The 54,363-nt window shown below is 68.9% G+C and carries 66 protein-coding genes and 2 pseudogenes (1 of these 68 only partly in view); 51 read left to right on the top strand and 17 right to left on the bottom strand.

Going from position 1 to position 54,363, the window contains the following annotated elements:
* The 5 genes from ACIA73_RS36930 to ACIA73_RS36910 all read left to right on the top strand — a co-directional run.
* Positions 1–514, top strand: partial view of a hypothetical protein gene (locus ACIA73_RS36930; RefSeq protein ID WP_399443348.1) — the 3' end only. The gene continues 1,712 nt to the left of window position 1, outside the view; 514 of the gene's 2,226 nt are visible here — the last part of the coding sequence; the start codon falls outside the window, past its left edge; it ends in the stop codon at positions 512–514.
* The gene (locus tag ACIA73_RS36925; protein ID WP_399443347.1) at positions 511–981 is read left to right on the top strand and encodes a hypothetical protein; all 471 of its coding nucleotides are present in this window, start codon (positions 511–513) and stop codon (positions 979–981) included. Before ACIA73_RS36930 ends, ACIA73_RS36925 begins: the two co-directional genes overlap by 4 nt.
* Positions 982–998: 17 nt before the next feature.
* Positions 999–1,163, top strand: a complete 165-nt coding sequence (locus ACIA73_RS36920; RefSeq protein WP_399443346.1) for a hypothetical protein — start codon at positions 999–1,001, stop codon at positions 1,161–1,163.
* A gap of 154 nt (positions 1,164–1,317) precedes the next feature.
* Positions 1,318–1,653: a hypothetical protein gene (locus ACIA73_RS36915; protein WP_399443345.1), complete on the top strand. Its 336-nt coding sequence runs from the start codon at positions 1,318–1,320 to the stop codon at positions 1,651–1,653.
* Between the two features lie 517 nt (positions 1,654–2,170).
* Positions 2,171–2,377 (top strand): hypothetical protein, encoded by a 207-nt coding sequence (locus ACIA73_RS36910; protein WP_399443344.1) that lies wholly within the window; start codon positions 2,171–2,173, stop codon positions 2,375–2,377.
* A gap of 43 nt (positions 2,378–2,420) precedes the next feature.
* Here the strand turns inward: ACIA73_RS36910 and ACIA73_RS36905 are convergent, their stop codons facing one another.
* Entirely contained in the window at positions 2,421–2,687 is a 267-nt protein-coding gene (locus tag ACIA73_RS36905) for a hypothetical protein (protein WP_388259353.1), read from the bottom strand.
* Positions 2,688–2,737: 50 nt separating this feature from the next.
* Here ACIA73_RS36905 and ACIA73_RS36900 point away from each other — a divergent pair, with 50 nt between their 5' ends.
* From ACIA73_RS36900 to ACIA73_RS36885, 4 genes are all read left to right on the top strand, one after another.
* Positions 2,738–3,283 carry an RRQRL motif-containing zinc-binding protein gene (locus tag ACIA73_RS36900; RefSeq protein ID WP_399443387.1) on the top strand — a complete coding sequence of 182 codons (546 nt, stop codon included), beginning with the start codon at positions 2,738–2,740 and terminating at the stop codon, positions 3,281–3,283.
* A gap of 94 nt (positions 3,284–3,377) precedes the next feature.
* The gene (locus ACIA73_RS36895; protein ID WP_399443343.1) at positions 3,378–4,487 is read left to right on the top strand and encodes a tyrosine-type recombinase/integrase; all 1,110 of its coding nucleotides are present in this window, start codon (positions 3,378–3,380) and stop codon (positions 4,485–4,487) included.
* The gene (locus tag ACIA73_RS36890; protein WP_031116469.1) at positions 4,484–4,807 is read left to right on the top strand and encodes a helix-turn-helix transcriptional regulator; all 324 of its coding nucleotides are present in this window, start codon (positions 4,484–4,486) and stop codon (positions 4,805–4,807) included. The genes ACIA73_RS36895 and ACIA73_RS36890 overlap by 4 nt, the downstream gene beginning before the upstream one ends.
* Positions 4,808–6,015: 1,208 nt before the next feature.
* A complete protein-coding gene (locus ACIA73_RS36885; protein ID WP_399443342.1) occupies positions 6,016–7,065 on the top strand; it encodes a hypothetical protein in 1,050 nt (349 codons plus the stop codon).
* A gap of 30 nt (positions 7,066–7,095) precedes the next feature.
* Here ACIA73_RS36885 and murJ read toward each other — a convergent pair whose 3' ends face one another.
* Entirely contained in the window at positions 7,096–8,778 is a 1,683-nt protein-coding gene (murJ, locus tag ACIA73_RS36880; protein WP_399443341.1) for a murein biosynthesis integral membrane protein MurJ, read from the bottom strand.
* A 343-nt stretch (positions 8,779–9,121) separates the two neighbouring features.
* Between murJ and ACIA73_RS36875 the strand changes: the two genes are divergently transcribed.
* The 8 genes from ACIA73_RS36875 to ACIA73_RS36840 all read left to right on the top strand — a co-directional run bounded on the left by ACIA73_RS36875 (position 9,122) and on the right by ACIA73_RS36840 (position 13,492).
* A complete protein-coding gene (locus ACIA73_RS36875) occupies positions 9,122–9,631 on the top strand; it encodes a hypothetical protein (protein WP_399443340.1) in 510 nt (169 codons plus the stop codon).
* A complete protein-coding gene (locus ACIA73_RS36870) occupies positions 9,628–9,999 on the top strand; it encodes a hypothetical protein (protein WP_399443339.1) in 372 nt (123 codons plus the stop codon). The genes ACIA73_RS36875 and ACIA73_RS36870 overlap by 4 nt, the downstream gene beginning before the upstream one ends.
* Positions 9,996–10,952: an AAA family ATPase gene (locus ACIA73_RS36865; RefSeq protein ID WP_399443338.1), complete on the top strand. Its 957-nt coding sequence runs from the start codon at positions 9,996–9,998 to the stop codon at positions 10,950–10,952. The genes ACIA73_RS36870 and ACIA73_RS36865 overlap by 4 nt, the downstream gene beginning before the upstream one ends.
* Positions 10,949–11,215: a hypothetical protein gene (locus tag ACIA73_RS36860; protein ID WP_399443337.1), complete on the top strand. Its 267-nt coding sequence runs from the start codon at positions 10,949–10,951 to the stop codon at positions 11,213–11,215. Before ACIA73_RS36865 ends, ACIA73_RS36860 begins: the two co-directional genes overlap by 4 nt.
* Positions 11,212–11,406 (top strand): hypothetical protein, encoded by a 195-nt coding sequence (locus tag ACIA73_RS36855; protein WP_399443336.1) that lies wholly within the window; start codon positions 11,212–11,214, stop codon positions 11,404–11,406. Before ACIA73_RS36860 ends, ACIA73_RS36855 begins: the two co-directional genes overlap by 4 nt.
* Positions 11,407–11,441: 35 nt before the next feature.
* On the top strand, positions 11,442–12,284 hold the full coding sequence (locus ACIA73_RS36850; protein ID WP_399443335.1) for a hypothetical protein: 843 nt from the start codon (positions 11,442–11,444) through the stop codon (positions 12,282–12,284).
* Positions 12,285–12,367: 83 nt separating this feature from the next.
* On the top strand, positions 12,368–12,676 hold the full coding sequence (locus ACIA73_RS36845) for a hypothetical protein (RefSeq protein WP_399443334.1): 309 nt from the start codon (positions 12,368–12,370) through the stop codon (positions 12,674–12,676).
* Positions 12,677–12,952: 276 nt separating this feature from the next.
* The gene (locus ACIA73_RS36840) at positions 12,953–13,492 is read left to right on the top strand and encodes a hypothetical protein (RefSeq protein WP_399443333.1); all 540 of its coding nucleotides are present in this window, start codon (positions 12,953–12,955) and stop codon (positions 13,490–13,492) included.
* Between the two features lie 11 nt (positions 13,493–13,503).
* Here ACIA73_RS36840 and ACIA73_RS36835 read toward each other — a convergent pair.
* Positions 13,504–14,741: pseudogene (locus ACIA73_RS36835) on the bottom strand (IS110 family transposase).
* Positions 14,742–15,561: 820 nt separating this feature from the next.
* Here ACIA73_RS36835 and ACIA73_RS36830 point away from each other — a divergent pair.
* The 13 genes from ACIA73_RS36830 to ACIA73_RS36770 all read left to right on the top strand — a co-directional run bounded on the left by ACIA73_RS36830 (position 15,562) and on the right by ACIA73_RS36770 (position 21,795).
* Positions 15,562–15,693: a hypothetical protein gene (locus ACIA73_RS36830; RefSeq protein ID WP_399443332.1), complete on the top strand. Its 132-nt coding sequence runs from the start codon at positions 15,562–15,564 to the stop codon at positions 15,691–15,693.
* A gap of 89 nt (positions 15,694–15,782) precedes the next feature.
* Entirely contained in the window at positions 15,783–16,469 is a 687-nt protein-coding gene (locus tag ACIA73_RS36825; protein ID WP_399443331.1) for a GGDEF domain-containing protein, read from the top strand.
* Complete coding sequence (locus ACIA73_RS36820; protein WP_399443330.1) at positions 16,466–16,909, top strand: hypothetical protein; 444 nt, start codon at positions 16,466–16,468, stop codon at positions 16,907–16,909. Before ACIA73_RS36825 ends, ACIA73_RS36820 begins: the two co-directional genes overlap by 4 nt.
* Positions 16,906–17,184, top strand: a complete 279-nt coding sequence (locus ACIA73_RS36815) for a hypothetical protein (protein ID WP_399443329.1) — start codon at positions 16,906–16,908, stop codon at positions 17,182–17,184. The genes ACIA73_RS36820 and ACIA73_RS36815 overlap by 4 nt, the downstream gene beginning before the upstream one ends.
* Before the next feature lie 99 nt (positions 17,185–17,283).
* Positions 17,284–17,505, top strand: a complete 222-nt coding sequence (locus tag ACIA73_RS36810; protein ID WP_399443328.1) for a hypothetical protein — start codon at positions 17,284–17,286, stop codon at positions 17,503–17,505.
* A 41-nt stretch (positions 17,506–17,546) separates the two neighbouring features.
* Complete coding sequence (locus ACIA73_RS36805) at positions 17,547–18,290, top strand: hypothetical protein (protein WP_399443327.1); 744 nt, start codon at positions 17,547–17,549, stop codon at positions 18,288–18,290.
* Entirely contained in the window at positions 18,287–18,469 is a 183-nt protein-coding gene (locus ACIA73_RS36800) for a hypothetical protein (protein ID WP_399443326.1), read from the top strand. The genes ACIA73_RS36805 and ACIA73_RS36800 overlap by 4 nt, the downstream gene beginning before the upstream one ends.
* A gap of 22 nt (positions 18,470–18,491) precedes the next feature.
* Positions 18,492–18,929: an NUDIX domain-containing protein gene (locus ACIA73_RS36795; RefSeq protein WP_399443325.1), complete on the top strand. Its 438-nt coding sequence runs from the start codon at positions 18,492–18,494 to the stop codon at positions 18,927–18,929.
* Positions 18,926–19,345, top strand: coding sequence for a hypothetical protein (locus ACIA73_RS36790; protein WP_399443324.1), 420 nt, complete (start codon positions 18,926–18,928; stop codon positions 19,343–19,345). The genes ACIA73_RS36795 and ACIA73_RS36790 overlap by 4 nt, the downstream gene beginning before the upstream one ends.
* A gap of 134 nt (positions 19,346–19,479) precedes the next feature.
* On the top strand, positions 19,480–20,058 hold the full coding sequence (locus ACIA73_RS36785) for a hypothetical protein (protein WP_399443323.1): 579 nt from the start codon (positions 19,480–19,482) through the stop codon (positions 20,056–20,058).
* Positions 20,040–20,477, top strand: a complete 438-nt coding sequence (locus tag ACIA73_RS36780) for a hypothetical protein (RefSeq protein WP_399443322.1) — start codon at positions 20,040–20,042, stop codon at positions 20,475–20,477. The genes ACIA73_RS36785 and ACIA73_RS36780 overlap by 19 nt, the downstream gene beginning before the upstream one ends.
* A complete protein-coding gene (locus ACIA73_RS36775; RefSeq protein WP_399443321.1) occupies positions 20,474–21,151 on the top strand; it encodes a hypothetical protein in 678 nt (225 codons plus the stop codon). The genes ACIA73_RS36780 and ACIA73_RS36775 overlap by 4 nt, the downstream gene beginning before the upstream one ends.
* An 83-nt stretch (positions 21,152–21,234) precedes the next feature.
* Positions 21,235–21,795 carry a hypothetical protein gene (locus ACIA73_RS36770; protein WP_399443320.1) on the top strand — a complete coding sequence of 187 codons (561 nt, stop codon included), beginning with the start codon at positions 21,235–21,237 and terminating at the stop codon, positions 21,793–21,795.
* A gap of 153 nt (positions 21,796–21,948) precedes the next feature.
* Here the strand turns inward: ACIA73_RS36770 and ACIA73_RS36765 are convergent.
* The 3 genes and pseudogenes from ACIA73_RS36765 to ACIA73_RS36755 form a co-directional block, all read right to left on the bottom strand.
* Positions 21,949–22,434 (bottom strand): annotated as a pseudogene (locus ACIA73_RS36765) (helix-turn-helix domain-containing protein); the annotation flags it as partial.
* Positions 22,435–22,529: 95 nt separating this feature from the next.
* Entirely contained in the window at positions 22,530–23,543 is a 1,014-nt protein-coding gene (locus ACIA73_RS36760) for a ParB/RepB/Spo0J family partition protein (protein WP_399443319.1), read from the bottom strand.
* Positions 23,540–24,688, bottom strand: a complete 1,149-nt coding sequence (locus ACIA73_RS36755) for a ParA family protein (protein ID WP_399443318.1) — start codon at positions 24,686–24,688, stop codon at positions 23,540–23,542. Before ACIA73_RS36755 ends, ACIA73_RS36760 begins: the two co-directional genes overlap by 4 nt.
* Positions 24,689–25,145: 457 nt before the next feature.
* Here ACIA73_RS36755 and ACIA73_RS36750 point away from each other — a divergent pair, with 457 nt between their 5' ends.
* From ACIA73_RS36750 to ACIA73_RS36735, 4 genes are all read left to right on the top strand, one after another.
* The gene (locus ACIA73_RS36750; protein ID WP_399443317.1) at positions 25,146–25,775 is read left to right on the top strand and encodes a hypothetical protein; all 630 of its coding nucleotides are present in this window, start codon (positions 25,146–25,148) and stop codon (positions 25,773–25,775) included.
* A gap of 1,652 nt (positions 25,776–27,427) precedes the next feature.
* Positions 27,428–27,880, top strand: coding sequence for a MarR family transcriptional regulator (locus tag ACIA73_RS36745; protein ID WP_399443316.1), 453 nt, complete (start codon positions 27,428–27,430; stop codon positions 27,878–27,880).
* A gap of 50 nt (positions 27,881–27,930) precedes the next feature.
* Positions 27,931–28,188, top strand: coding sequence for a replication initiation protein, RepL2 (locus ACIA73_RS36740; protein ID WP_399443386.1), 258 nt, complete (start codon positions 27,931–27,933; stop codon positions 28,186–28,188).
* 443 nt (positions 28,189–28,631) lie between these two features.
* Positions 28,632–29,075 carry a hypothetical protein gene (locus ACIA73_RS36735; RefSeq protein WP_399443315.1) on the top strand — a complete coding sequence of 148 codons (444 nt, stop codon included), beginning with the start codon at positions 28,632–28,634 and terminating at the stop codon, positions 29,073–29,075.
* A gap of 92 nt (positions 29,076–29,167) precedes the next feature.
* Here ACIA73_RS36735 and ACIA73_RS36730 read toward each other — a convergent pair whose 3' ends face one another.
* Entirely contained in the window at positions 29,168–29,476 is a 309-nt protein-coding gene (locus ACIA73_RS36730) for a hypothetical protein (RefSeq protein WP_399443314.1), read from the bottom strand.
* A 69-nt stretch (positions 29,477–29,545) separates the two neighbouring features.
* Here ACIA73_RS36730 and ACIA73_RS36725 point away from each other — a divergent pair, with 69 nt between their 5' ends.
* Positions 29,546–30,088, top strand: a complete 543-nt coding sequence (locus ACIA73_RS36725) for a hypothetical protein (protein ID WP_399443313.1) — start codon at positions 29,546–29,548, stop codon at positions 30,086–30,088.
* A gap of 61 nt (positions 30,089–30,149) precedes the next feature.
* On the opposite strand, the gene ACIA73_RS36720 is transcribed toward ACIA73_RS36725, so the two are convergent.
* Together ACIA73_RS36720 and ACIA73_RS36715 are read right to left on the bottom strand one after the other, a co-directional pair.
* Entirely contained in the window at positions 30,150–30,455 is a 306-nt protein-coding gene (locus tag ACIA73_RS36720) for a hypothetical protein (RefSeq protein ID WP_399443312.1), read from the bottom strand.
* Between the two features lie 218 nt (positions 30,456–30,673).
* On the bottom strand, positions 30,674–30,871 hold the full coding sequence (locus tag ACIA73_RS36715; RefSeq protein ID WP_399443311.1) for a hypothetical protein: 198 nt from the start codon (positions 30,869–30,871) through the stop codon (positions 30,674–30,676).
* 159 nt (positions 30,872–31,030) lie between these two features.
* On the opposite strand from ACIA73_RS36715, the gene mobF reads away from it, so the two are divergent.
* The 9 genes from mobF (at position 31,031) to ACIA73_RS36670 (ending at position 40,206) form a co-directional block, all read left to right on the top strand.
* The gene (mobF, locus tag ACIA73_RS36710; protein ID WP_399443310.1) at positions 31,031–32,839 is read left to right on the top strand and encodes a MobF family relaxase; all 1,809 of its coding nucleotides are present in this window, start codon (positions 31,031–31,033) and stop codon (positions 32,837–32,839) included.
* Positions 32,836–33,183 carry a hypothetical protein gene (locus ACIA73_RS36705; RefSeq protein WP_399443309.1) on the top strand — a complete coding sequence of 116 codons (348 nt, stop codon included), beginning with the start codon at positions 32,836–32,838 and terminating at the stop codon, positions 33,181–33,183. Before mobF ends, ACIA73_RS36705 begins: the two co-directional genes overlap by 4 nt.
* Positions 33,184–33,811: 628 nt before the next feature.
* Positions 33,812–34,384 (top strand): hypothetical protein, encoded by a 573-nt coding sequence (locus ACIA73_RS36700; RefSeq protein ID WP_399443308.1) that lies wholly within the window; start codon positions 33,812–33,814, stop codon positions 34,382–34,384.
* 296 nt (positions 34,385–34,680) lie between these two features.
* Positions 34,681–35,757, top strand: a complete 1,077-nt coding sequence (locus ACIA73_RS36695; protein WP_399443307.1) for a replication-relaxation family protein — start codon at positions 34,681–34,683, stop codon at positions 35,755–35,757.
* A gap of 284 nt (positions 35,758–36,041) precedes the next feature.
* A complete protein-coding gene (locus ACIA73_RS36690; protein WP_399443306.1) occupies positions 36,042–36,992 on the top strand; it encodes a hypothetical protein in 951 nt (316 codons plus the stop codon).
* 110 nt (positions 36,993–37,102) lie between these two features.
* On the top strand, positions 37,103–37,954 hold the full coding sequence (locus tag ACIA73_RS36685) for a hypothetical protein (protein WP_399443305.1): 852 nt from the start codon (positions 37,103–37,105) through the stop codon (positions 37,952–37,954).
* Positions 37,955–38,045: 91 nt separating this feature from the next.
* On the top strand, positions 38,046–38,630 hold the full coding sequence (locus ACIA73_RS36680; RefSeq protein WP_399443304.1) for a hypothetical protein: 585 nt from the start codon (positions 38,046–38,048) through the stop codon (positions 38,628–38,630).
* A 73-nt stretch (positions 38,631–38,703) separates the two neighbouring features.
* Entirely contained in the window at positions 38,704–39,939 is a 1,236-nt protein-coding gene (locus tag ACIA73_RS36675) for a hypothetical protein (protein ID WP_399443303.1), read from the top strand.
* Between the two features lie 102 nt (positions 39,940–40,041).
* On the top strand, positions 40,042–40,206 hold the full coding sequence (locus ACIA73_RS36670) for a hypothetical protein (protein ID WP_399443302.1): 165 nt from the start codon (positions 40,042–40,044) through the stop codon (positions 40,204–40,206).
* Positions 40,207–40,414: 208 nt separating this feature from the next.
* On the opposite strand, the gene ACIA73_RS36665 is transcribed toward ACIA73_RS36670, so the two are convergent.
* Entirely contained in the window at positions 40,415–40,996 is a 582-nt protein-coding gene (locus tag ACIA73_RS36665; protein ID WP_399443301.1) for a hypothetical protein, read from the bottom strand.
* A 198-nt stretch (positions 40,997–41,194) separates the two neighbouring features.
* Between ACIA73_RS36665 and ACIA73_RS36660 the strand changes: the two genes are divergently transcribed.
* From ACIA73_RS36660 to ACIA73_RS36645, 4 genes are all read left to right on the top strand, one after another.
* Positions 41,195–41,479: a helix-turn-helix domain-containing protein gene (locus tag ACIA73_RS36660; RefSeq protein WP_399443300.1), complete on the top strand. Its 285-nt coding sequence runs from the start codon at positions 41,195–41,197 to the stop codon at positions 41,477–41,479.
* Complete coding sequence (locus ACIA73_RS36655; protein WP_399443299.1) at positions 41,476–43,071, top strand: helix-turn-helix domain-containing protein; 1,596 nt, start codon at positions 41,476–41,478, stop codon at positions 43,069–43,071. Before ACIA73_RS36660 ends, ACIA73_RS36655 begins: the two co-directional genes overlap by 4 nt.
* Positions 43,072–43,641 carry a transcriptional regulator gene (locus tag ACIA73_RS36650; RefSeq protein ID WP_399443298.1) on the top strand — a complete coding sequence of 190 codons (570 nt, stop codon included), beginning with the start codon at positions 43,072–43,074 and terminating at the stop codon, positions 43,639–43,641. It abuts the gene before it with no gap.
* 537 nt (positions 43,642–44,178) lie between these two features.
* The gene (locus tag ACIA73_RS36645; protein WP_399443297.1) at positions 44,179–44,454 is read left to right on the top strand and encodes a hypothetical protein; all 276 of its coding nucleotides are present in this window, start codon (positions 44,179–44,181) and stop codon (positions 44,452–44,454) included.
* A 45-nt stretch (positions 44,455–44,499) separates the two neighbouring features.
* On the opposite strand, the gene ACIA73_RS36640 is transcribed toward ACIA73_RS36645, so the two are convergent.
* Positions 44,500–44,712, bottom strand: a complete 213-nt coding sequence (locus ACIA73_RS36640; RefSeq protein ID WP_399443296.1) for a hypothetical protein — start codon at positions 44,710–44,712, stop codon at positions 44,500–44,502.
* A 744-nt stretch (positions 44,713–45,456) separates the two neighbouring features.
* Here ACIA73_RS36640 and ACIA73_RS36635 point away from each other — a divergent pair.
* Complete coding sequence (locus tag ACIA73_RS36635; protein WP_399443295.1) at positions 45,457–46,851, top strand: replication-relaxation family protein; 1,395 nt, start codon at positions 45,457–45,459, stop codon at positions 46,849–46,851.
* Between the two features lie 50 nt (positions 46,852–46,901).
* Here ACIA73_RS36635 and ACIA73_RS36630 read toward each other — a convergent pair whose 3' ends face one another.
* The 3 genes from ACIA73_RS36630 to ACIA73_RS36620 all read right to left on the bottom strand — a co-directional run bounded on the left by ACIA73_RS36630 (position 46,902) and on the right by ACIA73_RS36620 (position 48,480).
* Positions 46,902–47,150: a hypothetical protein gene (locus ACIA73_RS36630; RefSeq protein WP_399443294.1), complete on the bottom strand. Its 249-nt coding sequence runs from the start codon at positions 47,148–47,150 to the stop codon at positions 46,902–46,904.
* Positions 47,151–47,227: 77 nt separating this feature from the next.
* Positions 47,228–47,560, bottom strand: a complete 333-nt coding sequence (locus tag ACIA73_RS36625; protein WP_399443293.1) for a hypothetical protein — start codon at positions 47,558–47,560, stop codon at positions 47,228–47,230.
* The gene (locus tag ACIA73_RS36620; RefSeq protein WP_399443292.1) at positions 47,557–48,480 is read right to left on the bottom strand and encodes a replication initiation protein; all 924 of its coding nucleotides are present in this window, start codon (positions 48,478–48,480) and stop codon (positions 47,557–47,559) included. Before ACIA73_RS36620 ends, ACIA73_RS36625 begins: the two co-directional genes overlap by 4 nt.
* 517 nt (positions 48,481–48,997) lie before the next feature.
* Between ACIA73_RS36620 and ACIA73_RS36615 the strand changes: the two genes are divergently transcribed.
* A complete protein-coding gene (locus tag ACIA73_RS36615; RefSeq protein WP_399443291.1) occupies positions 48,998–49,465 on the top strand; it encodes a hypothetical protein in 468 nt (155 codons plus the stop codon).
* Position 49,466: 1 nt separating this feature from the next.
* Positions 49,467–50,195, top strand: a complete 729-nt coding sequence (locus ACIA73_RS36610; RefSeq protein ID WP_399443290.1) for a GNAT family N-acetyltransferase — start codon at positions 49,467–49,469, stop codon at positions 50,193–50,195.
* A 141-nt stretch (positions 50,196–50,336) separates the two neighbouring features.
* Here the strand turns inward: ACIA73_RS36610 and ACIA73_RS36605 are convergent, their stop codons facing one another.
* The 3 genes from ACIA73_RS36605 to ACIA73_RS36595 are packed head-to-tail and all read right to left on the bottom strand — an operon-like array spanning position 50,337 to position 53,791.
* Positions 50,337–50,792, bottom strand: a complete 456-nt coding sequence (locus ACIA73_RS36605) for a hypothetical protein (RefSeq protein WP_399443289.1) — start codon at positions 50,790–50,792, stop codon at positions 50,337–50,339.
* A gap of 9 nt (positions 50,793–50,801) precedes the next feature.
* Entirely contained in the window at positions 50,802–51,239 is a 438-nt protein-coding gene (locus ACIA73_RS36600) for a HEAT repeat domain-containing protein (RefSeq protein WP_399443288.1), read from the bottom strand.
* Entirely contained in the window at positions 51,206–53,791 is a 2,586-nt protein-coding gene (locus ACIA73_RS36595; RefSeq protein WP_399443287.1) for a Helicase associated domain protein, read from the bottom strand. The genes ACIA73_RS36600 and ACIA73_RS36595 overlap by 34 nt, the downstream gene beginning before the upstream one ends.
* Positions 53,792–54,363: the final 572 nt, after the last annotated feature.

Here is a 54,363-nt window from a genome sequence, read left to right as displayed (position 1 = left end):
CACCTTCGGCCTGGGCTACCTCCTCACGCCCGGCTCGCAGGCCGTCCAGTTCCGTTCCCTGCACCTGGACGTGCCGCCCGTCTCCCTCGCCGGAGGCGGGTCGCCGGTCAGGATCGAGGACTGCGACGCCTGGCGTGAGCGCGACACGATCGCCCAGACGCCGATGGTCGACAAGCGGGGCAAGAACCTGATCGGCAGCCTCGCCGACCTCCTCGCCGCAGCCGAGGGCGCCCCCTCCTCGCAGGAGGCGGCCCACCACCACCCCGGCGGTCTGCACGTAGTCGCCGGATCCAGCAGACCCAGTGCTCCCGGTGCGGCCGCGGGGGCATCCGACGGACAGGAGCTGATCAAGCCGCGCATCCTCGAACTCCTGAGGGAGCAGTCCATTCCGATGACCGCCGAGACCATCGCCCGAAAGCTGGGCACCTCCGCGAAGAACATCAAGCCGCGCCTGTCCGAGCTCAAGAAGCGGGACGAGGTCACCAACGAGAACGGCCTGTGGAGGGCAGCATGAACACCCACACCCACACCCACACCCAATCCCAGTTCACCCCCGTCGACCAGGACCTGTACGCGAAGGCGTTCCAGCTCCTCGACCCCAGCCCGAAGTCCGACGCCTCTGCGGCTCCCGTCGCTCCCGCACCGGTCTCCCCCGTCCCCTCCGCCCCGCCGGTGCATCGGCCCGGCGCGGTCGAGAAGACCCTCACCGACGCCCTCGCCATCCTCGACAGCCACGGCTGGGCCAAGCGCGCCCTCGTCCGTCCCGACGGGGCCCGCTGCTCCATCGGCGCACTGCGAGCAGCGGCAGGAGCCCGCAATGCCGCCTACTGCGACGCGGGGAATCTCCTCCTGGACGAGGCCCGCAAGCAGCACGGCAAGAGGTGGGAAGCGATCCCTTCCTGGAACGACTCCCACACCGGAGCACAGGTGCGTAGCGTGTGGGAGGCCGCCATCCGGCGCGCCCACCACATGAACATCTGACCCGGTTGGAGCTGCCCGTGTCGTTCTCGTTCACCAACCCCGAACCGGACCGTGACGACCGGTCGTTCTCGTTCACCGGCTCGGACCCGGCCGACATCGACAGGCAGCTCCAGACGATCACCGACATGGCCACCGAGATCCTCCGCCTCGTCGCGGACGTCCGCAGGCAGATCAACCACTGATACCGAGTCACCGCCCCAGGCCCGGCCCCGTGAACCGGGCCGCACGCACCAAAACCCCATAGCCCCACCCCGCGCCCCGCCCGGAGAGCCCTTCCGAGCGGGGCGCAGCTCTGCCCCGCCCCACCACCCCAAACCCCTTAGGAGACCAGGCCCCGTGCGCCGTTATCGCTACCGCTGCAGCGTCTGCCGCACCACCAGCCCCGTCCTCTTCGACCTGCCCGACCTGGCCGCCGAAGGCGAGGGCCACCGCCTCACGCTGCACGGCGGGCACATACCCGACGAAGAAGTCGTGGGTGAGGTCGACAGACTCGGTCGCTGGTACGCCGCCCTCTCCCCGCTCGTAGCGCTCCACGCGCGCATCGCGGACGGGCTCAGCGACCTCCACAACGAGAAGACGATCGGCCACTACTGGTGGGCCAGCGTCGGTGCCGCCCTCATCCTCGGTGCGGCCGCCGCCCTCGTCCTGGCCGTCATCGCCGCCGCCCTCTGAACCCAGCCCCGACCGCCCTGCCTGGTCCTCACCCACCCCGGATGAGGGCCGGACAGGCCGACCGGCCCTCTTCCCGCGCCCCGCCGACGCACCGACGTCAGCGGGGCGCGGTGTCGTCTACCGCCTGCTGGAGGAGATCACTCGTGCTCATCCCTCGCCCGCGCCGCCGGATCGGCCGCCCCCGCCCACAGCGCCCCGGCCCCCGCTACCCGCAGCCCCCGCACCGCCTCCCGGAACCCTGGAGCCGGTGATGCCCCGCCGCAAACGGCGCCGCCGCGAGGCGAAACGGGTAGCGCGCAGCGACGCGCTCCTCGAAATTGGAGTTCACGCTGGTTCCTTCGCGATGTGCCTGCCGAGAAGAGTGCAAGTGGGGAGGTGGGAGGCCTTCTACCGGACTTCATTCGTACGTGTGAGGTGTTCGCAGTAACTGGCAGATTCTGCGAGTACGGCCAGTAAGTTGCGATGCCATGCAGGATTCGGCAGCCCTCTCACCGCACTGCACATCGACCGCCCGCCCGTGGGAATCTCCAACTTCTCATCTCTCCGCGACCGCATCGGCATCAACTTCACCCAGCTCCGACAGGACCGGTTACTGGACGAAGCGCAGGAGACCGCTGACCCTGTCAGGCTGATGCGCTTGTTCGGGATCACCTCCTGCACCGCGATCCACTACGTCCGCACCGCCCACCCCGAACGCTTCACGATCGACCCCACCCGGGCATAGGCGCCGTTACCATCCGGTGCTGGTGGCGAACCGACCGAGGTCGTTAAGGCCTGAGTTTGTTCAGCTGAGGATCGAAGCAGACCAGACCCATGGACCGCGCAAGGTCAGCCGCGAAGCCGGAGGCCTCCTCAGCCATGCTCCAGCGCATCGGGAAGTAGATCAGTGAGCCACGGGCCTCGCCGATCAACGGACCGGTGGACCACGGCGAGGTGTCGTCGTCGTCTTCGGTCAGGTCGCACCAGCGCTCAAGGAGCCCGGCGACATAGTCCCGGATGCGCTCGGTCGGAGGCTCGTCAGTCTCCGTCTCCATGAGGCGGTCGTAAAGGTCGTTAAAGACCCGACCAGCAGTCTTATCGTCCGCTGGTCTTTCGCCTTCCCATACTGCCAAGTCGTAACTCATGCCCGCGAGGCTTTCACAGCCCACTGACACCAGCGGAGCCGGGCGAACCCGCGTGCCTCCCCGAGTGTTGCCCACCCACCGCCAGCGCGTTCCCGACCCGGTGGCCTTCAGATTCTGCGAACCCGCTGGTTTCGGAGTTCGACCGTGGCGCAGTACCCGAGGGCCTGGTCACCCGACGGCAGTTACGGGACATGGGCCTCAGCCCGGGTGGCAACAGGGGCCCGGTGGCCATCCTGCGCTGCCGGTTGTGCAGGAACACCCCGCAGTGGTCATGCCGCCACCCCACCAGGGGCTTCCTGCTCCGCGTCGACCTGGCCGCACCGAAGCGGAAGCCGACGCTGGCTCAGGAATGGGCCCTGGACCGGGCGATGGCCAAACGCCAGACCTGTCCCGTCCCCACCTGCGGACGGCGGTACGAATTCTGTCTCCAAGCTGCCGTATTGCATCAAATGCAACACATCTCGCGCTGCGCCAACTCGCTGAGCTGCAGTTGGTGCCCAGGTTAGTGCCGGGTCGGTGGCTGGTTGCGATGCGCTGACCTGGCGCCCGTTACCGACTCAACGATGATGCGTTAGATGCATCGTGAGTGCTGTCGTTGATATGCCTGGAGCCGCGCGCCTTGTCCTCGCCGACGGAGTCGTACACCTGGACCCCGAACCCGCTGTCCTGGAAGCGATGCTGGAGGGCTGGGCACTGCAGCAGCGCACGCGCTTCTTGAGGGAGTCGACGATCCGCCCCCGGATCGCGCTGGTCCGTCGACTGGCCCGCTTCACCAATGAGTACCCGTGGCAATGGGACCCCGCCGAGGTGGAGGCCTTCTTCGACGACCTTCGTACTCGGCGCCCTGGAAGGCCACTGGCGGTGTCGACCGCACGGAACTACCAGAACGACCTGCGGCTGTTCTTCGACTACATCACCGACACCCGCTACGGCTGGCCGTCCACCTGCAGTGAGCGCTTCGGCCGGGCTCCGGTCCAGCTCTTGCACGAGTGGAACACGATCACCCACACCAGCGAGTACGAAGGAGCCGCCGAACGCCGCCCGCTCACCTACGACGAAGTCCAAGCGCTCTTCGACGCCGCCGACGGCCGCGTTGAGGAGATCCGCACACGACGACGCAAGGGCTCCCTCGCGGCGCTTCGTGACGCCATGGTCCTGAAGACGGTCTACGCCTACGGCCTGCGGCGACAGGAAGCGTGCGGCCTGGACCTGTGCGACCTGCGCCGGAATCCCAAGGTCGCCGAATACGGCCGCTTCGGGGCGATCTTCGTCCGCTACGGCAAGGCATCCAAGGGCGGGCCTCCCAAGCGCCGCAGTGTTCTGACCGTCCCTGAGATGGACTGGATCGTGGACGTTCTCGACCAGTACGTCAGCGAGATCCGCCCCGCCTTCGTGCCGGGCAGGCACCCGGCATTCTGGATCACCGAGCGCCGCGACCGGATGTCCCTGAGACGGCTGAACGGCGCCTTCGAGACGGCGCGCCGGGCCGCCGCCCTGCCTGCGGAGCTGGACCTGCATTCGCTGCGGCACAGCTATGTGACCCATCTGATCGAGTTCGGTTATCCAGAGAAGTTCGTCCAGGACCAGGTCGGCCACGCCTACGCCAGCACCACGGCCATCTACAGCCACGTTTCGGACGAGTACCGAAACCGGCTGCTGCGACGCTCACTGCAAGCCCGGCACGGCGATCTATGGGGGCAGGAAGCATGATCAGGAAGATGGGCATCGACTGGCAGCTTCGGATCCGTATGGCGGAGAAGGGCATGTTCCAGACCACGGAACTCGTCCCGCTGCTGGCCGAACGCGGCGTGCATCTGTCGCGTGAGCAGGTCTTTCGTCTCGTGACCCAGACACCGCAACGGCTGTCCATGGACACGCTCGCCGCGTTGTGCGACATCCTCGCATGTGAGCCCAACGATCTGATCCAGGTGGAGGTCGCCAACGCTGAGGTGCGCAAGACCGCCGGCGAGCAGACGGCGTCCCGGCCGCAAGCGCGTCGCACGACGATCCGGCGCCCAGGCCCGGAATGACCGCTCCTCTCCGCCTCGAGGAGGCCCACCGACAGGTCATCGCCCACCTGACCGCCCGGCTCACGGGGGTGACCGGCGAACAGGCAGCGCAGGCACTGGAGCGCGGGAAGATCACAGCACGTTCCTGCGTCGGTCTTGCCCGCCATATCCAGGACCACCAAGACGCCCTGACGAATCCGGGCCCGACACCTCCGCAGAATCTGGTACGGCTCGCGCATGCCCTGACGGACGCCGGATACGGTCCGGTCACCCTGCCGACGTGCGTCGGCTGCGGAAAGACCTCGCGCCAACTCACACATCGCCTCCCGGCCGGACACTGCTGTTCGGCCTGTGCTCGTCGGGTGCGGCCGCCGAATACCTGCTCAGGCTGCGGCCGACAGATGAAGATCAACGCCAGGGGTCCCAACGGTCCGCTCTGCGGCACCTGCTACGGCAAGCACGTTGCCACCGCATGCGGGCAGTGCGGGCGCGTACGTCGCGCGACCTTCCGCATGCCCGACGGCAGTGTCCGCTGTCAGGGGTGCCACCCACGCCCGCTCCGCACCTGCGTCGGGTGCGGAGCTCAAGCTCCAGTCCAAGCGATCTCGGCGGACGGCCCGGTCTGCCGGCGCTGCTACCGACAACCCCAGCGCCGCTGCGGCAGCTGCGGAGAAGTCCGCAAGGTCGTCCGGCGCGGCGGCGAGGACACGCCCGATCTGTGTTCCCGCTGCTATGACGCACCGCCGGTCGCCTGCTCCGCCTGTGGCCGGCTACGGCCCTGCGCGCGCAAGGTGGCCGGACAGCCGTTCTGCCAGAGGTGTTACCCCCGCCCTGCGGGGCCATGCGCACGCTGTCTCCGTGACCGTCCTGTTCACGCCTACTGGCCGATGGGCCCGGTCTGCACAAGCTGCTACTCGGCAGTGCGTGAACACCCCGGGGCCTGCGTTCAATGCGAACAGCAACGTCCGCTCATCGGTTTCACCGAAGCGGGGAACGGGATCTGCGGACCCTGCGCCGGGGTCGATCTCACCTACGCGTGCCAGCGTTGCGGCACAAGCGAGAAGATCTTCCGCGAGCGATTGTGCACCCGCTGCTTCACCACGAAGCAACTGGCCGAGGCGCTCGGTGGAGATGGCACAACAGTCCCCAGACAGCGGCAAGACTTTTACTCGGCTCTTTCCGCCGCCGGACACCCTCGCCGAGTGGCGTATTGGCTGACCTGCGATGGCGTGTCGACTCTTTTGTCCCAACTAGGCGCTTCCGGTGCGGAGTTCACCCACCAACAGCTCGACGACCTGCCCAATACGCCGACCACTCGCTACATCCGCGACGTCCTCGTCGCCGCTGCGGTGCTGCCACCGAGGGACGACCGACTGGAGGCCCTGCCCCGCTGGGCAGACGCCCTCTTGGCCCAGGCACCACTCCCCCAGCGCAAGTTCCTCACCCCCTTCACCCACTGGTACCTGCTGCACCGCATCCGCCGGGCCCACCGGCACCGCCCGCTACGCGCCAGCACGCAGCACCAGATGCGATCACGACTGCGCCGAGCCCTGGAACTGCTCGACTGGCTCGACGAGCACGACATCCCTCTCGGGAAGCTCACACAACCAGAACTCGAGACGTGGCTGGAAGAAGGGCCTGAGAAACGTCATGAAGTGCGTTCCTTCATCACCTGGGCGACAGGCCGGGGCCAGGCCGGCGAACTCGCAGTCCCCAGGACCCCCGTCGCCGCACCCAGTGTCTTCAGCACGGACGAGGACCAGGCCGAACAACTGCACCGGTGTCTCGACGACGATGCACTGCCTCTCGATGTCCGCACGGCCGGCGCCCTGACACTCCTCTTCGGGCTGCAGCACACCCGACTGCTCGAACTCACCGTGCACGACATCATCGACGACGACACGGTGGTGGCGCTCAACCTCAACGGTCATCGCCTTCCGCTGCCACCCGAAGTCGCCCAGCTAGTCCGCGCACTGCGCGACCAGCGCCAGAAACGCTGGCACCTCGACCAGACGGCCAGCACAACACCATGGCTGTTCCCCGGGCAGGAGCCCGCCCGCGCGCTCGGAGCTACCTACCTCTACTTGAAGCTCCGCCGACACGGCATCGCACCCCTCGCCAGCCGGAACAGTGCTCGTCTCGCGCTTGCCACCGATCTACCAGCATCTGTCCTCGCCGACTTCACCGGCACCAGCATCAGCAACTCCACTCGCTGGACCGGATATGCCAAGCGGGACTGGCTCGACTACATCGCCAGCCGCGCGCAGGACCGTCCATGAAGCACGCCTGCTTCCATCGTCTGCCTGGACTCAGCGCATTCCGGGCAGGCGACGCAACTCGTTGACCTTCATCAGCCGCGCGAGAAGGAGGTACCCCACGGCTGTTGCCAGCGCCCCGGTAGCCAGCGCGACGGCCGTAGGCCACGTTCCACTTCCCAAGCCCGCACACCCACGCGCTGCAGCCCAGCCCAGCCCAGCCGCCGGGCCCGCGGCGCAGAACAGTTTCACGTAGGTGCGGCGCAGGTCGCCGTCGTCGATGCGGCCCCCAAGCCTCCTGCGCAGCAGATGCGCGGTGAGCGCGAGACCGGCCACGTAGGAGAGGGTGTAGGAGCCGGCCATCCCGACGACCGCCCAGCGGGCGGGCAGCAGCAAATGACAGGCGGTGGCCAGGGCGATGTTCACGCCCGCGATCCAAGCCGCCATGAAGAACGGCGTGCGCGTGTCCTCGAACGCGTAGAAGCCACGCAACAGCAGGTACTGGGCGGAGAACGGGATGAGCCCGAGTCCGAACGCCTGCAGCATGTACCCCAGCGGTCGGACCGAGTCGGCGTCCGCCGCCCCGTGGGCGAACAGCAGCGCGGAGATCTGCGGCCCCAGAGCGAGGAAGAGGAACGCGGCGGGCACAATGACTACGCCACTGATTCGCAGCACCCGGGACAGGTCCGCGCGTAGATCCGGGACGCGCCCCTCAGCGACGGCCCGGCTCATACGCGGCAGCAACGCCGTCACCAGGGACACCGTCACGATCGACTGCGGCAGCATCCAGATGGTCTGCGCGTAGGTGTAGGCCGAGTAGCCCGCGCCGGCCTGCGGCAGCTCCTGGTCGGCGGCATTGGCGTAATTCGTGACCACCGTCAGAGCGACCTGGTTGGCCAAGACGAACAGCAGCGTCCACTTCGCCGCGTGGACGCTCTTGCCCAAGCCGGTGCCCCGCCAGTCGAACCGCGGGCGGAAACGGAAACCGGCCGCCCGCGCGAACGGGATCAGCGCCAAGGCCTGCACGGCGATGCCTGCCGTCGTCCCGATCCCCAGCAACTGCACCTGGTCGGCGGTGATGTCCTCCACCCGGTCGGGAACCGTCATGAGCCCCAAATAGGCGGCGAACATGCCTACCAGCACCACGTTGTTCAGCACCGGGGTCCACATCATCGCCCCGAACTTCTCGCGGGCGTTCAACACCTGCCCGTAAATGCTGAACAGCCCATAGAAGAAGATCTGCGGTAGCAGGAACCGCGCGAACGTCACCGTCAGCTCGAACGACTCATGACTGCCCGGGGTGTCCCGCATGTACAGGCCCACGATCTGCGGCGCCGCCCATACCGCCAGCGCCGTCCCCACACCCAGCACGCACACCACGAGCGTGACCAGACGCTGCTCGTAGGCACGTCCGCCATCAGGCTGTGTCGTCCTGGCCCGCACCAGCTGCGGCACGAGCACAGCGTTGAGCGCGCCACCGATCAACAGCGTGTACAGGCTCGTCGGCACGGTGTTCGCCGTGTTGTACGTACTGGCCAGCAAGCCCGTGCCCAGCGCCGCGGCCTGCAACACCTGACGGATCAGCCCCGTCGCCCGCGACACCACCGTGCCAACAGCCATCAGCAAAGACGAACGAGCCAGCCCGCCCTTGTCCTTCTTCCGCCGGGCGGCATGCCGCCCCCTCGTCTGCTGCTCCTGCGGCATGGTCTGCGCCGCGGAGTTCGCCCCCTCCACCATGCCGTCAACCTATGCCCCAAGGTTCCTCGGCCCCAATTCCGCCGTCTCGCCGCAGAGTTCGGCGAACGTCCCCCGGCCGTGACCGTGGCCAGGAATACGACAGCAGCGGAACAAGTGCTCTGCGCCAGTACCGCTGAAAAAGATCGGCTCCTGCCTGGAATGCGCCGAGGGCATCCCGGCCGACCCCAGCAGCTACGTCGCGCCCGCCGTTCACCGGCTGGCCGCGTAGCGCGAACCCCGTCCCGGCCACACAGGCCGGGACGGGGCCACACCGGGCGGCCGCAGCACCGGCAAAGGCCGGCCGCCCGCTCCCTCACCTCTTCGAGATCAGGAGAAACCCAGCATGACGCATCGCCCCGCCACCTTCGCCGCCCTGCTCGGACTGACCCGCGCCGCCAGCGCCGTCGGCGATTTTTGGATCCAGTCGGACTTCTGCGCCCGTGTGAAGGGCGCCTCCGACGACTACCCGGTCACCTACGAGGACCCGGCCACGAACAAGAAGACCACCCACGGCACGGCCGACGGCCGCAACGCATGCCTGACTCATTGCCTGACCTACACGGCCACGCAGGCACTCGTGGCCGGGGCCGGGGCCCGCGCGCTCGGCATCCGGGTCCACCCGGCCGCCGCCGCGGCCGCGCTCGCTCTCTCCTTCGCCACCCACTACGCCGCCGACCGACGCGTCCCGGGCAAGGGCCTGCTGGAGAAGATCGCCACCAAGACCGGCAAGGGCGACTTCTACCGGCTCGCCGACTTCGGCATGAACGGGGCCTTCCACCTCGACTCCGCCTGGCACCACGGCTGGGAGACCGTTGCCGCCCTGGTCGCCACCACCAAGGCCACCACGCGGTGACCGGCCACACCCGCACCCGCACCCGCACCCGCCTGGACCGCGTACGCGCCAGCGTGGGTATCGCCGCGCTCGCCGTCCAGCAGATCGAGGACGACCTGAGCGCCGACGACGTCGACCCCCGCGAGCTCGCGGCGATCCTGCGCGAGCTCCAGCAGGACACCGACTCCCCCGGCGGCCCCGACGGCCTCTTCCCCGCGCTCGCGCAGCTGGTCACCGCCGCCGCACACCGCGCGGAACAGATCGAGCCCCACAGCGACGGCGACGCCTCCTGCCCCCTGCACGAGGCCGCCGCACTGCTCACCGACAACGCCGGACAGCGCCTCACCTGGGCTGCCCGCTCCCTTCACCCGCAAGGAGACCCCGCATGACCTCGCTGTATTCGGAGCTGCCCGAGAACGGGCTGATCGTGCTGATCGGTGCCTCCGGTGCGGGCAAGACCACGCTGGCCCGCACCTGGCCGGCCTCCCAGGTCCTCTCGCTCGACGCTCTGCGCGGCGCCGTCAGTGACTGCCCCGGCGACCAGGGCGCGACCGGCGACGCCGCCGACGTCCTCCAGCTGATCCTGGAGCACCGGATGGCCCGGGGCCGCAACACGGTCATCGACGCTACGAATCTCGAACGGCCCATCAGGGCAGAGCTGGTGACGGCCGCGAAGCGGCACGGCGTACCGGCCGCCGCAGTCGTTCTGGCGACGCGGCTGTCGGTGTGCCTGCAGCGGCAGGGACCGCGCCCGGACAACCGCCGCGTTCCCGAGGACGTCGTGCGCGCCCAGCATCAGGCGGTGCCGTACGACCACCAACAGCTGAGCGCCGAAGGGTTCGACACGGTGGTCTTCGCGCACAACCTCCGCCGCCTGGAGCCGTTCCTGCAGCGGCTCTCGCACGCCCGGGAGGCCGACCTCGGACGTGAGGGCAGCGAGGGCCTGGGTGACCTGCTCCTGGTCCGCCGCTTCTTCGGCCCGGAGATCCTGCCGTTGTGGCAGTGGCTGCCCGAGTCGGACCTGGCGGGCGGCCGGGACCGCGTCGCGGAGATCCGCCTCGGAGAGCAGAAACTCACCCTGGCGTTCCGCGACGACGTCGACGGCGAGGGGGACTTCGGCTTCGACGTGGCGCTGCCCTGTCCCGTCGACTCGGAGTGCACCGGGCCAGCATGGGCGCCCGCCTACTCGGTCACCGATCTGCACAAGGCGCTGACCGGCGCGATGGACAGCGACCCCGACATCACCTGCACCATCCACGGCGGGCCCGATGACGACCAGGACGACGACCCCGAGGGCCGCGCCGACCTTGAGGCACAGGCACTGGAGGCGGTCAGCGGATGACTGCCAAGACCTCAGCATGCGGATGGGACCAGGCCGCCTTCCGGTGCGGACGGTGCGGTGCTGAGCACACCGCCACCACCGAGGCCGACTACCTCAAGGTCGTCGGCGCTCACGGTGACGCCCATGCCGTGTGGGACCGGCTCAACCCCATCGAGCGCGACGGCATCGCCTCGGTCCTGCGCACCATCCTGTCAGCGCCGGACCTCGCCGTGGAGCTCCTGGCCCTCGCCGACCGGCCGCCGGCCGGAGGCGAGGACCGGTGAGCCGCGCCGCCGACGGCCCGCACCCGCTCACCCCGGCTGGCCTCCCGGCCGGGGACGAGTGGGCGCAGTGCTGCCCGGCCTGCCACCTCCCGATCCAGGGCGGCAGCGCCGGAATGACCGCGCACCGCCGCACCGTCCACACCCGCGCGGGCGACCCGCGCACCCCCATCACCGTCCAGCTCCAGTTCTGAGCGGCCCCGGCCGCCGCCCCCGAAGGGACCTCGACATGCAGACGATCACGAACACGTACGGCACCCCGCACCACGTCAGCGACACCAGCCCGGCCCACGTCACGAGCTGCGACTCCTACCGACTGCCCCTCGTAGGCACCATCGCCCCCGGCAACCCCGGCTACGAGAACATGGTCAAGATCCTGCGGGACAACGGCCACGACACCCGCCCCGAGGGGTACGGGCTGATCTTCCTGGAGTCCGAGGAGTTCTCCGCGACCTACTTCGGGTCGATCGAGCAGATCGAGCAGTACAAGCGCGACAACGTCGACGGCAAGGGCACTTTCGACGCCGCGCTGGGCGTCACGTACGCGCAGTGGCCCCACGGCAAGGGCTGGGACACCTTCCTCCCCCGCGTCTTCTGGAACCTGCAGGCACGCGGTGCGATCGCGGACGGCCTCGGCCTCGTCACCGCCTTCGCGCACACCGAGATCCCGGGTGCGGAGGTCATCGTCTACGAGTTCGAAGGCAAGTGGCTTCCCGACGGCGAGGCGCAGCAGATGGTCACCTACCACTGCACGGGCTGCCACATGGACACGTTCCACGACTCGGGGCACGTGCACGACAACACCGGTCCCGACCGCCGCCGTTGGGCTGCCCGCCAGGCCCGCCAGCACCTGATCAGCGCCTCCCGGCACGGCGTCGGCGACAAGAGCAGCGCCTGCCGCCCCAACAACGGCGAGATGCTGCGCGCCGTGAACGCGGTGGCCCGCGAGAAGTGGGGCACCACGGGCAACGCCCTGCCGGACACCGACGACGCGTACTGCGCCACCAAGGGCCCCTGCTCGGTCATCCGCGAGCTCCGCGCCGGGATTCGCCCGCCGGTCTACCGCGCATGAGCTGCCCCACGCGCCCCACACCGACACCGGTGACCCACGCACCTCGACCACGATCCGGCTCGATCCCTGACAAGGAGAACCCGATGAATGCTGCTCTGACCAAGGCCGACACCTTCGCCGCGCTCGACACCTGCTTCTCCGCAGACCTCACCGCCCTCATCGGCAGCCAGCCGACGCGCAGCCTCGCCCCGACCCGGTTCATCGACCTGGTCGAAGAAGTCCGCGACCTCCTCGCCGACTCCCGCCTCCCCCACCACGAGGACGCCAGTGACGACCTCGACCACGCCGCCGACCACCTCACCGAGGCGCTGACCAGCACGGCCGACGAACAGCACGCCCACCTGGCGCAGGCACGCACGCACCTGCGCGCCGCCATCACGGCGGCCAGCTGAATCACCGCCTGAGATGAGCGCACTCTGTGCCGCCCCGGACCCCCGCACCAGCCGGGGCCGGGGCGGCCGCAGTGGCCCCTCAACACGGAAGGAGTTGGACGTCATGCGCCGATACGAGACACCTCAGGCGCCTAGCTGGTCAAGCCGAACCTCCGTGGGCGCATGGGGAGTCGAACATTCAGTTCGCTGGCTTGGCTTGCCCACGGATCTCTGGTTGCGCGAGAGTGCGTCTGACGCAAAGCACGGGGCGTATCGCGGCAGGACGGGGAGTGGCAGGTGTGCAGCACGGATCTGGCCGCTAAGGATGCGGAGATTGCTCGGTTCCTCCAGGACTACCCGCGGGTGGCTGATGCCGACCGTGGCCATCCTGCCCTCCGCGGGTGTGAGGAAGTTCGCTGGTCCGAGTTCCCGGAGTGCCCTGCTGCAATCCCGGTGCTGCTGCACGGTCTTCTCGATCAGGCCGCCGCAGCCGAGGCCAAGCGGGTACTCACCAACTCCATTCTCAACAGCGTCAGAGAGATGAACGCGGCCATGTCGGCCATACTGCCGTTTCTGTTCCGCCTAGCAAGCGACCCGCAGGTTCCTGTGCAGTCCGGACTGTTGGATCTTGTGGTCTCGGTTGCTGGGTTCTCCGAGCCGATCGATGGGCGCAACGAGGCGATGGTGCGTTGGTTCGGCAGCGACAGCGATCATCCCGAGCGTGAACAGTGCCGGGCAGTCTTCACGGAACACGCGGGTGTGGTGGCGATGCTGGCAGAGCAGCTGAACAGCTCCGACGATCGAGTGAAGCTTCGGCGGGCTGCCGGACTTCTGTGAGATTTCCGCGCTCAGGCCACCAACACGTCCGCAGAAGTTGCCGTGGGGAAGGCGACGGCCTCGTCGAAGAGCTGGCCGTGCTGGAGGCAGTGGTAGAGCTGTCCGATCATCCGGTTGAAAAGGTTGCGCTGGGCGGATGCGTGCCAGTCTCCGTGCTCGTCGCGGCGCCGCCGGTAGTGCACCTTGGCACCCGGTGAGCGAGTGATGGCGGCGAAGGCCCAGAGGTAGCCGGCGTGGTTGAGCCGGTCGTTCTTCACCCACCGCCGAGAGACGCTCGACTTCTTCCCAGAGGCTCTGGTGATGGGCGAGGAGCCTGCGTATGCCTTCAGTCCGCGGGCGTCGGCAAAGCGATTGCGGTCGTCGCCGATCTCGGCAAGCACCCGGGCACCGAGCTGGACGCCGAGGCCCGGGAAGCTGAGGATGATCTCAGCGTCCGGGTGCTGAGGGAAAGCGTCTTCGACCGCCCCTGCGAGGTCGTCAGCAGCCTGCAGGCCGCCTCCAGTTGCACCAGGAGGGCGAGCATCTGCTTGCCGAGGGCTTCTTCGACCAGCGACGAGTGGTGGGCCCATTCGGCCCGGAAGATTCCACGGATGCGGTCCGCTTCGGTGGCGATGCTCCGTTCGCGGCCGGCGCGCCTCAGCGCGGCCTGCAGCTGTGGGCGCGTGAGCCGTGCAGCCTGGGTGGGCGTGGCGGCCACCCTCAGGATCTCCCGTGCTTCCCGTCGGCAGAGCCCATTCCTCCAAGGCTCGAACGCGGCCAGCGCGGCGGGGTAGTACTCGCGCAGAAGTGAGCGGAGTTGGTTGGAGATCTGCTGACGATTCCACGTCGCGTCCTGCTGGGCGCGAGCGAGCACGGCGATCGCTTGGCTAAATTCGCTGTCGTCCGGCAAGGGTCGGTGAGCGTGCATGTCCGTGCGCAGGATGTTGGCCAGCACGAGGGCACCGCCAGGGTCGGACTTCTTGCGTGACACGCTGTGCCTGTCGCGATATCGAGCGGCGGCCATCGGGTTGACCGCGAAGACTTTGCGCTTCCCGGTTCGCAGCACAGCCACCAGCAGGCCGCGTGCAGTTTCGATCGCGACCGGGATCGGCGCCTGCTCGGTGTCGCCGTGTTCGGCTAGCAGGTCAAGCAAGGCGCGGTAGCCGACGGCATCGTCGGTGATGTGCAGCTTCGCGAGTAACTGGCCGCCGTCGTCGACCAGGGCGACGTCGTGATGCCGTTCGGCCCAGTCGATTCCGCAGTAGATCACGGTCTTCCTCTCCCATGACGTTGTTGTGCTGGTCACGAGCACATGCGGGCCACGCAGCGACCCAATTCCAGGACTCCGCCGTACGGCTGGTCCGCCACCTCAGTAGCTGTTCGTGGCACCAGCTCGCCTCACGGGCCTCGGTCTTGCCAGGAGCTCAAGGGCTCGGGCTTCACAAGAGGTCACCGCGCGGCGGGCTCGCACCACCAACTCCAACGAGTGATCAAGTGGTGGGTGTTGACGTCCGAAGGCGCCGGGCGGCGAGCGATCTTCCTATCAGCCCTCACAGGGACGCGTGAACCAAAGTCGTCCGCCCGACGTCCACGGGCGCCAGCACCCACCAAGCGTGGTGTGCTCCGAGGACACCGGGCGCCACCGGTCTCGTAAGAGGGCATGCGAGTGCCTGGTCGACGTGAGATGTCCACCCGGTGCCCACGCAGCACACCATGGTTGATCGAGGGGTGGTGGCCAGGGAGGCGCCGACCGTCACCGGTCTCGAAGGAGTGCTTGCTGCCCTGGTTGACGTTAGGCATCCGATCGGCGCCCACCTGACCACCATCACATGGAGCGCAGGACCGCCCGCCGCTCTCCGCTGAGGCCTATGGGCCACGCATGGGAAAAGGCGTGACGGTTCCGCTGTTCGAACGCACCGAGCCCGATCGTGCTGGCCCGGCCGTCCTTCCAAGGGAATTAGGTCGACGTCCCGATACACCACGCAACGGACCAGGAACGGCAGGGACATCACGTATTCACCGGCTACGCCGCCGGGGAGCACGAGGCCCTGGCCGCCGCACACAACGCCTACGACCGGGCCGTGCAGTGCGTGTCCGCCGGCCGACCGGCTCCCGACGACTCCAGCGACGGATGGGGCGTGTGCGCCCTGCGTCCCGACTGGGTCCTGGACTGGCACAAGGCCACCACCACGGAGTGGGTCAACTCCCGCAGCCTGATGTGAATTCGCCCCGAGGCAGGCGCACTAGGCGTCGAAACCGTCGCCTGCCCCGGGTTTCCCCATCCCGTACGAGACGAGAGGGAGAACCAAGTATGAACCCCGCCAAGCGCGTTGCCACCCCCTTCGGGCAGCGCGCTCTCCTCATCACGACCCTCGCGGTCCCGTTCACCGGCTGGACCGTCCACGCCGTGACCCTGCATCGCCAGCTCGCGAACTCCCAGCGCGACAAACTCACCGGGGCCCTACGCCGCGAGTCCTTCGAGCCCCGGGTGCAGCGGTTCATCCACCGCCACCGCGACCAGGCGATGGTCCTGGTCTGCGACATCGACCACTTCAAGCAGTTCAACGACCGCCACGGCCACGCCGTGGGAGACCACGTCCTGGCAGTGACAGCCACCCGGATCAGCCAGTGGGCAGGCAGCCGCAGCATCGTCGGACGGCTCGGTGGAGACGGAGGAGACGAGTTCCTCGTCGCCACCCAGATCCCCGCCGACCGGCGCGTGGCACTCCTCCAGCAGCTCATGCAGACGCTGAGCGAGCCCATAGCAACCGGCGACGGCCTCCTGGTCGACGTCGCGGTATCCGTCGGCACCGCGACGCCCGACACGATCGGCACCCGCGACCGGTCGGCACTCATGCGGGCCGCCGACGCTGCGATGTTCCACGGCAAGCACACGGGCGTCGCCATCCAGGCCGGGCCCGAACACGCCCACGCGCAGAGCGTCAACGGCCGCCGCGCCGGACGCATCGGCACCCACACCCTGGCGGGTGCCGCGTGAGCGCCGCCGATCTCCCGGGCGGCGACTGGATCCGCGGCATCACCATCCGCCAGCCCTGGGCGACCTGCATCCTCGCGGGCAAGAGCGTGGAGAACAGGCCCAAGCCCTGGAGCTGGCGAGGCTGGGTCCTTCTGCATGCCAGTAAGGCGAAACCGGAGCCCGCCGTGCTGCGTAACCCGCTGGTCGCCCGTACGATCCACGGCCGCGCACTGCACCGCGGCGCGGCCGTCGGCGTCGCCCGCCTGACCGACTGCCACCAAGACCCCGACGGCTCCCCGCCCTGCTCCCCATGGGCGGAACCCGAGGCGTGGCACCTGGTGCTCACCGACGTCCAGGAGCTCGCCCTGCCCATCGTCGTCGGCGGGCAGCTCGGTCCCTGGAAGCCGACACCGGACCTACTCGACCAGGTCCTCCAGCAGTTACCCGACCTGCGGCCATGACCAGCAGGAAAAGCAAGGGGCAGCCGTACGAGCCGGGCACCGTCCCGGCCCCGGGCATGCTGCTCGACTGGCGCGACGCCCGCCATTTCGACGCCCGGCAGGACCGCCCCTGCACGTTGTGCCTGCGGCCTACCCCCATGCGTTCCCACGCGGGAGAGGCCGTCCACAAGGTCTGCGCCGAATCCTGGCTCGCCGCCAACCCGGTCGAGGCCCGCCCCAGCAGGTTCGCCAACGACCTCCAGGCCAAGCGCCGCAGCGACACCGGCCACGCCTAACAGGAATGCCCCCGGGGCAGTTCGTTCCGTCACCAGCCGTGTGGCCAGCCGAACTTTCCCCGGGGGCTCCTCCACCTTCGCATGTTCAAGGAGACCGCCGTGACGCACTCCAGCGAACCCCTCTCCCTCCCCGCGTCCCGAACCCCCGCCGATGCCGCCATCGAGATGGAGCGGGCGCTCGCCCATCCGGAACCGCCGGCCTCCCCCGCGTGGTCCCGCCGCAGCAAGGTCCTGCCGCTCACCCGCGAAGACCGCGCCCACCACCGCGCCCTCCTCCTGGAGGCCCTGCGCGACTGGACGATCCCGCGCCCCGCCCGATGACCACCCTCCGTACCTTCCGACTCCGCGAAGGAACCACCGACATGCAGCAGCAGCTGAACCCCCCGATACAGCTGGTCCTGGACGGACACCTCGACGCCCCCGCCGAAGCGGGCGACAGCGTCGACACCGCGTCCTGGCGGCTGAAGTCCTCCCCCACCGAACACCTCATCCACGCCGCGCTGATCCCCTGCACCACCAGCAACGCGGACGTCGCCGACACTCTGCTCACCGAGTGCCGTCCCGGCGACCTGCTCCGTGTCGTCGGCCGCCTCACCCTCCCAGAGACCGGGCAGGGCCTTTTCTGCCTGCACGCCGACAGCGTTCAGATCCTCTGGGCGGCCCCCAACCTCCCCGACGACAAGGACACCCCCCAGGGCACTGCCGAGATCGCCGCAGCGATCGAGACCCTCGCCCAGGCCCTCGCCGGAGACCAGGCCCCCGGACCGGATCAGCGCATCCGGATCCACCTCAGCCCAACAGGCACCCCACCGGCGGGCGCGGACCTCAGCCGCAGCCTCCACCTCACTCCCGCCCGCGCCCACCAGCTCGCCGACGCGGTCGACACCATGAACGCCTTCCACGCCAGCGCACCCCCGGACGCCCTGGACGAGGCGACCAGGGCGGACCTGAACGCCCTGTTCGGCGATCTCGATCTGCTCGATCTGACCCACGAGGTCCTGAAATCCGCCCCACCGCAGGCCCGCGTAGCGATCTGCCAGGCCATGGACGCCATGTTCGGCGACGTGGACGACCCCAGCTTCGAGGACGAGGACGGCCCCCGATGACGACCGCACCCACCACCCAGCGCACCGTCCTGAAGCGCTTCCCCGCCGGAGGCCCCCGCGGCTCCTGGCCCGCCGACGCATACGCCGCCGCCCAGCGCGACCAGGGCCGCGACGCACACGTCCTGATGGACCTGGACACCGACCAGTTCCTCGTGGTCACCCACACCACCACCCACTGATCCACAACACCGAGAGGTACACATGAACGACACCGAGACCACCCGCTACACCGCCGACGTGGTCGCCCTGACCCCCGATGGCCACGTTCTGCTGATCGAGCGCGACTGGGAGCCGTTCGAGGGCGAGTTGGCCCTGCCCGGTGGACACCGAGACCGGGGAGAGTCCAGCCGCAAGGCCGCCGCTCGGGAGCTCGGGGAGGAAACCGGTCTCCTTGTGGCCGCCGACGCCCTGCGCGAGATCGGCACCTGGGACCAGCCCGGCCGCGACCCGCGAGGCAGGTACAGCACCACTGCCTTCCTCGCCGTCGTCCCCGCAGGCGCCCCGATCGTCGCCGGGGACGACGCCCGCACCGCCCGCTGGTGGCCCCTGGACGCCCTCCCCGAGCAACTCGCGTTCGACCACGCCGACATCCTCAACGCGGCCGTGGCGCTCAACGCCGCGAAGGAGGCGGGACGGTGAGCGTCGTCGGCCAGGAGCAGGGGATAGACCACGGCAGCATGCGCGGCTACCGCCAACACACCTACCGCCAGGTTCCCGCAACCGAAGCGTGCGGCTGCCTGGCCGCCGTCCGCGAGGCGCAGCGCACCAGCAAGCCGGTCAAGGAGCGCTCGCAGAAGCAGCGGGAGTGGTACGGCGGGAAGTACGTCACCGCCGCGTCCGGCTCCCAGCCCGGACGCCGGATTCTGCCGCCGGGCGACTGCCCGACCGACGGGTGCGGCCAGGAGGCCACGGGCCGCAGCGAGCCGGCCCGCGGCTGGGTCCGCATCCACGTCCAGGGCTCCACCATGCCCGCCCGCCTCTTCTGCGCCGGGCCCTGCGCCACGGTCGGGATCGCCCTGGCCGAACTGCGCATGGCCACGCCCACCAGCAGCTGACCGCCACCGAACAGCACACCCCTCGAAGCGGCCCGCCCCAACGGGTGGGCCGCTTCCCCCTGTTCGGCCCGGGGCGGCCGCCGGCCACGAGCCCGGCCGCCCCGGATGCCACCCCTCAACCTCGAGGAGACCCCGTGACCGTTTTCACCGATGCCGCTCCTGGTGAGCAGTTCGCCCTGTCCGGCACCGAGCCGGGCTTCGACCGCCTGCACGGCATCCCCACCGTCGCTTTGGGCGAGGAGAGCGACCGCCTCCTGGCCCTCGGCCACCTGACCGACCGCGCCGTACTCGCCGTCACCAGCGCCTACCACCGGCGGATCATCGGAGAACTCATCGTCCCCAGCCACGAACTCAACGACCTGATCGCCTTCGGCACCCACCGCGTCCACATCCGCGCCGTACGGGCGCAGCCTGACGAAGACGACTGCCCCTGGTACGTCGATGACGCCGCCTCCAGCCACCCCACCGCGCAGGCCGCCACCGTCATCCACTGCGAATGGCTGGAACGGGAAGAGATCAGGGCCGCCTCCGCGTGCCCGGCCTGCACCCGCATCAGCCGCTCAGTCAAGTTCGGCCCCGGCGACGCCGGATGGGCGTCGTACCACCGCTGCCAGCACTGCGCCCACCGGTGGCTCCCGCCGGTCACCCCACTCCCCCAGCGCTCCGCCCTCACCCAGACCCTGGAGGCCCTCTCGTGCACCCGATCCGCCTGATCTCGTTCGGCTACCTCCACCTGCCCACCGGCCCGGACGGCTCCCCCATCCCACCCGCCGCCGACCGGATCGAGGACGTCCGTGACCGGCTGCGCGACCCCGCCGCCGCCCGCGACATCCTCGACCTCGACGGCCACCACCCCCGCGTCCAGGACGTCGTCCTCAACACCCCTGGTGCCCGCGAACTGATTGCCAACCTCGCCGACTACGCGACCCTTCCCGCTGGCCCCCGCCGCATCGCGATCGGTTGCGCAGGAGGCCGTCACAGGGCATCTGGCCTCACCGAAATCCTTGCCCGCGAACTCCGCGGCCGCGGTCGCCAGGTCGAAGTCGAGCACCTCCACGCCCACCTTCCCCGCGTGCTCAAGACGCCCGCTACCGCTCCGCCCGCCACCTCTGAGCAGGAGACCGCCCGATGATCCGCCACCTGTTCCGCCGCTGCAGCCACACCCCCGAGGACCAGGCCGCCGTCGGCGCTTTCCGCGCACACCAGGCCGCCACCGCCGCGCTCCGCTCCCCGCAGCCCTGGACACCCGGAGCCTGCCGGGACGTCGCTGTGCGGGTCGGTCCGTTCGTTGAGCGCGCGCACCCCCGTCCCGGCGACGACTGCGACCCCGAGGTGATTGCCGTTTCCCTGGGCCACCCCGACACGGGTACCGCCGCGGCTTACCTCCACGGGCACCAGCTTGGCTACATCGGCAGGGGCTGGCTGCGCTGCGAGACGACCGCGATCCTCGGCACCTGGCAGCCGGCCTACGCTCCGCTCACCCACGCTGCCGCCGACTTGGCCCTCCCCGGCGAAGTCGGCATGGAACAAGCGCACTACGCCGTCACGGTCGAAGCCTGCAAAACCGACGGCAACGGCCACACTCTGCTGCGACTTGGCCCCTACATGCAGACCCAGCACGCCTCCCGGGACGCTGCCCGGCTCATCACCGCACTGTCGGGGCGGGAGACCACGCTGGTACCCGGAGCCTGGATCAGCGCATGGACGACCGAGTTCGACGTCAACGCCCACAAGCGCTACATCGACCCGTACATGGGCGACGTCCCCGATCTCCTGGACGACGCCATCGCGGGGACGCGCGCGTAACCCCCACTGCCCGGTACGGGAATTGATACCTGACAGGCCGAAGACCTACGGCACCCCAACACGTACGACGAACGAGGAGCCCAATGACCACCGAACCAACCGGCCGCACCCGCTCTGATCTCGACTCCCCGGAGGGGCGGCCGCGCATCGTTGCGCTGTGCGGCTCGACCCGCTTCTGGGCTGAACTCCAGGAAGCCGTTACGCGGGAGACCGCCGCAGGGAAGATCACTCTGGCGCCCGGCTGCAACATGAAGCAGCCGCATCTCCTGTGGGACGACGCGAGGAAGGCCGAAGACCTCAAGGCGCGACTCGACACCCTGCACCGACACAAGATCGACCTCGCCGACGAAGTCCTGATCGTCGCTCCGGGCGGGTACATCGGGGAATCGACGCGCTCCGAGATCCAATACGCCCAACAGCTCGGCCGCCCCATCCGGTACTCCATCGAGGCCGCCCCCTCCGACCCCGACAGCGCGGTGCTGGCAGAGGCCCTCGCCCTGGTGCGCGACCTCCATCAGCCCGAACCGTGCCACCTCGATCACCACGGCTACTGCCAGGAGCACGGCTGGACGGACACGGACTGCCCGCACGCCCGCGCCGCCCAACTCCTCCACCGGCTCGACAACGCCCCGAGCGCCGGGTAGGTCTCGGTGCCCACAGCGACCGCCGCCGGTCTCCCCAACCCCTGATCAAGGTGCGCCGCGACCCGGGCGGCCTGACGCCCGACACCGCGAAGGCCCGTACTCCCTGCGAACGCCGCAGGGAGTACGGGCCTTTCTGTGTTTCCGGTGGCCGCGCTGGACGGAGTCCCGCAGTTCGGGGTTCTGGCCGATCTTCGCCGGCTTGGGGCGTGGTCGACGGGCGTCGGCGCGGGCCTGGGCGGCGTAGGGCCGGTAGTGCCACAGGCCGCGGGACCCGTTTGTGCGGTTGTGACGGAGCTCGCGGCTGACGGTGGACGGGCTGCGGTCCAGCTCCGCGGCGATCGCACGCACCGACGCCTTCTCCCGCAACCGGTCAGCGATGTGGATCCGGTCCGCCTCGCACAGATACCTGGACGCACCAGAAGGCGGCACCACCGGCCGAACCTGGGGTGCCGCCTTCTGCTTGCGGTCGGCGCTGCGACCGTTGCGCCATCGGCGCCCGGTCTTCGCGTTGATGCCGACGATCTGGCATGCGTGCTCGTTGCTGAATCCCTGCTGCATGAGCCGGAAGTATTCCTCCCGCTCACGCGGCAGCTTCTTCGGGCCCTGAGCCGTCCGGATCTCCCGAATCTTGAAGTCCATCGCATCCCCTGAACTGGGGTGTTGCGACGACCACTAGAACCCAAGCATGCGGGGACCGGGCCTTCGTGCGTTCGGGACCTGACAATCTCAGTGGATCAGCCGTTCGTGTTCTCCCGCAGGAGAATCGAAGCCAGGCGCTTCCGGTGCGGGAGAGACATGCACTGGCGGACGACTGCGGCTACCGCTTCGGGATCGTTCCAGTCGATCACGGCCGGTGCCGTGATTCGGTCGGCTCCGCCCCTACTCGCCTCCGGGGTGTTAACGGCGTTAACGGTGGAGGTCGGATCCCCATCTGAAGCTGGAGGGGTATTAACGGCGTTAACTGGTTCGGCAGCCGGAGGCTGCTCCGTGGTGCGACGGGGAGAACGCGGGCGAGGGGTCTTAACGGCGTTAACGGCCTTCGCAGCTTCATCCGCCTGCTGCTCCTTCGGGAGGCGCCCGATGCGGCGGGCAGGCTCGACCTTCAGGTCTCCCGTTTCCACCTGGACTTGCAGCTCCGGGGTGAGCTCCAGGAGGGCGAGCCGCTGGGACACCCAGGCCCCTGTCTTGCCGAGGCGCTTGGCGACCTGGTTCTGGGATCCGTGGACTTCCTTCAGCTGCTGGATGGCCTTGGCCTGATCCATCGGCGGAACGTCCACACGGTGGATGTTCGCGATCAGCGCCGACTCGAGCATGTCGGCGGCAGACGCAGCAAGATCATCATTGACGTCGATGCGAAGCTGGGGGAGTCCCACTGCTGTGGCGCCTGCGAGACGGCGGTTGCCGTCGATGACGACGTACTCCGCTTCGCCAATCGCCTCAGCTTGATCCGTGTGCACAGCGAGGAAGGCTGCCCGCCGTACGACTGCGATGGGCTGGAGCTGCCCGCGCTCCTTCAGCGACGCGCCCGTCTCCTCGACGTCGGTCAGCTCATCACGAGGGTTGAAAGGGTTGTGTGCCAGCAGCGACAACGCGACGGAGGCCGGCGGGCGTTTGCCCTCGCCTCTCATGATCTGTTCCCGGGTGCGGACAGAGCGGCGAGGCGCGGGAGTCTGGTCCGTGCCCTCTTCGTCGATCGAAAACCCCTGGGTCACACGCTCGCCCTGGGGCTTCGTCTTGACCTGCCTCATACCGCCAACTCCTTCGCCAGGTCACGCATCGCGTTGGCGTGCTCACTGTCCGGTGCGTACTCCAGCAGCGGGATTTCCCCGTCGCTTGCCTCGCGGCCCTCCTTGAGGTCTCCGATCACCGCGAGCACGGACGGGGAGGAACTGCGTTCCCACTGATCCTTGTTCTGGCTGACGAGCTTGCCGCGGCGGCTGTCGTAGGCGTTGACGACCAGCCCGAGGTAGTCGACCGTGATGCGCCCCTTGTGGCAGAGGTCGTCCTTCTGCTTGCTCAGCAGCTTGAATGCGCGGTGTGACGCCTTGTTGGCCCACACCGGAGTGATGATGCCGGAACGGTCCGCGAGCTCTCCCTCCCGTCGACGGACGTAGTACAGCGCCGTGTCCATGTTCAGACCCAGGCTGGGGGGACCGTCGATGACGATGACGTCGTAGTCCGCCTCCAGTGGCTCCAGGGCCCGTTCGAGGGCGGCCTCACTGAAGGACACCTTGGACAGGGACACATCGCGCAGGAACGCGTCATCGGACGCCGGGAGCAGGTGGAGCCGCTCGCCGAATCGCTTCTGGTCGAGGGCCACGAGCAGGTCGTGGATGTCGTCCTTGGCGGTGCCCTCCATGTGCATGAGGAGCGTCTCCACGTCCTCCTCGTACATGAGGTCCTCGAAGCCCAGCTCGGACGTGAGGTGTCCCTGCGGGTCGTAGTCGACGATCAGTACCCGCTTGCCAGCTTCGGCCAGTGCCTGGGCGATGCCGCTGCTGATGAAGGTCTTGCCGACTCCGCCCTTCTGGTTGGCCACTATCACGCGGGTGACCGGCTGGGCGGTGAGCGGCGAGGAGGGGGAGGGGTGGGCCTCCAGCCACATCGTGACGGCCTGGGCGAGGCCCTGAACGTATGTCACGTTGCGCTCGTTGCAGGTGTCTTTGAACTGCTCGGGCTCACCAGGAGGCAGGAAGGTTCCCCAGGTCTTCGCACCGTCAGTGGCGACCTCAGGAGGTTCTTGGACGTCATACCACGCCTTGATGGCGTGCTCCGCTGCGTCCTGAATGTCCATGCCGTGCTCAAAAGCCCTGATCTTCAGCAGGCGTCGAAGCTGGGGGGTGAGTGCGGTGATTAGTTTTTCTCGGTCACCGCGCGGACTTGGGATGCTCATGTGGCGAACCTTACTAGGTCATAGCTGTTCTGAGGCGCAATCAGTGACGATGCGCGTGGCGCTAACGTGACAGGCTCTAGGTATTCGAGGCCGTGACCACTGCAACTGTCGTTCGTTGTCTTCCCCAGAGCCGCTCAGCGACGGCTCCAGCTCAGCGTCCACCGCCCCGTGAGCGGTGCACTGCGTCGACAGCTGAACTACGCGCCGCGTGATCGCCTGCTGGCCTTCTGACGTCATCACCGCTGCCAGCGCCGGGTCACGGGGCTGGCGCGGAAGGCACTCCATGAAGTCCCACAACCAGGCCCGGTCGAACGCAGCCCGCCGACGCCAGGCCGAAACCGGCGAATCTTACGCAACTGCTCTGCAGGCGGTCCGACGGGACCGATCCTCCAGGGCCGAGGAGCTTGCCGAGCCAGCCCTTGCTCAACCCCAGAGGTCCGTCGGAGACTTCCACAGAATGCCTGTCCCCGAAGTGCTGACGGAACTCGTGCGATACCACTCCAACCGCATCGCCAAGTACCTCCACTGCGCCATGGACGAAGGGCGCTGGAACACGGACGACTTCGCGGAGTGGCAGGCCATGACGTTGTACAAGCTCACCGACGCGCAAGAGCACATGCATCTGCTCATCGGCACCATCAGCGCCTACCTGCGCGGCGAAGGGGCAGGCGCGTACTTTCTGCGGCGCTACCTCCAAGTCAACGACGACCAGCAGGTCGAGGCGTACTTCACCCCGACCGTGAAAGAGCACCTGGCCGGGCTCACGGGACAGGAAGAGCCCGAGGATGCGGTCGTCTGGCATTCGGTGGGTCGAGACATTGCCGGGAGAACCGGCTGGTGTGATCCGGACCGGCACGACACGCTTGAAGCGGCACTGCATGCCCTCTACGGCAACTATCCGTACGACAATCAGGATCTCCACCACCTGCCGGCACATCTTCGGAGCCGGGTGATGGCCTTCATTGCCGCGTCCCAGCCGACGCCTCATCCCCACCACCACAGTGACTGCGCGGTCGGTCACGATGCTCTTGACCCTGTCGTCGCCGATGACGAACCGCCCGCGACCTGTACTGCAGAGCCCAGATGACCACCCGCGCACGGCGCCAGTGGGCAGCTCACGCTCGCTGCCTCGCTCCCCTATGGATGGCGCTTCTGACAGGAACCGGTATCGACTGAAGTGACCCAGGGATGTGGATCACCGTATGAAGCAACTCACGTGGCGGCGCTGGATCTTTGCGCCCATCACGTCTTGGCAGGCTCGCAGGCTTTCACGTCTGCTCGGAACCACACACAACGAGGCATGGAACAGGATCCGCATCGCGACCCACCCTGAGGAAGCGGTCTACCTGCGCTACTTGAATACCGGGCAGGAGGACGTCAGACAATAGCCACGAACTCCCCGACGGTAGAAGCCTCCGACTGCCTCCGCGACTCCCAGTGAGTGACCAGCACTGCCGATTCAGCTGCCGAGCGCACGGGCTGACGGGAAATCGATCCAGTGGGTCGCGGAACCCAGACCAAAGTGCAACCCGAACCCGGGACAACCGTTCCGCATCGGCGACCGAGCCCAGGAGCCAGGTGAGCTTGCGTAGGGCTGGGGTGTTATTGCCCGGGGGAGGGTCTGACCGAGTTTGCGTTTGGCGGGGGAGTGGCCATTGGGTGGGGTGGCCACTTTGACCGAGTTCAGCTGCAGGGAGACCGTGAGAGTGGTACGTCTGTAGGGGTTCAAGGCCGCCGAAAACGGCTGTGCGGCGCTCTGCCGCCCTGTCTTCGCCCGGAATGGCCGATCACCCACGGGAGATTGGCCACGGCTCTCCTGGGGCCCGTTCTGCGGACCGATATTTGCCCCTCAGTATACAGTTTGGGGTTTAAGTCCCAGTTGTGGATGTCGTCTTTGGTGAACCAGGCGGTAAGCAGAGTGGCCGACTGGGTATGGGCGATGGCGCCGCGAACGTGAGCCACGGTGCGCTCTTCGGCGTCGGTGCCGTCGATTTCTTCAGGAAGGCTTGCGTCTGCGCGCCTACTGGTCGGCGCGTCCTCGGCCCTTGCGGGCCTGCGGGACCCGACGGGGGCAGCAGGAGGCTGGGCGGCTGCGGGTCGCCTGGGGTGAACAGAAGGGTGACATGGCTGAGACCGGTCGCGGCTCGTGTGGCCACTGACGGGCAGTCGCCAACCACAGGCACGTCGGGGCGCGCTTTCGGTGGTTGAGGTAGAGAGTCCCAGAGCTGAGTTCCATTCGACAGGCCCATCAGACATTCGGCCGCGTCCGCAGCAAGTCCGTGCATCCACAGGATGCAGCGCGACCGCTTGAGTCGGCTCGTTGCCCGATTCCTGAGCCAGCCGGATATCCGCAGGTTGGTACTTAAGAGAGCGCCATCCCCAATATGTGCTCTGACCTGCTAAAAGGCTTCAAGACATACAGATCTGACGATCTGCCACACGGTTCCTGGCAGCGTGCACCCAGTTCTCTCGGTCAGTACAGGCAGTTCTCTGGCACTGCACACACGGGTCCCAAGAACCGCAACACGGTTCGCAGGACCTGAGCACCTTGACCTCACGTTCATCAGTGGCGCGGGTTCCTGCCAGGGCGGCCGCAAGAGCGAGATGTGTGAGCGGGCAAGCGACACGCCCTGGAGGCCGAGTTCATGAACTTTCTGCTCATGTACGCTACGTTCATCTAGGCGGCCCACGGGCCGTTGCTCATGCACGTCACAGCAAGACCCGTCCCCGGAGGGCCCGTTGGGAGCAGCACGCAGGCTGGTGGACGCCGATACAGGCGAGGCCGTCCCGTACGCGCCGTACGCCTTCTCCGGTGATCACATCCAGGTGGACAAGGCCCGGGTTGAGGCGATCACGGAGAGCCGGGAGTTCACGCCCAGTCAGAAATTCCTGGTGCTGTGGTGGATCGGGATCTCTCCTGCGGGCATGGAGCCGCTGCGGGCGACTGGCGCCGACATCGGCAAGCGGGTCGGTATGACCGGCGATGCGGTCGGCAAGATCAACAGGAAGTTGCTGAAGCGGCGCATCCTGATCGAGCGGGGCCGCATCGGCAACTACAAGCTGTACCGCATCAGCCCGTACATCGCCTTCCACGGCACCGGGATTGAACAGCGGGAAGCGATCAAGTCCTGCCGGCCGCCGGACATCCCCGGATTCGGCAACACCACCCCGTCGCGCTGGGAGGCCAAGTGAACAACGAGGACAAGACCAAGCTCCTGGACGTTCTCCAGCGCACGGCCGGCATGACCGCCAACCAGCGCCTGGTCGTCATGCTCTACGCCATGCACCCCACCGACCGGGCCGGAGCCGTCGTCGAGACCGGTGCCGCACTTGCCGCTCTCGTAGGGATGTCGCCCACCGTCTTCTCCCGCACACGCCGCCAGGTCGTGGCAGCCGGATGGCTCGAGGAGTCCGACCGGCTCGCGCACATCAGCTACTACCGGCTCAGCGCGAAGTCCACCGGCGAGGACGTCGTCGTCCCCCTGCGAAGGGCGACCTGAGGACGCTCACTCAGACCGTGCTCATGTACGTGAGGTGGATGAGCGCCGCTCGCAGGGACGGTACTCATCCACCTCACGTACATGAGCATCTGCCGGGGCCTCGCACCCAAGCCGCGCGGTCCGGGCAGCCAGTGCCCAATAAGGGGCGTGTGCTGGCATTGTCATGGGTGGCCCGGTTCCGACGCACATTCTTGCCCGAGTGGCTACTACATCGGTGAGTAGGGGGCCAGGCATACATTCCGTGAGGACGATCACCACAATTCCCGTGCAGCGACGTAGCGTCATCTGAGGGTGGGATCAAGGGAGGGCGGGGCGACCGGCGTCTACAGCCGCCGCATGATCTACGCACAGCACAACAGCACGGCGGGCGGCTCCAAGTACCTGCTCAAGGCATACAAGGACCACCGCATCCTCAACGGCGACGCGTTCTGGGTGAACGTCACATGACCACCACCGGGCCCATCGAAGTGTGGGTGGAATACCGGCAGTTCTACCTCGCCGACCCCGACCTCGGCATCGACTCCGTGCCGCCAGCCAGTACCGCTCAGGACGGTGTCCTGGCCACCGACGACGACGCCGCACTCATCCTGACCGGACTGCACACCGGCAACGTCCACGTCACCGTCCAGCCGGCTTCCACCGACCCAGGCGCCGCCCCGGGACCGTGGGAGCACGTCATCGAGACCGTGCTTACCTCCACCACCGGCAGGCTCGTGGTGCATGGCTACGAGGACGGCTCCCTCGAAGACCTGCCCACCCTGACCCCGCACGGCCCCGGCACCTACCAACTACGCCTCCACAACCAGGGACGCACCCACGCACTCGCCCTCGACACCGTCGACGACTCCGGCGAGCACTACCTCCTGCAAACCTGGCTGTCGCCGTAAGACCGCCGGCGCAGGTATCGGGCGGAATACACGGCGGGCCAACCTGCCTGACGCGCCGTCCGAGTCCGAGGTGCTTCTAACCGCCGCACTCATCACTCGGCGGCGACCGCGTCCAGGAGGCGCGTCAGCTGATGCAGGACCGCCTCGGTCTCCGGACTGGGTGCGGTCAGCTCCCCGAGGGGAGCAGCGGGGGACAGGAGGTCGACGAGCCGACCACCGTGAACGTCTTCCACGGCCGCGCGCAGCTCCGTGCGGATCCCGCCGCCGCGCAACCCGGTACGGGCGAGAGCCAGGGCGAGCTCTCGTTCGGCGGCGCTGGGGGACCAGGTGCTGCGGGCGAGGTCGTCCAGCAGTACGGCCGTATCGCGGGAGAGGGCCTGGAGCAGTGGGACGGTAGTCATACTCCGTTCAACGAGCTGTGGGGCGGGGGTGTTTCGCCGGGCGGGACGGCTCGTTGGGGAAGTGTGACCATGACCTCGTACCTCGGCTGCCGCGTTTCAGTGCTGGCCGACACCGCCGCAGATGCGGCGTGCCAACTCGACGACGTCGTTCAGGTGGCGGGCTGGCCCGAGACAGCAGGCTGCGCCGTCGACGACGCCCTGGAGGGTATCGACGTCCTGGCCGTCGCCCTTGCCCGGCTCGGACCGGAGGCTGAACAGCTCCTCGCTCCGGTCTGGGCCGCGACCATCAGCCTTCGCGAGCACCTGGGCCTCCCGACCGCAGCGGACGATGCGCCTGCGGCCACGACGGTCGAGGAGGCCGAAGAGACATTGCGGTGTGCGCTCGTACACGAGGGCTGCGACATCGAATCCGTCGCCGACGGGACCGCAGAGCCAGAGACCGAGCAGGCGGTGACGCCGCCGGCCTCAGCCGCACCGAAGGGTGAGCCGCCGGTGCTCCCGGTTCAGCGTGCCAAGCGGACGAGCCGGAGGGGCCTCGGTCCGGTGGGCCGCGATGTCCTGGCTGAGATGCCGAGCAGCAAGGGGAGGCGTTCGGGTCAGCCCACTCGGTGACGGTGCAATCCGTACCGCGCACCGAGCGCACCGCTGTGAAAGCGACCGATGCGGTCCCCGATCAGGGGCCGGTGAATATGTCGTGGGTGCCGATGCGGCGCCAGATGATGTGCTGCTCACCGGGGCGGAGCGCCGCACCGTATTGCCACGTGGCGCGTCCGGCGGGCCCGGCGCCCATGGACCAGGTGAGCTCGTAGACGCCGGGTGAGCGCTGGACGCGCTTGACGCGGAGGCCAGGACGGAATCGTCCTCCGGTGCGCAGGTCCTCGACGAAGGCCGCCACGGTCTGGCGGAACTTGCACCGCTGTTCTGGGGTGAGGCGGTCCAGGTCGATGGTGAAGCGGGGCAGGGTCTCGTACGTGGGCACGGCGAGTTCCTCCAGGACGCACGAAGCCCCCGGCCGGTCGGCCGGGGGCGGTGGTGGCTGGTCTTGTGGAAGGGCGTCGGTGACGTGGTGTGCTCAGTGGTGGGTGGTCGGGGGAGTGGCGCGCTGAAACGCACCGGAAGGCGTTGGAGTCGGCTGGAGTCGCAATTCGTGGCGGGTGGTGCTGATGTGGTCGGCGCGCAGCATTCGCACGGTCCCGGTCAGCCCTCGTAGCGAGCGCGCATCAGATCGGCCCACTTCTGTGCGCGGGTCATGTCGCTGGCGCAGCTTGTGCCGTGGGGCGTCGTGTCGGTGCGGGTGGTGTACGGCGCTTTCGAGCGGACGGCGGCCTCCAGGCGCTGGATCAGGGGGAGGTGGTACAGCGGGCAGAGGTCTCCGTGGAGCAGTTCGTGGTTCATGCGGGGGAGCGTGCACAGGCCGGTGGCTTACCGTCTCGGGCTGCGTGGCGGCCCGCCGGGCGGGCGTTGCGGTAAAGATCTGGTGCTGGCCTTCCCGCCAGGCGGGAGGACCCCGGGATCGTGCCTCTATGGAGGTCATGGGCGGTGTTCCCTGGCCGGATGCTCAGCGTCGCGAAGATCGGCCCGAGGGGCTGGCCGTACTACTGCAACGGCGTTCTGGTCGGAGACGGCCACCGCCGGGGCCGGCCGCTGCGCGCAGCCCAGGACGAAGCCGGTGTGCCGCCCGGCGTCTGGCGGGGCCGGGGACTTGCCGCGGTCGGCCTGACGGCCGGGGATGTGGTGACCGAGCGGCAGGCCGAACTCCTTCTCGGTGAGGGCCGGCACCCGGACGCCGACCGGATCGAGCGCGAGCTCCTGGCGGCGGGGGAGAGCCCGGCCCGTGCCCGGCGGGCGACCGTGCTGGGCAGGCCGATCGAGCACAACCAGTCACCGGAGACAGAGAAGGCCAAGGAGCGGACACCCTGGCTGGCCATGGACCTCGTGTTCCGGGCACCGTCGACGGCGCAGATCGCGTGGGCGCTCATGGACGACGAGCACCGCCAAGTACTGGAGAGGTGCCAGGACATCGCCCGGGACAAGACGCTGGCGTACCTCGAGGACTCGGTCGCGCAGATCAGGCGGGGCAGCGGCGGCAAGCACCGCGAGCACGTCCGCGACGGGTTGCTGGTCGCGGTGTTCCGGCACTACGAAGCGCGAGGCGGCCGGCCGCTGCTCCACGACCATGCGGTGGTGTCGATCCGGGTCCGGCGGCCGGACGGGACGCGGGGGAACCTGTCGGCGGACTCCATGCTGGAGCACATCGTCGCCGCTGGCACCCTGTACTCCCTGCACTTCATGGAGGAGGTGTCCGCCCGCCTCGGGTGGGCGTGGGAGCCGCGCGAGGTGACCCCGGGCCGCCGCCCCGTCATGGAGGTCGCGGGGATCGACCAGCGGCTCATCGGCTGGCAGTCGACCCGCCGCCAGCAGATCGCCGACGCGAAGTCCGTCCTGGTGGCCGACTACGAGCGACGGCACGGGCACCGGCCGGGGGAGCGGGCCGTCTACGCGCTGGACCGGAAGGCCGCCGACCGGACCCGCCCGCCCAAGCGGAAGACGCCGGTGTCGCTGACCGAGCTGCGCGAGCGCTGGCGGGACTCAGCGATCCGGGCCTACGGCATCGACGTCATCTCCCGGCTCGCGGCCTCGGCGCGAGCGGCGGCCGCGGCGGTGTGGGCGCGGGTACGAACGACGGTCGACGTCGCCCTGGCGGCCGTCGACACCGTCGCCGTGGTGTACGTGATGCGCGGCGCGTTCAAACGCCACCACCTCCTCGCCGAAGCCCGCCGCCACCTCGCCTACGTACGACGCGGCCAACCCCACCAACCGGGCCTGGACGAACAGATCGTGCAGGCGGTCGTCGACGACTACACCCGACCCGTTGGGCGCGGCCGGAAGATGACCGCCGACCTGCGCGCCCTGTACCCGCGCGACACCGAGGACCAGGCGGTGCTGCGCCCGCTGACCCGCAAGCGGTCCGCGTCGCTGTACGAGCGGGCCCGTCTCGCCGCCGATGCCCTGTCCGCCCGGGTCAACGCGGCGCGACGTGCGGAGCGCCTGGGCTCTCGTCCCCGGCCGCACGTCGTCGCTGTGCCCGCCGCCCCGGGGGCGGACCTGCGGCCGTTCCGCACCGGCCTGAAGGAGGGCGGCTCCCTGGAGCCGGGGACCGACATCGACACGGTGGAGCGGACTCGCCGGACTTTCGAAGCCGCCGCGCAGCTGGCCGCCCGGCTCCAGGACGGCATATGCGAGCGCGCCGCCGCCGCTGACGGTCTCCGGCCGCAGCCCGTCGCGGCGAAGGCCCCGTTGCCACACACCCAGCAGCCGGGCATTCAGCAGACGCCGGGCCGGACCACAGGAGGAGTCACGTGAGTACCCCGGAAGAACGGCCCAACCCCGAGGACGCCCTCGACCGTGCCCGGGCGGCCCGCGCTCAGATGGCCGCCGCGCTTGGCGAGGACCAGGAACGCGAGCCCGGTGAGCCCCTGGGATGGCAGCCCGTCTGGAAGCGGCCCCGAAAGTCGAAGTCGAAGGCGGCGAAGAAGCTGGAACTGCACCGGCAACGACGGCGGCTTCAGGACGCCGGGAAGCGCCGCCTCGCCGCCGGGCAGTCGCGCCGGCCCCGTTCCCGTCAGAGCCGGATCGGCAACGCGGCAGCACGCCGGGATGCGCGGACCCTGTCCCGGATGCGGCACTCCAATGCCTGGCTGTGGTGACACCGCCCACCGAGTGGAACGCACGATGTTCAGCATCCAGTGGACGATGCCCAGCATCGGATGCCGATGCAGAACATCGGATGCAGAACATCGGGTGGACTCCACCGAGTGGAGAGTGGGCCCCACTCCGGGGCGGTTCCACCGGGTGGTCTCCACTCACGCGCGCACCACGATGCCCGGCACGCGCGCACCACGATGTTCGGTACCGCACCGTGCGCGTCACGGTGTCCGGCACGCGCGCGCACCACGATGTCGCGCACTCCTGGCGATGCCCAGCACGGCCTTCCGCCGGAGGGCAGGTCCCTATATCACACACCCCCTTGACCGCAGCCTGATCAGCAGATGCGGAAACCGTGGTCAAGGAGAAACGCACCCGGTTACGAAGGTGGTCAAGGAGAAACGTGCGCTTGGCCGGACCTGGACAAGGGGTCGGCCGGGCGGCAGATGGACCCCATCCGAGTGGCGCGCATCGAGTTCGCGTGCAGAACATCGCTGCGCGCGTGACGAGGTGGTGTGCGCACCGGATGCACCCGGTGCGCACGGTGCGCGCACCACCTGGGAGTGGCACGCATCCGATGCGCGCGGCGCGGTGCGTGGTGCATCGCACCGCTGGGCGGTGCGATGCACCGTGCGCGCACCACCCGCCCGGCTCGGTGCGCGCACGAGTGCCGGGCATCGCCGTGCGCGCACCACCGCTGTCTCTGATGCGCTCTACGCGGTGGTCGGGCGCATCGAGTGCGCATCGGCCGTTGCCGGGGGTGCATGCATCGTCTGCTCCATTCCGACGGCCTCCAGCTGGCGGAGGACGTCGGCGACGTCGCCGGGTGTTCTCGGTGAAGCGGACGATGGTCTGGGCGATGCCCGACGGGAAAGCCAGGCAGTCGCCGTCACTCAGATTCTCCAGGAACAGTCGCCCGAGCGCGTCTGCCAGGAAGGTGCGCGCGCACGTCGCCCCGTCGCAGTCCTCGTCCACGGCGGTGAGCGGGATGATGACGCGTGCGGCAACCTCCAGGAGCATCCGGTGCAGGCTCGCACCGTCGACGTCCTCGGCGACCGTGCAGGCGGCGTCGATGTCGTCGGCCTGCATCGCCCGGATGTAGGCAAACGCGTCGGCGACGTCCTCCGGTTCCATCGGGGCGAGCGGCGTGGTGACGGTGTTCTCGGGCGTGACAGCTCCCTTGGGTACGGGCCGCCCCGCTGATCGCGGCGGCCTCAACAGGAGCCAATAACGGCGGGCCTGTGGACAACGGCCGCGCTTGGGAAGGAGAAGCCTCCCTCCCGGCCGGACCCGGCAGGCCCGGAGCGGGGATGTGGTTCCGCTCACGGGCAAATCGGCCTGGTCGAGCCCAAACCAGGGCACAGGAGACGCCGATGGGCAGGGAACGTTAGACCGCGGACAAGGGGGTCTTCCTCACGGTGGCCACCGGGTCGTGCGCAGCAGTGCGCGATCCGGTCCAGCTCACCGACCCGGCCGCCGGCCGGAGAACCGAGGATCCGATGCCCGCTCTCACCCCGCCCGCCCACCCCGGCCCCGAGCCGCACCCGACCTGGACAAGGGGTGCTGAGCGCCCTGCGGGCGGCCCGGAATCCAGTGCCGTGTCCAGTGCCGTGAACGATTCCAACGTTGTGCCCATCACCGCAGCTCACACAGCACGCAAGGGGGCCTCCCAGCGTGCTGACACCTCTCTGACTTCCCCTGAGACACCGGCGAAGGAGAAGAGGTCCACTCCCACAGCCGCGAAGGTGAGGGCCGATGCGCTGCGGTTTCTGGGGTGTGTGCGCATAGCGACGGTCCGGCAGATGGCTGAAGTGATCACGAAGGAGGAGTCGGACGGCCGGTCGTACGTACGCAGGGCGATGAAGAAGCTGGCGGAGCTCGGACTGGCGGAGACGAACGGCAAGGTGGGCAAAGAGCAGATCTGGAACCTGACGGTGGCGGGGCAGAAGGCGCTGGCCGAAGGCAATGAGCTGCCGCCGCGCCCGAGGGCCGGCACCGGAGCGAAGGCCGTCCGGGCCGGGTTCGGTCCGCACGCTGTCGCGGTGACGGAAATGATCCTCGCCTACACCGACACCGTCCTGTCCGGCGACCGCGAGTGCCTGACGGACTGGCAGGTGGAGGTGAACCACGCCATCAAGGAGATCGGCCTCAGCTTCAACACCGACGCCGTGCTCTCCGTGCCGACCAAAAGCAGCGAGGTGCGCCTCTTCGAGCTCGACAACGGCACCATGTCCCAGGCCCGCCTCGCGAAGGAGGTCTGGGACTACGAGCGCTACGCCGGGCGCCGCGTCTGGGAAGGAGCCCGCGGCACCAACGGCCGCACGTACCCGTTCTGGCAGCGCCACCGCTACACCCGCTCCGAGCGCTTCCCCCTGCTGTATGTCGTCCTGGCAGGGAAGGAGGAGCACCTGCTCGACAACCGCCGCCAGGCGCTTACCACCGACGTGAAGGGCATCACCGTCGCGGTGTGGGTGAACACCCTGCCCCGGCTGAAGCGCGGCGAGCCCTGGTACGAGATCGGCGTCGACAACCCGGACCGCCGCCGCGAGCGCTACCCCGAACCCGTCGGCCGCTGACAGCCCGGCTCGTTCACGTGCCCAGCGCCCGGGGCCGCCGGAGACCTCACCCGTTCGAGGGAACCGGCGGCCCTGTGGCTTCGGATGGTGCAGCTGCGCCGGTTAGCATCCTGCCCGGCTAGTGCGTACTGCCGATCACCGCCCGCTTCCGGAGCCACGCCGCCGGACGCGGGGGTCAAGGTCCTCAGGGGCCCGCTTCTTACCCGTTCTGCGTTCCGTCGTGTCCACGGCAGTCGTACGAGCCGGTCTCGGGGGCGTGGCCCGGGCCGGCGGAGGAGTACGTCATGCCGAAGCACCAGTCCACCGCCGCGCAGACCGCCCGCAAGGCGAGCCGGAACGGCGCCAAATACACCGAAGTCCTGCGTGCGGCGGCCAGCGATACGCCGCACGCACCGCACGTCCTGCGGTTCCTGGCAAAGCGCTCGGGCGACCTTTACCACCTGGTCGGCGGGATCGCGGCGGCCTGGGCACACAGCGGACAACGGGTGCTGCTCCTGCAGGAAGCCGAGGACTACTGGCAGTGGACCATGCGGCCCCGCACCAGGGGCCGCCGCAAGAAGGAGATCAAGCCCGCCACTCCGCCGGAGCCGACGATCAGCACGCTGTGGGCCGCGCAGGACGGTCCCGGTCTCCTGACACGCCACACCTGCATGTGGACTGCCCGCCAGCCTGCGCAGGAGAGCGACTGCGGCTTTCCCCGTACCGAGCGCAGCCCGCTCGCGGCGGCAGTGGCCGATGCAAGCGACACTTATGACGTGATCGTCCTCGTGCCGACGCACTGGTCCTACCCCGACCGTGAGACCGCGACGGCGCACGTGATCCTCGGGGAAATCGACGCCTTCCCGGACACCGACTGCAGGACCGCGCTTCCCGGATCCGGAGGTGAAGAGAGGGGCGTCCCGCTGAGCCCGGAGCAGAGTGCGGCGGTTCTGCGCGAGCGCTGTCTCGGGTTCCTCTTCGGCTTCCCGCACATCCCCATCACCTTCGACGGGGTGATCTGGCAGTCGCACCGGGAGCTGCCCGTCGACGCGGCATACCTGGCGGGCGTCGACCAGGACATGAACCGTGCCGGACTGCGCCCCCTCGGATGGACGTGCACCGGACCCCAGCCTGTCCCGTACAAGCAGCTGCCCGAGCCCGACCAGCTGAAGGACCCCGGCTTCGTCCAGCAGTACCAGTCCATCGCCGGGCGCCTGCGCGCCGCACTGGACGCCCGTCCTGTCAGCAGGAACTGACCCGAAGGGCTGGCCCGCACCGCGATGCGTGGGCCAGCCCTCCGCAGATACGGTTCTGTTGACCGGCTCCTCGGGCTCGGTCGGCGGCGCGATGGGTACAAGTACCGGGTATGACGCGTCAACGGATCCGGTGGCCGGTCGTCGTGGACCGAGCGCGGGAAATCGTGGACGGGTACGCCCCGTTGAAAGTCACGCTGCGACAGGTGATGTACCGGCTCGCCTCGGAAGGGACGCTGGCGCACACGCCGTCGATGTACCGGCACCTGTCCGCCCACCTCGCTCAGGCCCGCCGCGAGGGCCGGTTCCCGGACCTGATCGACACCTTGCGCGAGGTGCATGCCGCACCGTCCTGGCCCCACGCAACAACGTTCGTGCGCGAGGCCGCCGACTGGTTCGCCCTCGACCGCACCCACGGACAGCAGCCGCTCTACGTCGCGGCGGAAAAGGACTCGCTGCGCCAGCAGCTCACCGGCTGGCTGAAGGACACCGGCATCCCAGTGCTGGTGGTCCGCGGCTTCGCCTCCCAGTCGTATGCGGACGTCGTGCGCGAGCGCACCGCCCGCAAGGGGCGTGCGACGTTGTTGTGGTGCGGGGACTTCGACGCGAGTGGGGCGGCGATCCAGGAGGACTGGGTGCGGCGCACCGCCGGGTGCTGGAGCGAGGTGCACCGGGTTCTGCTGACGCGCGAGCAGGCTCTTGCCCACCGCCTTCCGCCGACCGAGGGGAAGCGGGGTGACCCGCGGTGGCCGGCCTTCGCCCGCATTCACGGTCTCGATGCTGACCGTCCGGTGCAGTGGGAGCTCGAAGCCCTTCCGCCGGAGGAGCTCCAGCGTTTGGTCCTGGCGGCCGTCGAGCCGTACATCGACCGGGCCGTCCTCGCCGACCAGGTCGCCCGCGAGGACGAACAGCGCCGTGCTCTGGCTGCGTTCTTCGCACGCTGGAACGCTGAGGAAGACGTGTAGGAGCTTGCGGATTCTGCGGCTGCCGGGACGGCGGGGTGGTTGCCGGGCGACGATGATCGGCGACACACAGCAGCGAGCAGGGGAGGGCGACATGCCGGTTGGACGCAAGGGGTGCCCGGTGGCGACCGTGCTGACGGTCGAGGAGCACCGCCGCCTGGCGGAGGTTGAGGCCGGGGCGAATCAGCTGGAGGACTTCACGTGGTGTGAGCTGGAGCCGGGCACGCATGAGGGGGACTGGCACTATGCGGAGGGGCAGGCGGGCAACGACGGGGTTTGGTGGCTGCGGTGGAAGGCCGGTGTCCGCGAGATCGTCCGCATCCCGTTCTGCCCCGCCGAAGATGAGCGCCCCCAGGGGGAGCTTTTGGGCGGTGAGCGGGAGCCGTGCACGCTGTTCGAAGGGCATGCGGGCGGCCATGACTTCGAGTACGGGCTCGATGCGAACCGTTCGGGCCTGCTGCACCGGGCCCTGACAGTCGGTGACCTCCGCAAGGCACTGGAGGGCCTGGACGACTCCGCGGCTATCCGTGTCGGAGCCGTCAGCGACGGCGTCCTGCCCGCGACCGGGACCGAGGCATTGCTTCAGGCCGTCGCTGACGGGGCCGCTTCCCGGGCGGAAGGCGCGCTCGTACTGCTCATCGGCCTCAACACGATGGCCCCAGGCGACCGTACGGGCTGACCGGGCGTGCCGGAGCGACCGGTTGGGTACGGCTTCCTTTCCGGAGGGGCCAGGACCATGGGGGTGGTCGCAGGTGGGGAAGGCGAGTCGGGGAAAGAAGCAGCGGACCCGGGACGTGGCGGGTTCCTGGAGTTCGGCGGCCGCGGCCCGCACCGCGCACCGGGCCCGCACGGACACCATGCGCCTGCTGCCCGGCAATACCTGGGTGCACGCCCTCATGGCGTCGAACGCCGGGCAGCGGCTGTCCGAGCTGTTCTCGGTGATCGGCAACAGCGACGTCCCGGTCGAGGCCCACGAGTCGATGACGCTGGCGATGACAGTCGGCAAGCAGGGCCTGGCCCCGCCGTGGCCGCATGACCCGAACGAGATGGCCTCCTGGCAGATCGATCAGATCCTGCACGTCCTGGGCCAGGGAGAGTTGTTCGTACTGACGCCGGCGGCGCACGCCGCGGCCATGGCCGCCACCGCGACCCTGGAGCCCGCCGACGTCGCCACCCTGGACCGGGAACGCGACCTGCCCGCACGCACCGGCCTGGTGGTGCTGCCCGAGCCCGTCGTGGTCGCCAACCGGGGCGGTACTCTCTCCGACACCCTCGCCTACGGCTGGCAGTGCATCACCCAGCACCAGATCCTGCCCAAGGCCGCCTACGCCGGGGTTCAGGTCACGACCTTCATGGACCGCGACGGACCCGTGCAGCCTGCGGACTGGCAGGCCGTCGTCTCCACCGCCCGCGCCCTGGGATCCCCGCTGCCCCCGCTCGTGCCGGACGGCATGTACGGGCTGCGCGGCGACAGCGCCGCCTCCGATTGGAGCGGCGAGCAGCTCTCCTCGCTCTCCACCCAGCACCGGCAGCTCAACACCGCTTTGAACCAGGCCGCCGGACCGGGCCGTGGCGCACCGGAGGTAGGGGAGTGGGACGGCGGAACCGTCCAGGACGTTTTCGACGACTTCACGGCCCGCTACATGTTCGCGCTCTGGAGGCTGATGGCCCAGGGCATCACCACCACCAGCAACATCCCCGGGCCCCGGCCCGGCAACAGCGTTCCCGCCCACTCCGGCCGCAGGCACACCGCCCCCGAGCCCGAGGTGCGGGTCATCCGCCTGGCCCGCCCACCGGCCGGCCCCGAGGCCGCCACGGAGACGGCCACACGCCGCTACCGGCACCGCTGGCCGGTGCGGATGCACAAAGTGCGCCAGTGGTACCCGAGCCTCAAGGAGCACAAAGTCATCTGGCGTGGCCCGTATATCAAGGGGCCGGCCGACGCCCCGCTCCTGACCGGGGAGAAGGTCTACCTCGTCGACGGGTAACTACTGCGCCCCGCGCACGTGCGCCGGCGGCATGACCGTGTGGCCCGGCGATTGTTGGCCGTTCCAGCTTCGGCCCGGCCATTCAGCCACTACTTTCGGCCCATGGGCGACGACATAGACGAGATTGAAAAGCTCCTGCAGACCATGTCCACGGTGACGTTCCCCTCGGCGTGGAAGGGATGCCTCATCTGGTCCTCAGGTCTGGTCTCCTGGCATCTCGCCCAGCGCCCCAGCACGTGGACGCCGCTCCAGCAGCAGCCGGCTTAGGCCCACCTCTACATTCGCCACGTGGGCGAGGTTATTGCCTGCGCCCTGCACGCCGTTGCGGTCCAGGAGCAGGCCCGGGGGTCTACTTCCCCGGGCTCAACGGCTGTGACGGTGCTGCAGAGTGAGAGTGGTGGCCGCGAGTGCGGTGAGGACCGGACAACGGCGTGTTCGGTTCGCAGATGGCTGTGCGCAGCTCGCCAGCGTTAACTCAGAGGAGATCAGGCACATAGATGCCTGCTGCCCGGCCAATCTGTACGACGTTCATAGTCGGCTGCAGGGGGGACGGCTTCCAGCCCGTCGCTTCCTGAATGAATCCGCCCTTGTTGCCGTCCGTACTGTTCCATCCGAGGTCCAGGACTGGCAGTCGCATCCAGTTCAGTGGCTCTCCGGTGTCCGCGTTGACCGGGTCCGTGTAGTGGGTGAGGAAGTCTTCCCGCGGGCCCCCGGCACAGGGCAGCCCGGGAAGGGTGCGCGAGTCTACGACGAACGGGGCGCCCTCGAAGATGCCGGTGACGGTCGGTTTGGTGACGAACCAGTTGATGTGGACCTCGCCGGGCCGGTACAGGTCCGGCCACTGCTTGTGAAAGTGGTCGGCCGTCTTGTCGGCCCACATGCGCCATAGGTCGTGGGCGCTGATCTCGTCACGGGTGTAGTCGTCGCTGATCGGAGAGCCGGACGGTTCGGGCAGAAGGACGAGTTCCTCCGTAAAGGCGAACCCATTGCCCTTGTACGAGAAGGTCCAGTTGGTGCCTGGCGAGTAGGGCTGCACGGTTGTCTTGGTACGAGGCATTCCAGCAGTTTGCCGATGTTGAAGCCCGTGTGGAACCGGTTCCCGGAGCCTGTACCGCGTGACGTCGAGAGGGCCCGGCGGGGAGTGCGCCGCTCGGCTTCGTCGTGGCCACCACCCGTACATCTAAAAAGCCCATGAAAGCGCTGTAGGAGGCAATCTTCATGCGTAAAACACATGCTGCTTGGTAGGGTGTTGGACATGGGAATGAGCTTGGAGGAATCACTGCGGCTGACCGTCGCGGCGCTGATGCAGGCGACGGGAGATTCACAGCGGATGGTCGCTGAAGTACTCGGGTTGACTCAGACGCAGATTTCGCGCCGTCAGTCCGGCGCCGCGTCGTGGCAGTTGGATGACGTCGACGCACTCGCCACCCACTACGGCGTCCAGCCCCTGGAGCTCCTCGACGGCCCGACGAAGGCGTGCGAGGCACTGCCCGCCGACCGGCTGCGGTCGGCCAAGGAGAAGAAGGGGGCCGGCCGATGACCGGCAACGGTTTCGACGCGATCGACTCGCTGCTGTCCTCCGTCACCGAGCAGGCCGCCCTCCCCGAGCCAGGGGTGCGCCGTGAGCTGCGCGAGCGCGCGCACCTGTCCAAGGCGCAGGTCGCGAAGGCGCTCGGGGTGAGCCCGTCCACGGTGTCCGGCTGGGAGAGTGGCCGTGACCCGAGCGGGGAGGTCCGCACCAAGTACGCGTACCTCCTCGACGGCCTCGCGGCGAAGTTCACCGACCAGACCCCGCAACCGGCCGACGACGACCAGGCCGACACCGACCCGGCCCCCGAGGACACGTCCACCGAGGCCGTACCCGAGGACGACGAGCTGGCGGACGACGTCGAGGTCCTGGCGGTGCCCGAGCCGTGCGTGCTGTGCGGAAACCCGGCCGGTCACCGGATCGACGGCTTCGCACAGCACCTCGACCCCACCGACTGCCAGAGTGCCCCCGCTCCTCCGGCCCCCGCTCCGGCGGAACCCGCCGCCGACCTCGACACCGCTCCGGCCCGTACGACGCCCGCCCCGAAGTCGGCACCGTCCGCGCGTCCGGCCCGTACGAACCGCCCGGCCTCCCGGCCGGTGGTGGAGAAGAAGCCGCGCGGGCGGGCGTTCCAGGAGGAGACCGGTCCCGGCGACCTCATTGTCCAGGCCGTCCAGGCCGCCCTTACCGAAGCTGGCGGCGACGTCGAGGAAGCCACTGCCGCGCTGATCAAGCGGGCGATCCCGGACGCGATGGCGCTGCTCGACGAGACGAGGAAGGGCGGCCGGTACGACGTCGTCGCCCACCCCGCACTGCCGAAGATCCTGCGCAAGCAGACCTCCAAGGGCGCCGACCAGGTCTGGGAAGCCCGCCCCAAGTGGACCCGCAGGCAGCTGCCCGAAGGCGCGCATGAGGTGGTCGCGCTCGACATGAACGCCGCCTACCTCTCCGCCCTCAAGACCCACCTGCCCATCGGACAGCTGGAACACAGCTCAGGCTTCGACTTCGACCGTCGCCGCGCCGGAGTCCACCTGGTCACCCCGCCCGTCTGGGAGCACGAGGACGTCCTGCCCAACCCGATCGGCAACCGCGACGAGCCAGGCCCGCTCTGGGTGACCGAGCCGACGCTGCGCCTGCTGCTGCGCCTGTCCAGCCCCAAGCACCAGCTCTGCGACCCGCCCGAGATCCACGAGTCGTACACCTCCGGCTCGACCGAGGGCCTGCTGGAGAAGTTCCGCACCACGCTCACCGAGGCCCGCGCGCAGGCTCTGGCCGACGGGGATGAGGTGACGCTGGAGTACGTGAAGGCGATGTACTCGAAGTTCGTCTCCACGCTGGGGGAGTCGAACTACAACAGGGAGATCTACCGCCAGGACTGGATGCACCTCATCCGCTCCCAGGCGTTCGCCAACCTCTGGATGAAGGCGTGGAAGGCCCACGAAAGCGGGCTGCACGTCGTACGGGCCATGGGCACCGACGAGCTCCACGTCATCGGCGACTGGCACCAAGTGTTCCCCGAAGGACGGGGCGTCACCGAGGTCAAGGTGAAGGACACGTACACCGTCGGCACAGACGCCGACAGCCAGACGGGGGAGGGGAAGTAAGTGCCCGAGAAGAACCTCGACTTCGGCAAGTTCGGGGCCAGCGGCATTAAGGGCAGCGACGCGCTCGCCCGCCAACTAGACCGCCTCGCCGGAGGAATCGCCACCCCGGTCACCTCCAAGCGCGGCTGGTCGGCCCGCCTGAACTACCTCACCCGCACCGACCACGCGCGGGAGGCGGCGAAAGCCGCCGGCCTGACCGTCACCGACCGCACCCTCAAAGCCTGGCGCGAGGGCAAGCGCACCCCGTCCCGGGCAAGCCTGGAGAAGATCGAACGCGCCTACACCCGCGTACGCCGCCAGAACGTCGCCACGCACCTCCTCAAGCGCCTCAACTCCGGCGGGGGCACCCGGGTGGAGATCCACCCGATCAACCAGTCCCGCGTCGACCAGCGCCTGAAGCGTGACGTGGGGTACCGCACGATGAACGTCCGCCGCTGGGACACGATCGTCGGCTCCTGGGCTGCCAGCGACCACACCGGCCTCGAAGCGGCCTGGGACGACGTCATCGGTGATCTCGGCTCGAACTGGGGCCAGTACGAGTACGTCACCAACGTGGGCTTCGCCGCGTAGCCGCACATTCAAGAAGGCCCCGGGGTGCACAAACACCGGGGCCTTCTGATGGAGGTAGTGCGCGGGGCACTGTCCTCCTCAACGACGCTCCCGGCGGGTGGGTCACGGCCGCGCGGGAACCCACCACGCCTTCCAGACCCTGGACTCCCACGGGGTTGTGCCCTGGAGCCGGTGGCGGGAAGCCGGAGGACCGGTCCTGCCGGGTAGCAGAGAAGTCGAGCCGGGAGCTCCTGCTGGCCGTCCTTGGGCTCCTCCTTTGGAACCCACTTGGGTGGCCATGCCACCCATACCCCGCAAAACCCCTGACCAGAAGCGGTCCTGAGCCCGTTTCAGCGCCGTCATACCCCTCTTATCTCCTTTGTCAGAAGGACAGGAGATCATCGGGTCCGACGGGCCGGGTGCCCTTCCCCCAGCCCCCGGGCTGCCCGCGCACCTGGGGGCGTCCCGCGAAGAGCCGGCCGGGGGACACCGTCGTGGCGCCGCCCGGACCTCTGGCGCAGCCCCCGGCTGTCAGTGGCGGCTGGGAGGCTGGAACGCATGGACAGGGATGAGGAGTTGCTGCGCGGCCGGATCTACGGCGAGGACCACGACCATCCCCGGCCCGGCCCCAAGCCCGGCCGGGTATATGCCGAACTGGTCGGCGGCCCGCTGGACGGCCTGTTGCTCGACATCACCGGCTGGAGCGCGGACGCGATCGACGCCGGGATTGCGCTGTTGACCGAGCTCGGGCAGTTCGGCCCCGGCGGCCGGGCCCTGTACGACCCGCGCCCCGGCGAGCGGAACCGCTGGGACTGGTCCGGGGACACCTCCTGATCAACAGCCGGGCAGGGGACTTGTCCTGCCCGGCTGCTGCTGCGACTACTCCCAGAGCCCCAGTGCGTGGCAGAGGGCTCTGAGCCAGTCCGGCGGATCGCTGAGGAACTTGTCCATCAGCCGGGCCGTGAGCGACCGAGTGGCGCCCTGCACAGCCCCTTGGGCTGCTGCGGCGGCCAGACCGGCACCGGCAGCGCTCTGCTGCGGGGGTATGGGAGTGGGCGGCGGAACAGGCGCGGGAATGTTGTCCCGGGTCATGATGCTGCCTCCGAGGGGAGGGAAATTGAGGACAGCGGACACCTGTGGGGGTGTCTCGTCCGCGTGGAGGTGGTGAGCGCCTCGCGGTCGGCGGTCCTGCTGCGGCTCTCTGCCGGAGAGCTCGTCCCTGACCCAGGGTGGTGTCATCAGCGTAGCGTCGAGCGGCTCAGGGGTTCCCCTGGACGCCTGGCGAGTGGTCATCTGCAATACCTCCGGGGCGAGTTCGGTGGAGCGGTAGGACAGTGACAGGGCTCAAGTGCTTGCGTCTTGTCCTCCCGGGCAGGGCTTCTTCACCCTCTGGAGCGGGAAGCCGGAGTCCGGACAGCAGCGGCCCGGAAGAAGGATTTCGGGGCGTGGCAAAGGCCCGGACACCGGCCCGGGCCATGCTCTAGATCCCTTCTGGGGAGTCGAAGGCAGATAAGGGAGCCGGTGGCTTCCCTGACAGGCAGGAAAGCCACCGTGAGCCCCTGCGGGTTGTCCTTGGCATTCCCCTTCGGACTCCACTTGGGTGCCCCGGCATCCCCAGACCGCAAAACCCCTGATCAGAAGCGGTCCTGAGCCCGTTTCAGCGCCGTCACGACCCTCTTCTCTCCCCTTGTTGTCAGTGGTGGGGGAGATCATCGGGTCCGACGGGCCGGGCGCCCTTCCCCAGCCCCCGGGCTGCCCGCGCAGCCGGGGGTCCGGCAGAGTGCCGGCCGAACGGGGAAGGGGCTGCGGCGACACGAGAGGCAGGAGCAGGAGTTCATGGCGCGCAAGACGAATTCGGCGGGGTCCTCCAACGGGCTGCGCAAGGACGTGCTGTCCGTGCTCGGGGTGCTGAAGGTCGCCACCACCGACCAGATCCAGCGGATCGCCTCACCGCACCTCTCATACCGGCACACCGACAAGAAGACGCCATCCGAGCGGAAAACGGCGCGCACCGCTTCGCACGGAGGCGCGTTCGCGGACCTGCGCGACGAGGGCCTGGCGCAGAACGGCGGCACCACCTCCGGCGGCGAGAGCCTGCGCCACCTCACCGAGAAAGGCATGAAGGCCGCCGCGTACGCGCTGGACCGTCCGGCGTGGGAGATGGGCGGCACCGGCAGCGGTGCGGGATCCAGCGGCGCCGATCACCTCATGTCCGTGAACGAGACGATGATCTCGCTGCTGCGGCCGAAGCCGGACCTGCTGCAGCTCGCGGACGACGAACCCGAAGAAGCCCTCCAGGCAGCCCGGGACGCGGTCGCGGCCCCGGCCGGGGTGGGCACGCTCGCCGACTACATGACCGAGGTGGCCCTGCCCGCCACAGGTACCTGGACCAGCCCCGGCAAGGGCGGCGCCCAGGCCGACCTCGTCCTCACCGCCCCCGAAGACGACATCCCGTTGTTGTTCGTCGAGGTCGACAACTGCCACATGAGCGCCCAGAAACTCGCCGGGAAGATCGCCCAGTACCGGGCGTTCTTCGAACGGCCCGCTACCCGAACGCAGTCCGCACAGATGCCGGTGAACCCGATGTGGCGCGCCCGGTGGCAGGCACCCGCTGCGCACGACTGGGAGAACCCGCACCCGCCTGTGCTGTTCGTCTTCAACCGCCTCGGGGAGCGCAACCCCGACACTGTTATCCCCGCCGTGGAGAAACTCGCCCTGGAGCACTGGGCAGGAATCCGGTATCAGGACCACACCCGGTACAGCGGGAAGATCCCCGTCGTGGTCACCGGATTCCACATGCTCCGCGAGCACGGCCCACGCGGGCAGATCTTCCGCCGCTTCGGACGCGACGGCTACCAGAGCCTGCACGACGCGATCGGCAACCCCCGCCGGGACACCGCCGTCATCCGCCAGCGCGAAGCCGCCCGCGCGGAAGACCAGCGCAAGAAGGAACTCCTTGCCCAGGAGGAGCGCGAGCGCCAGGAGTGGAAGGAGGACCGCGCCCGGCAGAAGGATGCCGCGTGGCCCTGCCCGACCTGCGGCCGCCTCACCTGGCCCGAGCACCGGGGCAGCGACGGCCAGTGGGAATCCTCCCCGGACCGGGGCGACGACTGCCGCCCGTGCGCCGGCTACAAGGAACGCGACCGGAAGCTCGCTGAGGAGCGGGCCGCGATGGAAGCGGAAGCGAAGAGGGAAGCGAAGAAGAACGGCCTCTTCGGCTTCCTCCGCTGAAGCCCACGGATACCAGGAGGGGGGCGATCCAGCCCGCGACCGTGCGGACGTCAGCTCGCAGCTCCCTGCTTCGCAGTGTGCGCGGCGCTCTCGTCGTCGAAGGCCCGCATCATGCAGTCCCGGGCTTCCAGCAGTTTGCGCAGACCAACCGTGCGCTCGGTTCCTGCGGGCACGTTCTTGGTGAGGGCGTCGGCAGCGGCGCCCAGGAGCAGGGCCGCCCGGTATCGTCCGGAGTCCTCTTGGGAGACCACGGGGAAGTGGCGGAGCAGTTGCGCGTCGGCTTCGGGGATCTCGGTCACGTGCTCACCGTAGCCCGGCGTGCCGCCGCCCCCGGGTAACAGGCCGTTCGTGTGGACCCGCGCAACCGCACGCCCTGCTACCTGCGCGTTTCCCTCCTGCCGCTGGCGGGTGAGATGTCCCCTTCAGCGGCAGCGGGGTAGGGGGTGAGATCGATACCGGCCGAGCGGGCTTCCTTGAGCCGGGTGGAGACCAGGCCGGCGGAAACGGACAGCTCGCGCGCGATTTCGTACCCCTTGAGCCCCTGACGGTGCAGCTCAACGATCTGGTCCCGGCGCTGGCGGGACCGGTCCTCGTACGCCGTACGTTCCTCGGCGACCATGCGGACCACCGTCCGCGGCGAGACTCCGAAGCGGTTCGCGAGTTCACGGGCCGTCACCGTACGGCGCTCGCGGTGGGGTTGCTGCGTCATGACGTCCCCCTCATGTACTCCAGCATCGCCACGGTGCGTTCGTCCCGGCGTGCATTACGCACCTTGCCCGAAGCCTTCCCGCCCTTCCCACCGCCCTTCTTGCCGCGGGCGGACTGGATGGCGATGAAGGTGGCCTCGTAGACGGCCGCGCCGTCCTTCCACATCCTCGACCGTGTCGTGATCCACCGGTGGATGCTGTTGGCGATCGCCCGCGCCTCCGACATCGGCAGCGGTTCCGCGAACTCCGCGTTCCGGGTGTGCACTTCCGAAAGGATGGCCGTGTGCAGGGTGTCGGGGCTGCCGAAGTGGTGGCGGACTTCGCGGTACGCCCAGGTCCGGGCCGTCTCGAAGATCGAGCAGTTGCGCCCCAGCCCAGTGACGTTGGTACGGAACCGCTTGGTCTCCCGCCAGCGCGCGGGCGGCATGTGAGAGCCCAGCGCCTCCTCCAGCCCTCCGAGGGTGTGGAGATCGCCATGGAGCCACTCGGTGCTCCAGTCCGTGTGCAGCGGATTCTTCGTCATCAGCCCCGAGTAGGCCGCATCCCCATCCATCGCCCGGCGCAGCCCCTCGGTGACGGCGGCCGCGTAGGCCAGCGGCTTGCGCCGGGCGTACTCGGTCCGCGTCACCGCCTCCGCCAGAGCCCACACTGCATGCGCATGCCCATTCACCGGGTTCTCCACCACCGCGTTCGGCAACGGATGCGAGTCCACCGACGACACCGCCCGCAGCACCGCATCCGCGTGGTCCACATCCACCACCAGCAGATTGCTCAGAGCCGACGGGTTCGCCTCCACGTAACGACGCGTCATCGCCACAGGCCGCCGCTCCCGCCGGATCCCCTCCTGCAGTCGATTCGTCGCGTACGGCCGCAACGGCAGCCACAACTCATCCCACTGCACCACCGGCAACTCCATACTCATGCGCTGATCATCCCGGACAGGCCGAGCAGGGAGGTGCGGACACGCCGCAGTATTCAAAGTAAGTCACGAAGACCAAGTCAGATGGTTCCCTGCCCGCGCCCCTGCGCGACCTCCCCCCACCCCACCCGTACTCCCGGAAGGAACTTCAAAGTGCGCCACGAAGACCAAGTCAGATGATTGCGGGAGGAGGGGCTTTCGCCGGGAGCCTCCGGCACTGTCACGTGGGGCCGAATCTTTAAAGCCAGCCAGAAGCCAAGTCAGATGCACACCACAGGAACCCGACTGCCTCGGAGCTCCGGGAGCGCGTTGTTTGATGTCGGCGCCCTCTACCGACTTCCCGTCCAGCTCCTGGGCGACCTCGACACCTCCGAGCGCCGGCGCGCAGGGCCTCAGCACCGGGAACGTCTGCTCGAAACTCTTTCCGCCGCAGGGCTGACCGGTCGCACCCTGTCGGCCAGGCCCAGGCTCCGGCAGGGTGAGAGGTTCCGCAAAGCGATCAACGGGAGGGGACACAGCGATGGCGTACGAGGACCGCACGTACCACGGCATCCAAAGAGTTGGAGGCGACGAGGACGAGTGGCAGCCCGCCCGGCTCCTGGTCGAAATGCCCGAGGACGGGCCCACCCAACGCGAGACCGTGAAGGTGCTGAGGGAACTGCCCGAACCCGAGGACAGCGGTGGCTTCGGCTGGGGCTACAACGGCACCGGCACCAGCCATACCGCCGCTTCGGTCCTCGCCGACGCCCTCGACCTCGGCGAGCCGGAAGCGTGTGGCATCGGCTTCGTCGCCTACCCCGAGGACACAGTCCTCGTCGCGCTGCGCGAGGACTTCTGCGTCGACTTCCTCTCGCAGTTCTGCGACGAATGGCGCCTCGGACGCGCCGCCGTCCTGCGCTGGGCCCGCGGCTGGTACCTCCAGCGAGGCATCACCGAACTGCCCGCCGCCCTGCGCGACCTCCCGCCGCTCGTGGACATCGACGTCTGACATGAGCCGGCACACGACGAAGAAGGCGAAGCCCAAGCAAGCAGCACCGCTGTCCGCCGACCGGATCCGCGACGGCTGGCCAGGGCCCGATGGCACCCGCATCCGACAAGCGCGAGCCCAAGACACCGAGGCCGCGAACACCCTGTTGGAAGCCGCCGGAGTTCGGCTCATCCCGGCCTTGCAGTCGGCGATCGAGGACGGGACGGAGGGCGCCGCGCTGCTCGACGGCCTGGGCGGCACCCGGCAGACCTTGCAGCAGAGCTTCGCGCACAAGACAGCCGGACACACCTCGGGCGAGTCGATGAGCAGCACCAGCCTCACCCTGGTCGCCGCCGACGACCAGGACCGGCCGGTCGGAGTCTTGTCCGTCACCGCCCCGGCCACCGTCATCGGCAGAGCGATGGACGCCGGCTACTCCGGAGACAGAGCCCTGGCCCTGAGCCTGTTCATCGCGAAGGTCCACGGCCTGGCCGTCGCCGAACAGGCCCGTGGCCAGGGGATCGCCGGTGTCCTGATGAAACGGGCCTGGCAGGTCTACCACCAGCTCGACTACTTCCTGCTGTACGGCTCGTACGAGACCCACCGCGACCTGGGCGCCTTCTACACCCGGTGCGGCTACACCGTCCACGCCCCCGGCGAGGCCGTGTCCCTCGACCGCATCGCCCTGCCCTTCAGCGTCGGCGTAGAAAGCAGCGAGAGCATCTTCACCCGCTGGCGCCCCCGCCGCTGAGCGAGCAGCGCAGCACGGCGGAGGGCCCCGGTGATGCACTCACCGGGGCCCTCCGCCGCAACTACGGCGAGACCCCGTCGATCTCCACCGCGATGAACGGCCCCAGCCCGGCCGAACCCCGGCCCTGTGCTGCGCGCTGGTTCACAGCAGCGTGCCGACGCCCCAGGTGGTGCTGATGTCGTTGAGCCACCGGTCCGGCAGTTCTCCGTTCCACCGTGCGGCCAGCGCGTACCGGGAGCGGACCTCGACCAGCTGCTCCAGCACGATCAGCGACACCGGGTGCGCGAGCAGTTCACGCCGCCCGTGCCTGGCCGTTGCGGACTGCGGCCCGTACTCCGCGTACAGCCGCTCCAGCCGTTCGCGGTAGGTGTTCATGAACTCTTCCAGCCGCACCGGGTACGCCGCCCTTTCCTCCTCGGTGAGCACGGACCACAGGACGGGCAGGACTTCCTCGGTCATGGAGTCGTCGAAGCGGACGTGGACCGCGAACGCGGCGTACGACCGCACCGCGACCGCCAGCACCATGTCCGCAGCACCGTCCCGCACTTCCTCTGCTGCCCGGTCCACCGGACCGCTGGTGTACGCATCCGTGCTCATCGCGCTGCCTCAACCTCCTGTGCTCTCTACCCACGTCCGGAGTTCTGCGGCGCCCTGACGAATAGCTGCTTCCGGGGCCCAGGCCAGCCTTTGGCACAGAACCAGAAGATCCATCGTTCCGGCGCCTTCGGCGACTGCGTCGTGCACCCCGGTCTGTATCCAGTCGCCGTGACTGTCCCCGGCCCCGGCCACCGCCCGCGCAAGCACCTCTACCGCGGCCACCGTCCCTGCCCGTACCAAGGCCTCTGCCGTCTGCCGCGTCACCGCCGTGTTCTGGACGTCCAGGAGCAGCCCCACCAACGCCGTAGCGGCCTCAGGAACCCCGGCGAACGAAGCGAGCACATTCCCGGCCCGCGCACGCCCTGCCCACGAAGACGACGAGGCCCCCGCCAACGCCTCCAACAACCCGTCCACTACGACCGCGCCGCCTTCTTCGTCGTGGTCCATCGCATCCCCAACGCGTCCAGTGCAGCCCGGCGTTCGTCGCTGAGCTTGTCGGCACGCTTACGGATGTTGTCCAGGACCATCCCCAACTTCACGTCCACTACCTCAAAGCCGTCAGCGCCGCTCTGAGCGCCTCCGAACCTGTCGTGTGGCTCCACGGACTCCACATGCTTCCTCGGCACCACCAGGTGCCCCTCACGGGCGTGGAACGCCTTCGCCGCCGCGAGGTTGAGCATCCACTTGTCGTCCTGGGTTCGCTTCACCGGCCGCTCCGACTCCTGCGCCGGTTCGAGACCCAACGCGTTCTCCAAGAGCCACTGCTGCGCGGGCAGCAACGCGTCCCACCCGAACCGGCAGCCCTGCACCCACCGTCCGAGGTCCTCGCCCTGGACGACGACTTCACCGGTCTCCATCGGCATGCTGCCGCCGTGCTCCAGGTGGTTCTGCACGAGCCTGAGGCACCGCTGCCATCCCGCGTCCCATGCCGGGGCCCACCCTGGGTCGATCTCGTTAAGGGCTTCCCGCCGCGTCCAGGACAGCCCACCGACCGCTTCTTCGTCGGAGACCTCAACCCCCTGTTCCTCCAGCTCCTGGAGGCGGGCGTCCGCGAGCCGGGCCGCCGTACGAAGGTTCTTCGCCCACACTCCGACCGGATATCCGTCCCACACCGCCGTGGCCGGCGGGAGGAAGTGCCCGTGCTCGCCCGCCCAACGGCGGGCGGCGGCGAGCCCTTCTTCGAAGGCGTGGTCCTGGTGCGCCCACACCACCCCGAGCTCCTCCAGTTCCCGCACCCGCTCTGCCGCCAGGTCACCGGCCCGGTAGTCCTTGCGCTGCTTCTTCAGCCAGGTCCCCAGCGGGAACCCGCCCGGCGTCCAGTCCTGCGGAGTCACGTAGTCGTACGGGACCTTCAGCTCCCCGTTCTTCGCGACCTCCTTCGCGTACTGCACCGCGGCCGCGAGACCGCTGCGCCAGTAGTCGGTCTCCGGGTGCAGCACCCGCAGCGCCACGAACCGGGCAACCTCCGCCGGATCACGCGGCGTGGAGAACTTCAGCAGCTCCCGCGCGGGCGCGCTCGGACCCTGCGCCTCTCCCTGCTGCTCCTGGCCCTCCATGCCATGGTCCTCGTCGATGTCGTCGTCCTTCCAACTCCCCGTGCGGGGGCGGGAGTCGGCGAGTGCTTCGATCACGTCCGTGTCGTGTGCCCGCAGTGCTCCGAGGACCTTCGCGAGGGTCTCAGCCCCCGGAGACGTCAGCATTTCATCCGGAGTTTCCCCCGGAGCGAGAAAAACGGGAACGACCAGACTGGCGATCTTCCCGTCACCGGGCTGCATACGGAGGGCCCGCCCGACCATTTGCACGATGTCGACCATCGAGCCCCGCGCATCACAGAAAGCGACGGAATCACAGTCCTTCGTGTCGACGCCTTCACCGAGAACGCGAACGGACGCGATCATCTTGAACATCGCCGGATAAGCAACCGTGCCGCCCTTACTGTCCGGCACCTCGATCACGTTCGACGCGAACTCCTGAAGCTGCTCCTTGCGGTAGCCGGGCTTGTGCTCGCCGTACAGCCACGCCGCCCACACCCGCACCGCAGGGTGGTAGCGCTTCGGGTCCTCCGCGTACAGCCGCGCCGCGACACCGGGCAGCCCCTCGGCCATGGCCTCGGCCTCGCTGATACGGGAGTGGAAGGTCAGGCACTTCCGCAGGTTCTCGTCCGCGGCCGCCGTGAGCAGCCCGGCCTGGAGCGCCGCGAGGCGGGCCCCGCGTACGACGTCCGATCCGCGGTCCCCGCCGGCCTGCGCAGCGTGGAGATCCGGATCGGAGATATCGACACACACAACCTGATAAGGGGCAACCAAACCGCGCGAAATGGCCTGCGAGAGCGTCAATTTCCACGCCACCGGGCCGAATACGGGGGAGTCAGGGTCCATGCTCGCGACCAGCCGCGGAGCCTCCCGCCCACCCCGCCGCGCATCCTCGGCGGACTCCCAGATCCTGGCCGTCGCCGTCATGTACAACCTGCGCACGGCCGGGATCTTCGCCTGGTCGTGCACGGCCGCCCACGCCTTCTGGGCGTCACCTGACGTGCGGTGGGCCTCGTCCACGACCATCAGGTCAAACGGCTGCATTCCGAGCGCGTGCGCCTTCCGGACGGCCGTGGTCGCGGTCGCGTACGTCGAGAACACCGTCACCAGCTCGTCGTCACCCACCCACGACAGCAGCTCCGCCTCGTCGGTCGTGCAGGGCATTCCGCTGGATGCTGCGACCTTCGCCTCGCACGCACCGACCATCGCCCCAGCGCGCCCGGCCCGACGCCACTCCGCGGCCATCTGTGCCAGCAGATCCGTCGTCGGCACTAGGACCAACACCCGCCGCGCGTTGAGCCGCTGAGCGGCCACCGCAGCGATCCGGGTCTTCCCCGAAGCCGTCGCGGCGATCACCTGGCACCGCAGTCCCTCCTCCGGCACGGGGGAGCCGGCCGGGAGCTGGAGATACCGAAGCACGGTGTCGACCGCCTCAATCTGATGTGGGCGAAGCCCATTCTCCGACATTCGGGTTTCCTTTCTGAGAGGCCGACGCCGAATTACTCCTGCTATCCCCGTTGGAGCTGGATACAGTCAGCTACTGGGGGAATTAGCCGGTGAATACCGGTGTCGTTCCGGCGATTAACAGTGACAGTTAGACGCAGATTTTTGGCGAGTCGCTCGGGTGGGTGGTGGTCCGCGTTCTGGGTCCAAAGTAGCGGACCTAGAAGGATGACGCATAGGGGTTGAGGGGAGTGACAGGAAGTGTTCGGAACTGGTAGTGTCGGGGGTGCGGGTTGGAGGTTTCGGCCCGTTTCCGGCCCTGATCCGGTCGGGTTTCGCGGCTTCCCGGTACGGGTGGCCGGCCCTTCGAGCCCCCTCCACTCCCTGCACCCACCCACGCGCCCCCGTCGCTGCTGCCAGCTTTTCAGGGTTGCGCGGAGCGTGACCCGTGGTCGGATCGCGGAGCGATCAGGCCCGTCGGCGCAACGCGACGGTGCTGTTGGGCCACGGAGTGGACCGGCAGCCCGTATCGCGGAGCGATACGGGAAAGAGCCGCGTAGCGGCTCCGCGTCGCGTCTGCGGAGCAGACCGCGCGC

Origin of the sequence: Streptomyces sp. NPDC051561 (assembly GCF_044454195.1) — a bacterium.
Lineage (GTDB): Bacteria > Actinomycetota > Actinomycetes > Streptomycetales > Streptomycetaceae > Streptomyces.
The sequence above is the reverse complement of the archived record's forward strand: the minus strand, read 5'-3'. Positions and strand labels throughout refer to the sequence as shown.

Bases quoted from the DNA above. Each gene is read 5' to 3' on its own strand.
- ACIA73_RS36925 (WP_399443347.1), top strand. From the start codon at position 511: ATGAACACCCACACCCACACCCACACCCAATCCCAGTTCACCCCCGTC.
- ACIA73_RS36905 (WP_388259353.1), bottom strand. From the start codon at position 2,687: ATGGAGACGGAGACTGACGAGCCTCCGACCGAGCGCATCCGGGACTAT.
- ACIA73_RS36895 (WP_399443343.1), top strand. From the start codon at position 3,378: ATGCCTGGAGCCGCGCGCCTTGTCCTCGCCGACGGAGTCGTACACCTG.
- ACIA73_RS36890 (WP_031116469.1), top strand. From the start codon at position 4,484: ATGATCAGGAAGATGGGCATCGACTGGCAGCTTCGGATCCGTATGGCG.
- murJ (WP_399443341.1), bottom strand. From the start codon at position 8,778: ATGGTGGAGGGGGCGAACTCCGCGGCGCAGACCATGCCGCAGGAGCAG.
- ACIA73_RS36875 (WP_399443340.1), top strand. From the start codon at position 9,122: ATGACGCATCGCCCCGCCACCTTCGCCGCCCTGCTCGGACTGACCCGC.
- ACIA73_RS36865 (WP_399443338.1), top strand. From the start codon at position 9,996: ATGACCTCGCTGTATTCGGAGCTGCCCGAGAACGGGCTGATCGTGCTG.
- ACIA73_RS36860 (WP_399443337.1), top strand. From the start codon at position 10,949: ATGACTGCCAAGACCTCAGCATGCGGATGGGACCAGGCCGCCTTCCGG.
- ACIA73_RS36850 (WP_399443335.1), top strand. From the start codon at position 11,442: ATGCAGACGATCACGAACACGTACGGCACCCCGCACCACGTCAGCGAC.
- ACIA73_RS36845 (WP_399443334.1), top strand. From the start codon at position 12,368: ATGAATGCTGCTCTGACCAAGGCCGACACCTTCGCCGCGCTCGACACC.
- ACIA73_RS36825 (WP_399443331.1), top strand. From the start codon at position 15,783: ATGAACCCCGCCAAGCGCGTTGCCACCCCCTTCGGGCAGCGCGCTCTC.
- ACIA73_RS36815 (WP_399443329.1), top strand. From the start codon at position 16,906: ATGACCAGCAGGAAAAGCAAGGGGCAGCCGTACGAGCCGGGCACCGTC.
- ACIA73_RS36805 (WP_399443327.1), top strand. From the start codon at position 17,547: ATGCAGCAGCAGCTGAACCCCCCGATACAGCTGGTCCTGGACGGACAC.
- ACIA73_RS36800 (WP_399443326.1), top strand. From the start codon at position 18,287: ATGACGACCGCACCCACCACCCAGCGCACCGTCCTGAAGCGCTTCCCC.
- ACIA73_RS36795 (WP_399443325.1), top strand. From the start codon at position 18,492: ATGAACGACACCGAGACCACCCGCTACACCGCCGACGTGGTCGCCCTG.
- ACIA73_RS36775 (WP_399443321.1), top strand. From the start codon at position 20,474: ATGATCCGCCACCTGTTCCGCCGCTGCAGCCACACCCCCGAGGACCAG.
- ACIA73_RS36770 (WP_399443320.1), top strand. From the start codon at position 21,235: ATGACCACCGAACCAACCGGCCGCACCCGCTCTGATCTCGACTCCCCG.
- ACIA73_RS36760 (WP_399443319.1), bottom strand. From the start codon at position 23,543: ATGAGGCAGGTCAAGACGAAGCCCCAGGGCGAGCGTGTGACCCAGGGG.
- ACIA73_RS36755 (WP_399443318.1), bottom strand. From the start codon at position 24,688: ATGAGCATCCCAAGTCCGCGCGGTGACCGAGAAAAACTAATCACCGCA.
- ACIA73_RS36750 (WP_399443317.1), top strand. From the start codon at position 25,146: ATGCCTGTCCCCGAAGTGCTGACGGAACTCGTGCGATACCACTCCAAC.
- ACIA73_RS36740 (WP_399443386.1), top strand. From the start codon at position 27,931: ATGACCGCCAACCAGCGCCTGGTCGTCATGCTCTACGCCATGCACCCC.
- ACIA73_RS36735 (WP_399443315.1), top strand. From the start codon at position 28,632: ATGACCACCACCGGGCCCATCGAAGTGTGGGTGGAATACCGGCAGTTC.
- ACIA73_RS36730 (WP_399443314.1), bottom strand. From the start codon at position 29,476: ATGACTACCGTCCCACTGCTCCAGGCCCTCTCCCGCGATACGGCCGTA.
- ACIA73_RS36725 (WP_399443313.1), top strand. From the start codon at position 29,546: ATGACCTCGTACCTCGGCTGCCGCGTTTCAGTGCTGGCCGACACCGCC.
- ACIA73_RS36715 (WP_399443311.1), bottom strand. From the start codon at position 30,871: ATGAACCACGAACTGCTCCACGGAGACCTCTGCCCGCTGTACCACCTC.
- mobF (WP_399443310.1), top strand. From the start codon at position 31,031: ATGCTCAGCGTCGCGAAGATCGGCCCGAGGGGCTGGCCGTACTACTGC.
- ACIA73_RS36695 (WP_399443307.1), top strand. From the start codon at position 34,681: ATGCCCGCTCTCACCCCGCCCGCCCACCCCGGCCCCGAGCCGCACCCG.
- ACIA73_RS36690 (WP_399443306.1), top strand. From the start codon at position 36,042: ATGCCGAAGCACCAGTCCACCGCCGCGCAGACCGCCCGCAAGGCGAGC.
- ACIA73_RS36685 (WP_399443305.1), top strand. From the start codon at position 37,103: ATGACGCGTCAACGGATCCGGTGGCCGGTCGTCGTGGACCGAGCGCGG.
- ACIA73_RS36680 (WP_399443304.1), top strand. From the start codon at position 38,046: ATGCCGGTTGGACGCAAGGGGTGCCCGGTGGCGACCGTGCTGACGGTC.
- ACIA73_RS36670 (WP_399443302.1), top strand. From the start codon at position 40,042: ATGGGCGACGACATAGACGAGATTGAAAAGCTCCTGCAGACCATGTCC.
- ACIA73_RS36665 (WP_399443301.1), bottom strand. From the start codon at position 40,996: ATGCCTCGTACCAAGACAACCGTGCAGCCCTACTCGCCAGGCACCAAC.
- ACIA73_RS36660 (WP_399443300.1), top strand. From the start codon at position 41,195: ATGGGAATGAGCTTGGAGGAATCACTGCGGCTGACCGTCGCGGCGCTG.
- ACIA73_RS36655 (WP_399443299.1), top strand. From the start codon at position 41,476: ATGACCGGCAACGGTTTCGACGCGATCGACTCGCTGCTGTCCTCCGTC.
- ACIA73_RS36645 (WP_399443297.1), top strand. From the start codon at position 44,179: ATGGACAGGGATGAGGAGTTGCTGCGCGGCCGGATCTACGGCGAGGAC.
- ACIA73_RS36640 (WP_399443296.1), bottom strand. From the start codon at position 44,712: ATGACCCGGGACAACATTCCCGCGCCTGTTCCGCCGCCCACTCCCATA.
- ACIA73_RS36635 (WP_399443295.1), top strand. From the start codon at position 45,457: ATGGCGCGCAAGACGAATTCGGCGGGGTCCTCCAACGGGCTGCGCAAG.
- ACIA73_RS36625 (WP_399443293.1), bottom strand. From the start codon at position 47,560: ATGACGCAGCAACCCCACCGCGAGCGCCGTACGGTGACGGCCCGTGAA.
- ACIA73_RS36620 (WP_399443292.1), bottom strand. From the start codon at position 48,480: ATGAGTATGGAGTTGCCGGTGGTGCAGTGGGATGAGTTGTGGCTGCCG.
- ACIA73_RS36615 (WP_399443291.1), top strand. From the start codon at position 48,998: ATGGCGTACGAGGACCGCACGTACCACGGCATCCAAAGAGTTGGAGGC.
- ACIA73_RS36610 (WP_399443290.1), top strand. From the start codon at position 49,467: ATGAGCCGGCACACGACGAAGAAGGCGAAGCCCAAGCAAGCAGCACCG.
- ACIA73_RS36605 (WP_399443289.1), bottom strand. From the start codon at position 50,792: ATGAGCACGGATGCGTACACCAGCGGTCCGGTGGACCGGGCAGCAGAG.
- ACIA73_RS36600 (WP_399443288.1), bottom strand. From the start codon at position 51,239: ATGGACCACGACGAAGAAGGCGGCGCGGTCGTAGTGGACGGGTTGTTG.
- ACIA73_RS36595 (WP_399443287.1), bottom strand. From the start codon at position 53,791: ATGTCGGAGAATGGGCTTCGCCCACATCAGATTGAGGCGGTCGACACC.